General features: G+C 44.2%; 38 protein-coding genes (1 of these 38 cut by a window edge). 7 read left to right on the top strand and 31 right to left on the bottom strand.

The window, feature by feature from the left end; genetic code table 11:
- Positions 1-308 precede the first annotated feature (308 nt).
- Positions 309-1,067, bottom strand: coding sequence for a PEP-CTERM/exosortase system-associated acyltransferase (locus LU351_RS11455; RefSeq protein ID WP_232594207.1), 759 nt, complete (start codon positions 1,065-1,067; stop codon positions 309-311).
- Positions 1,068-1,153: 86 nt separating this feature from the next.
- Here LU351_RS11455 and LU351_RS11450 point away from each other — a divergent pair, with 86 nt between their 5' ends.
- From LU351_RS11450 to LU351_RS11435, 4 genes are all read left to right on the top strand, one after another.
- Positions 1,154-2,152, top strand: a complete 999-nt coding sequence (locus LU351_RS11450; protein WP_232594206.1) for a methyltransferase domain-containing protein — start codon at positions 1,154-1,156, stop codon at positions 2,150-2,152.
- A gap of 208 nt (positions 2,153-2,360) precedes the next feature.
- Positions 2,361-5,273: a bifunctional diguanylate cyclase/phosphodiesterase gene (locus LU351_RS11445; RefSeq protein ID WP_232594205.1), complete on the top strand. Its 2,913-nt coding sequence runs from the start codon at positions 2,361-2,363 to the stop codon at positions 5,271-5,273.
- Between the two features lie 591 nt (positions 5,274-5,864).
- Positions 5,865-6,317, top strand: coding sequence for a substrate-binding domain-containing protein (locus tag LU351_RS11440; RefSeq protein WP_232594204.1), 453 nt, complete (start codon positions 5,865-5,867; stop codon positions 6,315-6,317).
- Positions 6,314-7,501 carry a porin family protein gene (locus tag LU351_RS11435; RefSeq protein WP_232594203.1) on the top strand — a complete coding sequence of 396 codons (1,188 nt, stop codon included), beginning with the start codon at positions 6,314-6,316 and terminating at the stop codon, positions 7,499-7,501. The genes LU351_RS11440 and LU351_RS11435 overlap by 4 nt, the downstream gene beginning before the upstream one ends.
- Positions 7,502-7,652: 151 nt before the next feature.
- Here the strand turns inward: LU351_RS11435 and mutT are convergent, their stop codons facing one another.
- The 20 genes from mutT to mraZ form a co-directional block, all read right to left on the bottom strand.
- The gene (mutT, locus tag LU351_RS11430; RefSeq protein ID WP_232594202.1) at positions 7,653-8,075 is read right to left on the bottom strand and encodes an 8-oxo-dGTP diphosphatase MutT; all 423 of its coding nucleotides are present in this window, start codon (positions 8,073-8,075) and stop codon (positions 7,653-7,655) included.
- 66 nt (positions 8,076-8,141) lie between these two features.
- Complete coding sequence (gene argJ / locus LU351_RS11425) at positions 8,142-9,434, bottom strand: bifunctional glutamate N-acetyltransferase/amino-acid acetyltransferase ArgJ (protein ID WP_232594201.1); 1,293 nt, start codon at positions 9,432-9,434, stop codon at positions 8,142-8,144.
- A 115-nt stretch (positions 9,435-9,549) separates the two neighbouring features.
- The gene (secA, locus tag LU351_RS11420) at positions 9,550-12,252 is read right to left on the bottom strand and encodes a preprotein translocase subunit SecA (RefSeq protein WP_232594200.1); all 2,703 of its coding nucleotides are present in this window, start codon (positions 12,250-12,252) and stop codon (positions 9,550-9,552) included.
- A 102-nt stretch (positions 12,253-12,354) separates the two neighbouring features.
- Positions 12,355-13,290 (bottom strand): M23 family metallopeptidase, encoded by a 936-nt coding sequence (locus LU351_RS11415; RefSeq protein WP_232594199.1) that lies wholly within the window; start codon positions 13,288-13,290, stop codon positions 12,355-12,357.
- Positions 13,291-13,849: 559 nt separating this feature from the next.
- On the bottom strand, positions 13,850-14,764 hold the full coding sequence (lpxC, locus tag LU351_RS11410) for a UDP-3-O-acyl-N-acetylglucosamine deacetylase (protein WP_232594198.1): 915 nt from the start codon (positions 14,762-14,764) through the stop codon (positions 13,850-13,852).
- Positions 14,765-14,992: 228 nt separating this feature from the next.
- Positions 14,993-16,171, bottom strand: a complete 1,179-nt coding sequence (gene ftsZ / locus LU351_RS11405; RefSeq protein ID WP_232594197.1) for a cell division protein FtsZ — start codon at positions 16,169-16,171, stop codon at positions 14,993-14,995.
- 55 nt (positions 16,172-16,226) lie between these two features.
- Complete coding sequence (gene ftsA / locus LU351_RS11400) at positions 16,227-17,462, bottom strand: cell division protein FtsA (protein ID WP_232594196.1); 1,236 nt, start codon at positions 17,460-17,462, stop codon at positions 16,227-16,229.
- Between the two features lie 143 nt (positions 17,463-17,605).
- A complete protein-coding gene (locus LU351_RS11395; RefSeq protein WP_232594195.1) occupies positions 17,606-18,427 on the bottom strand; it encodes a cell division protein FtsQ/DivIB in 822 nt (273 codons plus the stop codon).
- A 98-nt stretch (positions 18,428-18,525) separates the two neighbouring features.
- Positions 18,526-19,455, bottom strand: a complete 930-nt coding sequence (locus LU351_RS11390; protein ID WP_232594210.1) for a D-alanine--D-alanine ligase — start codon at positions 19,453-19,455, stop codon at positions 18,526-18,528.
- An 81-nt stretch (positions 19,456-19,536) separates the two neighbouring features.
- The gene (gene murC, locus LU351_RS11385) at positions 19,537-20,991 is read right to left on the bottom strand and encodes a UDP-N-acetylmuramate--L-alanine ligase (RefSeq protein ID WP_232594209.1); all 1,455 of its coding nucleotides are present in this window, start codon (positions 20,989-20,991) and stop codon (positions 19,537-19,539) included.
- On the bottom strand, positions 20,960-22,126 hold the full coding sequence (gene murG / locus LU351_RS11380) for an undecaprenyldiphospho-muramoylpentapeptide beta-N-acetylglucosaminyltransferase (protein WP_232594194.1): 1,167 nt from the start codon (positions 22,124-22,126) through the stop codon (positions 20,960-20,962). Before murG ends, murC begins: the two co-directional genes overlap by 32 nt.
- Positions 22,123-23,343: a putative lipid II flippase FtsW gene (gene ftsW, locus LU351_RS11375; RefSeq protein ID WP_232594193.1), complete on the bottom strand. Its 1,221-nt coding sequence runs from the start codon at positions 23,341-23,343 to the stop codon at positions 22,123-22,125. Before ftsW ends, murG begins: the two co-directional genes overlap by 4 nt.
- Positions 23,340-24,806 carry a UDP-N-acetylmuramoyl-L-alanine--D-glutamate ligase gene (gene murD / locus LU351_RS11370; RefSeq protein ID WP_232594192.1) on the bottom strand — a complete coding sequence of 489 codons (1,467 nt, stop codon included), beginning with the start codon at positions 24,804-24,806 and terminating at the stop codon, positions 23,340-23,342. The genes ftsW and murD overlap by 4 nt, the downstream gene beginning before the upstream one ends.
- Before the next feature lie 44 nt (positions 24,807-24,850).
- Positions 24,851-25,933, bottom strand: a complete 1,083-nt coding sequence (gene mraY, locus LU351_RS11365; protein WP_232594191.1) for a phospho-N-acetylmuramoyl-pentapeptide-transferase — start codon at positions 25,931-25,933, stop codon at positions 24,851-24,853.
- Between the two features lie 2 nt (positions 25,934-25,935).
- Positions 25,936-27,327 (bottom strand): UDP-N-acetylmuramoyl-tripeptide--D-alanyl-D-alanine ligase, encoded by a 1,392-nt coding sequence (locus LU351_RS11360; RefSeq protein WP_232594190.1) that lies wholly within the window; start codon positions 27,325-27,327, stop codon positions 25,936-25,938.
- Positions 27,320-28,948, bottom strand: coding sequence for a UDP-N-acetylmuramoyl-L-alanyl-D-glutamate--2,6-diaminopimelate ligase (locus tag LU351_RS11355; RefSeq protein ID WP_232594189.1), 1,629 nt, complete (start codon positions 28,946-28,948; stop codon positions 27,320-27,322). The genes LU351_RS11360 and LU351_RS11355 overlap by 8 nt, the downstream gene beginning before the upstream one ends.
- Positions 28,945-30,840, bottom strand: a complete 1,896-nt coding sequence (locus LU351_RS11350; RefSeq protein ID WP_232594188.1) for a peptidoglycan D,D-transpeptidase FtsI family protein — start codon at positions 30,838-30,840, stop codon at positions 28,945-28,947. Before LU351_RS11350 ends, LU351_RS11355 begins: the two co-directional genes overlap by 4 nt.
- A 144-nt stretch (positions 30,841-30,984) precedes the next feature.
- Entirely contained in the window at positions 30,985-31,287 is a 303-nt protein-coding gene (gene ftsL, locus LU351_RS11345) for a cell division protein FtsL (protein WP_232594187.1), read from the bottom strand.
- Positions 31,288-31,342: 55 nt separating this feature from the next.
- On the bottom strand, positions 31,343-32,275 hold the full coding sequence (gene rsmH, locus LU351_RS11340) for a 16S rRNA (cytosine(1402)-N(4))-methyltransferase RsmH (protein WP_232594186.1): 933 nt from the start codon (positions 32,273-32,275) through the stop codon (positions 31,343-31,345).
- A 346-nt stretch (positions 32,276-32,621) separates the two neighbouring features.
- Complete coding sequence (mraZ, locus tag LU351_RS11335; RefSeq protein ID WP_232594185.1) at positions 32,622-33,065, bottom strand: division/cell wall cluster transcriptional repressor MraZ; 444 nt, start codon at positions 33,063-33,065, stop codon at positions 32,622-32,624.
- A gap of 514 nt (positions 33,066-33,579) precedes the next feature.
- Between mraZ and LU351_RS11330 the strand changes: the two genes are divergently transcribed.
- The gene (locus LU351_RS11330; RefSeq protein ID WP_232594184.1) at positions 33,580-34,059 is read left to right on the top strand and encodes an NUDIX domain-containing protein; all 480 of its coding nucleotides are present in this window, start codon (positions 33,580-33,582) and stop codon (positions 34,057-34,059) included.
- Positions 34,060-34,108: 49 nt separating this feature from the next.
- Here the strand turns inward: LU351_RS11330 and LU351_RS11325 are convergent, their stop codons facing one another.
- From LU351_RS11325 to LU351_RS11310, 4 genes are all read right to left on the bottom strand, one after another.
- Positions 34,109-34,960: a substrate-binding periplasmic protein gene (locus tag LU351_RS11325; RefSeq protein ID WP_232594183.1), complete on the bottom strand. Its 852-nt coding sequence runs from the start codon at positions 34,958-34,960 to the stop codon at positions 34,109-34,111.
- A gap of 466 nt (positions 34,961-35,426) precedes the next feature.
- On the bottom strand, positions 35,427-38,054 hold the full coding sequence (clpB, locus tag LU351_RS11320; RefSeq protein ID WP_232594182.1) for an ATP-dependent chaperone ClpB: 2,628 nt from the start codon (positions 38,052-38,054) through the stop codon (positions 35,427-35,429).
- Between the two features lie 339 nt (positions 38,055-38,393).
- The gene (locus LU351_RS11315; RefSeq protein ID WP_232594181.1) at positions 38,394-40,892 is read right to left on the bottom strand and encodes a carbohydrate-binding protein; all 2,499 of its coding nucleotides are present in this window, start codon (positions 40,890-40,892) and stop codon (positions 38,394-38,396) included.
- A gap of 378 nt (positions 40,893-41,270) precedes the next feature.
- Complete coding sequence (locus tag LU351_RS11310; protein WP_232594180.1) at positions 41,271-44,510, bottom strand: immunoglobulin-like domain-containing protein; 3,240 nt, start codon at positions 44,508-44,510, stop codon at positions 41,271-41,273.
- A gap of 617 nt (positions 44,511-45,127) precedes the next feature.
- On the opposite strand from LU351_RS11310, the gene LU351_RS11305 reads away from it, so the two are divergent.
- Positions 45,128-45,805, top strand: coding sequence for an OmpW/AlkL family protein (locus LU351_RS11305; RefSeq protein ID WP_232594179.1), 678 nt, complete (start codon positions 45,128-45,130; stop codon positions 45,803-45,805).
- A gap of 320 nt (positions 45,806-46,125) precedes the next feature.
- On the opposite strand, the gene LU351_RS11300 is transcribed toward LU351_RS11305, so the two are convergent.
- On the bottom strand, positions 46,126-47,475 hold the full coding sequence (locus LU351_RS11300; protein WP_232594178.1) for an MATE family efflux transporter: 1,350 nt from the start codon (positions 47,473-47,475) through the stop codon (positions 46,126-46,128).
- Positions 47,476-48,112: 637 nt separating this feature from the next.
- On the opposite strand from LU351_RS11300, the gene LU351_RS11295 reads away from it, so the two are divergent.
- Complete coding sequence (locus LU351_RS11295) at positions 48,113-49,600, top strand: TonB family protein (protein ID WP_232594177.1); 1,488 nt, start codon at positions 48,113-48,115, stop codon at positions 49,598-49,600.
- A gap of 196 nt (positions 49,601-49,796) precedes the next feature.
- Here the strand turns inward: LU351_RS11295 and LU351_RS11290 are convergent, their stop codons facing one another.
- The 5 genes from LU351_RS11290 to LU351_RS11270 form a co-directional block, all read right to left on the bottom strand.
- Positions 49,797-52,046 (bottom strand): trypsin-like peptidase domain-containing protein, encoded by a 2,250-nt coding sequence (locus LU351_RS11290; RefSeq protein WP_232594176.1) that lies wholly within the window; start codon positions 52,044-52,046, stop codon positions 49,797-49,799.
- Between the two features lie 501 nt (positions 52,047-52,547).
- Positions 52,548-53,606: a TPR end-of-group domain-containing protein gene (locus LU351_RS11285; protein ID WP_232594175.1), complete on the bottom strand. Its 1,059-nt coding sequence runs from the start codon at positions 53,604-53,606 to the stop codon at positions 52,548-52,550.
- 300 nt (positions 53,607-53,906) lie between these two features.
- Positions 53,907-54,341 carry a hypothetical protein gene (locus LU351_RS11280; protein ID WP_232594174.1) on the bottom strand — a complete coding sequence of 145 codons (435 nt, stop codon included), beginning with the start codon at positions 54,339-54,341 and terminating at the stop codon, positions 53,907-53,909.
- 281 nt (positions 54,342-54,622) lie between these two features.
- A complete protein-coding gene (locus tag LU351_RS11275; protein ID WP_232594173.1) occupies positions 54,623-55,315 on the bottom strand; it encodes a sterol desaturase family protein in 693 nt (230 codons plus the stop codon).
- Positions 55,316-55,955: 640 nt separating this feature from the next.
- On the bottom strand, positions 55,956-56,187 hold the 3' portion of the coding sequence (locus LU351_RS11270; RefSeq protein ID WP_232594172.1) for a GGDEF domain-containing protein. It continues 827 nt past the right edge of the window; 232 of the gene's 1,059 nt are visible here — the last part of the coding sequence; its start codon lies off the right edge, out of view; it ends in the stop codon at positions 55,956-55,958.

Below are 56,187 nucleotides of genomic sequence, written 5' to 3'. Positions count from 1 at the left end.
CGATTTGTCACGCTATGCGGCCAACGTGCGTCTGGAATATACAAATAGGGAGAAAAAATCATCAAAAGAACGAATTTTTATCCAATATTTTTGTAAATAAATGCGTAATGATAATTATTTTCGGTAAGTGTTCCGGTAGAAAAAATTAGAAAATTATCGCGCTAAAAAAACGAATTTATAGAGGTTCCCTAAAAGGATAAAAACACCCAACCTATTTATTTTTAAAATTAAACAAAAAGCGTCACCACACCCAAAAGAACGCCTTTTACTTCTTTCTTCCACAATCAATATTATTCAAAAAAGTATTATCAAGAACCGACGAGAGATAAAGCATCTTCCTGTTGACGACTTTCACGCATTCTTTCTTGTATACAATAAAACAGCTCAAGAACTTCTTTTGTCATCCAACAAGTAGCATTTTCTCGGCGAAGAATAAACGGCGCCCTTTTACCGTGGTAATCAACAACAGGGCCAACCTGTTCGAAGCGCAAACCGTATATGTGCAGCATACGAGAAAGCCGTGTTTCCATCATTGCCACACCCACCGCTGCACCACTTTCTAAAAATAAACTAATAGAGGCAAGAAATAGAGAAACCGGTACAATGGGGAATGGATGACGTTTCTTATTTAACGATTGAGACGAAACAGGCTTGGTATAGAACATACCCTGATCACTACAGCGCCGCCGAAATTGACGAGTCACCGACAAACGTGAAAACTCCACTATTTCATTAAAGGCATAATCATCTGGATTGAATAATTGATAATTAATAGATTCTTTGCAATATCTTAAAAAAGGAAGTGATAAACCATTAGCGGGGTCAATATGAATCAGGCGCGAGCAACCCGCCGCTTGATTACTCGGTCTATGAATAAACAAACAATGGTCGGATTGATCATCGTATTCGTCTCGTTCCATTGCATCGGGGAATTGGTTTCGATTTTCAAACCGAAATTCCTCACAATAGACCTGATAGCGAATGCGATAAGCACAATTACGCAGAGTTTCGCTCTCTGCTTGTAAGACGTCAAAATATTCCAAGAATAATTCTACTGCACGTTTCATTTGGCTTTCCCTGAGAAACACCGTCGTCTACCTTAAAAGCAGTACCCAACAACAAAATGGGTATCACAATTAAAGGAGTCCGCATCATGTTAAAAGTCGAACCAGGCTATGTTGATCATCAATATCTGGCCACAGCCAATGATTATTTCAACCAAATCAAAAACCATAGCTATAGATTGATGAACATCACCCCCGATGCCCATGTCCTCGATATTGGATGTGGCAGTGGCATCGATACTCATAAGCTAGCGAATCTCGACACACCGCCACGGTCAATTATCGGTGTTGACCACGACCCAGATATGATTGCAGTGGCTCAGGAAACAGCTCACTCAATGGATTATTATCAAATAGAATACTTCACCGCCAGCGCCTATCAATTGCCTTTCGCTAATAATCGCTTTAATGCTGTCCGATGCGAGCGAGTTTTTATGCATCTCGAAAACCCTGAACTCGCACTGGCAGAAGCCATCCGCATTACTGCGCCTGGCGGCCATATCGTTATTGTGGACACGGATTGGGGCAGTCTCTCTACCCACAATACTTGTCCATCAACGGAATTCCGCCTTAAGCAGTTTTCCGCAGAAAAAATACTAAAGAATGGTTATTCCGGCCGCCAACTAAAAAGCCTCTTCTCTGAGCTAATGGTCATTCCAACTAAGGAGCATGATAATTCAACGAAGGTGGCAGCATCGAGTAATTTTTCGCTATCTTTGAGTACATCAATTACTCAAAACACATTTAATCAACACCCATCCGAGCAAACCACACCGACACAAGACAAAATTGAGAATCAAACATCCTCAGATTTATCAGACCACCACAAGATTTCTTCTTTGGCGTGTACAAAAACACTTTTCAACTTACAGTTGTTCACTCATGCGGTAGTGGTTAACGACTATGATACTTGGAAATACCTCACACAATCAGACATGATCGAAGAGGCGGCCGTCAATAACGGAATACTTTCTAGACAAGAACTTAATCAATGGCGTACAAATCTGCAAGTACTACAAGAAAAAAATCAATTTTTCTCGACAATATCGGTGACTACCGCACATGCTCAAAAAGCCTTTGATACATAAATTCCATGATTGTAAAACCTTCTTTTATTGATTAGTTTTACATCTTCACATTAATTTACATTTCGGCGCAAAAATCATCTAGAAACTTTACACGCCTTTTTGAGCATGAAAATTTTGGTTAACTTAATCAACTAGGCAGAAAATTTATGAATAATCATCAGGCCGATTACTATAATCAGTAATGTCGTTCACATATGGTGCTATATCCTTGACATTGACCGAAGATAAACGCAAAAACTTTTTAAGCCTAAAATGGCAGGCCGTCATCGTTGTCAGTGTTGTTCTGTTCAGCGCAATCAGTCTATTAACGTACTTTGGAAAAAAGAACCTCGATATCACTCATATCAATGAGCGTAATCGCGTGTTTGAAGACCGACAGCAAGCCGTTAACGGTGCCCTTGCAGGTATTCAATTACAGCTTCTTCGCCTTGCCAGCCACATGCAAGATCAGGCACAGCAAGACTCTGACACCACAATGTCCACCCAGGCCCGCCTGATTTCCGTACTGGAAAAAAATTGGGGACAATTAAACTTTGATTGGGGAGTCGACTCACTATTATTGGTCGACGACCACAATGCCAGTTTAGCCTCTTGGGGCAACAAGGTTGATCCGGCTCAAATCCCAGAGCAATGGAAATCTACCGTAAAGTCCTCCGAATCCCCCGTAACACGCGTATGGTGCCCCACTACATGCTTACAAGTAGTCATTGTTCCTGTTTTACTTGATAATTTAGAGCTTGGTCTGCTGATTTTGACGAGTTCATTAGCCGATGCTGTATTGCAGTTCCAAGCCAATACGAATGCCGATATTGGATTATTGGTGCCATCTCAAGCAAGCCAAACACGCAGTGGCCGCCGCAGTTTAGAACGCTGGTCACACGATGTCGTGGCCCTGACAGGCATCCCACTCACTCATAACCTCCTATTGTCAGTTGCCAGCAACTGGAGCCTCGAAGAATTACTAGAGCAGAAAAAAGTTACTCGTGTTTGGGATGGTAATACCTATGAGATCGGTATTATCCCGCTTTCAGACAACAAGGAGTCTTCTTCAGCCAATTTGGTTGTTTTGGACGACATTACCAGCGATATTCAAAACCTCACCAATACATTGCGCACCTTTATTGCTGCTGCAATCGCAACCCTAATTTTAACCGAAGCCGTCGTGCTGGCCTCTCTATGGGTTCCCATGGTTCGTCTTCAAGTGTTATCCAAAGGCCTCCCACAGCTAGCCAGTAGCGGTCGTACCAAAACAGCAGAGAGACTGGACAAGCCCAGCGGACGATTTTTACGCAATGAAATTCATGAGTTGTTTGATGCCGCCACCTTATTGGCTGGCACATTGGATAGACTGGATGAGACCGTCAAATCTCGAACCAAACGATTAAAAACACGAAGTCGTGAATTACTGGAAGAGCGAAATTTTGTCACCAGCCTCCTGAATAATGTACATGTTGTCATCTTTACTCAAAGCCCAGACGGAGATATTCAACTCATCAACTCCGAAGGGAGAGCGTTATTGGGGTTGAAAGAAGATCAAGAACACCACGAAAATTTTTTATCGCGATTAGATGATGTGACCCAGCAATTGATTCGTGATGGTATTCGCCAGCTGATTAATGGTGATTTACATGAATTTCACCATGAGTTGGACTTTAAATCGCCCCACGGACGGCAACTCCATATGGATTGGTACCATAGCTGCCTAAACCCTGCTGACCCTAAGCGATCTGCCATTTTATCAGTGGGGCTTGATCTAACAGAACGAAAACAAGCCGAAAAGAATTTGGCGTGGCTTGCCGAACACGATCCACTAACTGAATTACTCAATCGTCGCCGTTTTCAATTAGAATTCGAACGTGCACTTAAACAGCATCAACGTAACCAAGAGCCTGGCGCATTAATCTTCTTTGATATTGACCAATTCAAGTCCATCAATGATACCAGTGGCCATATGGCAGGCGATTACCTATTGCAAGAAATCTCCCAAAAACTAAGGCACGATATTCAAGAAACGGATGTTATTGCTCGTTTAGGCGGAGATGAATTTGCCATTCTGCTAGAACAATCCGACCGTAGCAGCGCCATTGCCTTTGCCACCAAACTGTCAGAAATTATTCGTCATACCAAAATCAGTGCCAACGGTTCCACTCACAAAATTAGCGTCAGCATTGGTATTTCATTGTACCCAGACCATGGTATTGCCGCCGAAGACCTTATGGCCAATGCTGATTTGGCTATGTTTAAAGCCAAAGCCTCCAGTAATGCTCGTACTAATTGGCAAATTTTTTCACCGGAAGATCGTGAAAGAAATAAACTTCGCAATACCGTTAACTGGAAATCGCGACTACAAGAAGCATTAGATGCTGACCGTTTGATTCTCCACTACCAACCCATCTACGACATAGCACGTGGAAGAATCTCTCACTTTGAAGCCTTAGTGCGGATGATAGATGAAAAAGATGAAATCATTTCTCCCGGCGTGTTTATTCCAATTGCTGAAAAAACCGGACTAATTTGTGAGATAGACAGTCGAGTCGTTACGCTAGCCTGCAAAGCCCTCCATAAATTCAAAAAACAAGGCTTTCAAGAGGTAACATTAGCTGTGAACCTCTCTGCAAGGGCTATTGCAGACCGTAACTTCATTGATCACATTGAATATGAAGTGGGGAAATACAACATTGACCGATCTAATCTAATATTCGAACTAACCGAAACCTCTGCCGTAGAAGATATTAATACCGCCGCTCATGTCATAGGAGACTTCCGAGCACTCGGTTATCGCTTTGCACTGGATGACTTCGGCGTCGGCTTTGCGTCTTGGTACTATTTGCGCCAATTACCGGTTGATTTTGTCAAAATTGACGGATCATTTGTAAGAAATCTCGCCTCTGATAGAGAAGACAAACTTTTTGTAAAAGCCCTCACGGATGTAGTCCATGGGTTAGGAAAGCAATCTATCGCAGAATTTGTAGAAACGCCATTCCAACTCTCTCTGCTCAAAGAGCTTGGCGTTGGTTATGCACAGGGATATTACATTGGTAAACCAAAGCCACACTTGGTTACTGTTATTGAAAATCAAACGCCATATTTGGAACCCGTGAGTGGGATAGCCAAACGATAATCCTTTCCACAATCAGATAGTACTTTCCAAAATCAGATAGTACTTTCCACAAAAAGTGCAGAATGAATCAGGGATAATACTTTGACGAGAGGTCTTTATTGAGAATAAAATCAGATAAACCTCTGCCAAAAAATGGGGATATCGAAATCAAATAAAAATACGATTAATAAAATTAAAAGAAAGGCTAGAAATGTATAAAAAGTACGGAAGGACCCAATACGAATACTCGCATTAACTAGCCCAGCATAATCACACCACCTGTTACCACACTTGATTTATTTATAAGGCGTTCATACGCATGTTTTACTTTCCCACTCTCGAAATACACGCTATCTTTTTTATTCGAGAGGGCTTTATTTCCACTCTGATAGAGCACTCATCAAAACAAGCGAAAAAAGATCCTGCTCGAACAATGAGAATGTGTAAAGTCAACCTTGACCGCATTACTATCGGATTAAAGAAATTGCACAAAAAAATGGTCGAGGCTACAGACCTTTGCTTTCATATTTTTAAGGGCACTAATTACCTAGAGCAAAATATGAAAAACACTCTCAACCACAACATCTGCTTTGTAACCGGGATACATTACTCATGCTTGAACGGTTAACCTATACAATCGTTACTCTGCTCATACTGCTTTTCTGTGCCAGTACTCTTGCATCAACTGATACCAACAAAGGTGGTGTTATTGTTATTGTGAACAAGAGCGTTGAACCAAGTCATTTAAAATCCCATGAATTACGTTCCATTTTTGCCATGCGAAAACGTTCATGGCCTAATGGTGAGGCCATACAAGTTTTTGTGCTGACAGATAACGACCCCACACATGAACTGTTTGCCAAGAAAGTACTGCAAACCTTCCCTTATAATTTAAGGCGAATATGGGATCGCCGTGTCTACTCTGGTGTCGGACAATCTCCCTCTGTTGTTCAATCTGAAAAGGAGATGATAGAGCATATATCTAAAACGCAAGATGCCATTGGCTATATCCTCTCTGACAATGCCAACGATCAAGTGAAAATAATTACGCTGGAATCACTATGAAGCTCAACATAAGATCAATCATCACCTCAAGCATAGCGAGCATCATAAGCATGCCGGCGATGGTATTGGCTGCCAGCCCCCAAGAGTTTCAGTTACACGGTTTTGCAGCAATCAGTTATTTACACAGTGACGATAATAACTTCTTTGGCGATAGTGAAAACGGCAGTTTTGAGTTTTACGAACTCGGCTTAAATGGCCTATGGGAACCACATAAGCGCTTTCACTTCGCCACCCAAGCTGTTGCCCGTGATGCTGGAGAAACAGACGACGGCAACATACGCATCGATTTTGCATTTGCCAACATCAAACTTCTGATTGATGAGCATTATGAAACCAGTGTTCGCTTAGGGCGCGTCGTCAATCCTTATGGTTTTTATAATGATACACGCGACGTAGCCGCCACTCGCCCCAGCATTCTTTTACCTCAATCGGTTTACTTTGATGTGAATCGAAATTTGGCACTATCATCCGATGGCGCCCACCTCATTCATCAACATCGATTAGAAAAATCCGATATTACGTTCCAAATCGGTGTTTTTGAACCTCGGACGGAAGACCCAGATTTAGAGCCTGCCACATTTTTTCAATCTGTTCCTGGTGAATTTGAAGGGGCAAGAAGTTGGATGGCTCGACTAAATTACGATTATGATTTTGGACGTTTTCGAGCAGCATTGACTGCCGCTGATATTGAGCTTGATTACAAACCAAGTAGAGATGACTTATTGAGCCCTGGCTTTCTTGACCTACGCCCATTAATTTTTTCAGTTCAGTACCAACAAGAGCAATGGACATTAACCGCCGAATACGTCATCCGAAAAACGGCGTTAAAAGACTTTGGCCCACCACTAGAAGGTGATATTGAAGGTCATAACTTCTTTATCCAAGGCGAATATCGCCTGAGCAACAAGTGGCGTTGGTTTCTACGATACGACGAGTTAGTGTGGAATAATGATGATCCGAAAGGCGAAGACTTTGAAGCAGCGACAGGCATTCAGGGTCACATTCGCTATGCCAAAGATTGGACTCTAGGTACTCGTTGGGATTTTAATCAACATTACATGGTCAGCGCCGAAATTCACTCTATTGAAGGAACTGGATGGCTATCAATTCTAGAAAACCCCCTAACCGAACCTACCGATAAAGACTGGTCTTTATTTGCTGTCACTTTTTCTGCGCGTTTTTGATGCACAGAAATTAAAAAAATCTTAGGAGTTTATCAATTCTTCCAAATTCAACTCCTAAGAAAATCATACAGTGAGCAAGCTACGATCTAGGTATTACAGTGCTACCAAATTGGAGCAGCCTTACCAAGCAAATCGTAGTGCCTCTCAACAATTAAGAAAGTGATGAGTTTTTAATAGCCATTAAAATGGACTGGTTGGCAGCAGGAAACTCATAATGATCAAGCTCTTCGATCGGCACCCAACGAACTAATTGACCTTCCTCTCCTAATGTATCCGCCTCTGTCGGCCCCCCAATAAAGTGACGAACCATGTGCACCTGTAATAACACAGACTTATCAATGTAATCGTGTTTGACATCCATTAGCGATTCACTTCGAATGACTTGAACCCCTAGCTCTTCCGCCAGCTCTCTCCCTAAAGCATCTTCTACTGTTTCATTATTTTCTATTTTACCGCCAGGAAACTCCCATAAACCACCTTGATGAAGATGGTCAGGACGCTTAGATAATAGAATTTTTTGATCACGGATAATCACACCCACCGCCACTTTTACCATTTTTTTCTCATTCAACATGATTACTCAAATCTGCTTCATTCATAAACATTCAATACGTTTATACTAACCATACAGAGTTTGGCATTACGTCCGGTATTCTGCATTGATCTTGACATACTCATGTGAAAGATCCGTTGTCCAAACGGTTTCTGACTTCTGACCTCTCCCTAATGCAATTCGCAAAGTAATAAATTCGTGGTCAAAAATACGCTGTCCTACCTCTTCCCGGTAACCCTTTGCACAGCCGCCCTGCTCTACAATAAGAACCTCATTCGCAATATTCACTGCGGACGCGCTAGCACCTTTAACAACATCGGAGACAATACCCATTCCTAGGTATACCCGAACGGCATTGGCATCCAACCCTTTTACTCCGGCATAACCAATTGCAGCAACAATCCTCCCCCAATTCGGGTCACTGGCAAACAAAGCTGTTTTAATCAAAGGAGATTGCGCTACTGCATAAGCGACTCGTAAACACTCCTGAGTACTTTCCCCCTCCTGCACCAGCACCGAGAGAAACTTCGTAGCGCCTTCTCCATCTGCGACAATACTTTGTGCAGAGTGTAATAACACTTCGAACACAGCTGTTTTTAGTTTCTCATAAAGGTCACCGGAAGCCTCTTGGATTTCTGGCAAAGATGTTTTTCCCGTTGCGACCAACATGCAGGAGTCATTGGTGGACGTATCGCCATCCACAGTGATTCGGTTAAAACTCTTCTCGGTACATTCAACAAGGAGTGCCTGCAATATTGGTGTCGCGACCTTGGCATTGGTCCCGACATAGGCAAGCATGGTTGCCATATTCGGTTTAATCATCCCTGAGCCTTTGGCGATACCCGTAACAATAACGGCCTCTCCCTCATGCACAAACTGAACAGAGTGACCTTTTGGACGGGTATCTGTGGTCATAATGGCGTGCGCAGCCTGCTCCCAATGTTGCTCATCCAGATTGTCTACGCATCCTTGAATCCCGTCTAAAAGACGGGGCATGGGCAACGGCACCCCAATAACCCCCGTCGAAAACGGCATGACAGACTGCGCTGAAATACCCAATGACGTCGCTAGGTATTCACAGGACTGCTCAGCATCTGACAATCCTGCTTCACCAGTACAAGCGTTAGCATTACCAGCATTAATAACGAATGCTCGTATATTTTCACCAAGGTGACGTCGACAGATTTCAACAGGAGCGGCACAAAATGCATTTTGAGTGAAAACCCCCGCAACACTCGCGCCTTCATCAAAAGCCATTACAGCCATATCGTCCCTGGATTTTTTATCAGGATTTTTACCTTTTATATCGGCAAATGCCGTACCAAGACGGATGCCAGGGACAGGGCTTAAGGGCGAAAAATCGAAACCAGAGACAGACATAAATAAACTCTCTACAGTGTATTTTCATCAGGCTGCACCATAACAAAAATAAAAAAGGCCGCAAACGCGGCCCTTAATTTTTAGTGTATACCTTTACTACAGAATTGAAACAATATTAGGTAAGCTTGCCACAGCATTGCTTATATTTTTTACCAGACCCACACGGACAAGGGTCATTTCGTCCAACTTTGGGCTCCATACGTCGAACAGATTCCGGGACATCCCTAGTCGCTTCTGTATTTTCTGGCTGCAACGCATTAGCTTCTGCATGCTCCATTTTCATGCGCATGTTTTCTTGAGCTTCCCGTTGACGGCGCTCCATTTCTTCAATTTGTTCTTGAGAAATCGGTTCTACACGCGCTAAAACTTTGGTCACTTCATGCTTGATGTTATTCAACATCGACTGAAACAACTCAAATGATTCACGCTTATATTCCTGTTTGGGATTTCGCTGAGCGTATGCACGTAAGCCGATACCTTGACGCAAGTGATCCATATTGGATAAATGCTCTTTCCAAAGCATATCCAATACCTGCAAGAAAATTTGTTTTTCAACATCTTTAATTACGTCACCAAAACGCTCACATTTCGCTACCCAGAAGGCATTCACTTCGGCAGTGACCTTCTCCAGCAAGGTTTCTTCGTGTAACGACTTATCTTCTTTCAGCCATTGCTGGATCGGTAGACGCAATCCAAATTCCGCCTCTAAATATTGCTCCAACCCCGGAACATCCCACTGCTCTTCCACACTTTGTGGTGGAACATAATTACCGAAAACATCTGCTACAGCATCTGCACGAATAGCATCAACCGTATCAGAAATGGTTTCTGCCTCTAAAATTTCACGGCGCTGCTGATAAATAACTTGGCGCTGGTCATTAGCCACATCATCGTATTCCAACAGCTGCTTACGCATGTCAAAGTTTCTGCCTTCAACTTTACGCTGTGCTTTTTCAATGGCATTACTGACCATTCGATGCTCAATAGCTTCACCTTTTTCCATACCCAGCGCTTTCATAAAGTTACGCACTCGGTCTGAGGCAAAGATTCTCATCAAGTTATCTTCAAGTGATAAATAAAAGCGCGTAATCCCGGGATCACCTTGACGACCAGAACGGCCACGCAGCTGATTATCAATCCGACGAGATTCATGACGCTCCGTACCGATAATGTGTAATCCACCTGCGGCAAGTACCACTTCGTTACGCTTCTTCCATTCCGCTTTAATCTCATCCACTTGTGCCGTGCTAGGGTTGTCCACTGCCGCAACTTCTGCTTCCCAGTTACCTCCAAGCACAATATCCGTACCACGACCCGCCATATTGGTTGCAATTGTCACGGTACCTGGGCGACCCGCTTGGGCAATAATATCCGCTTCTTTTTCATGATACTTAGCATTTAACACTTGGTGCTTAATGCCCGCTTTGTGAAGGCGATTGGACATAATCTCAGACGTCTCAATAGACGCCGTACCCACCAACACCGGTGCTTTCTTTTCTTGGCAGTCTTTAATGTCCGCCACGATAGCGTCGTATTTTTCTTCTAGCGACAAATAAACCAAATCATTCAAATCGTCACGCTGAATAGGCTTATTCGTTGGGATAACGACTACATCCAACCCGTATATTTGATGGAATTCTACCGCTTCAGTATCTGCCGTACCCGTCATACCACTAAGCTTAGAGTACAAACGGAAATAGTTTTGAAAGGTTGTGGATGCCAATGTTTGGCTTTCATTTTGAATGTGGAGGCCTTCTTTGGCTTCTAAGGCCTGATGCAATCCTTCAGACAAACGGCGACCAGGCATGGTACGCCCTGTATGTTCATCAATCAGGAGTACTTGATTATTCTGAACAATATAATCCACGTCTTTATGGAAGAGGGTATGCGCTCTTAATGCAGCGTGGACATGATGCAATAAACCCAAATTGGCCGCCGCATATAAGCTATCGCCTTCTGACAACAATCCGTTACCGCTTAAAATTTCTTCAACATATTGGTGGCCAGATTCGGTCAGCTCAACTTGGCGCGCTTTTTCATCGACAACATAGTGCCCATCTTCTTCTTCGAGCTGCGCTTTCAGCAAGGAAATTAAGCTATTGATTTTCTTATACAACGCTGATGAGTCTTGCGCTGCGCCAGAAATGATTAATGGTGTCCGTGCCTCGTCAATTAAGATGGAGTCCACCTCATCCACAATCGCAAAATTTAATGGACGTTGATTTCGATCATCCAAGCGCAAGGCCATATTGTCACGAAGGTAGTCAAAACCAAATTCGTTATTCGTGCCATAGGTAATATCGGCTTGATAGGCAGCACGCTTATCACCTGGGTCCTGCATCGAATGAATCACTCCAACAGTCAAACCTAAGGCTTCAAACAGCGGGCGGTTCCAATTGGCATCTCGACGAGCCAGATAGTCATTCACGGTAACAATATGAACACCCTTACCAGACAGGGCATTTAAGTACGAGGGCAACGTCGCCATCAAGGTTTTACCCTCACCAGTACGCATCTCAGCAATACGCCCTTCATGCAAGGTGATGCCCCCAATAACTTGCACATCAAAGTGGCGCATATTCAGCACACGTTTACTGGCTTCACGCGCCAGCGCAAAGGCTTCTGGTAATAATGCATCAAGAGTTTCCCCCTCTTGATAGCGCTTTTTAAACTCCGCTGTTTTTTCTTTTATCTGTTCATCTGAGAGCGCTTGATAGGTTTCTTCGAGTGCGTTGACCTTCCCAACCAACTTGCGCATTCGCTTCAACTCTCGATCATTTTTTGTCCCAAAAACCGCTCTAAAAATTTTGCCTATCATTTTGTTATCCGTGAAAAAATGTCGTATTGCACTGTGCCCTACCAATGTGGGGGCACAGTAAACAGGAAGGCGCTCAATCGCGCAAGTTCGAAAGGGGGAGTATTATCGGTGAGTGCGATGAATATAGGAAGACGGATCGACAGCACGACCGTTTTTATAAACTTCAAAGTGAACGTGTGGGCCTGTGGAACGTCCACTACTTCCCATTAAAGCGATAACTTGTCCTTTTTTAACTACATCACCCACCTTAACAAGGTTTTCGCTATTGTGAGCATAACGGGTTGAAAAGCCACCACCATGGCTCACCTCAACCATTTGGCCATAACCGCTACGCTTGTCTGACCAAGTCACAACACCTGATGCAACAGAAATGATGTCTGAACCAAATTTTCCAGCGAAATCAACACCACCATGCCATGCAATCTTGCCGTTAAATGGGTCTGTTCGACGACCAAAACGGGATGACATCCACCCTTTCTTGATAGGGCGGCCTGCGATAAAAAGGTCGCTTTGAATTTTTCGATTCGCCATTAAAATTTCGAGCGTTTCTAACTGCTGCTCGCGATCTGCTATTTGATCTGCTAACTGATCAATGACTTCGATAAAAGTAGGAGGAATGTATGTACTTTGAGCTTCTAACGACTCAGGACCACCAAGGGCGGGAGTTTGACTAAAATCGAACTCACCAGAATCCAGTTTTGCTATCGTGGTAAGACGCTCGCCCAATGCATCCAGTCTGACCAATCGAGCTTGCAACTCAGCCATACGCAAAGTAAGAGCTGCTAAATGCTCTTCTGTTTCACGGCGGGTTTGTTCGACGGTCCGTTTCTGTGTGTCGATTGCTTGCTTCAGGGCTTGGGCCGAATCATCCGCCAAAACATCTGTTTGTTCATCACGGCCAGCACCAAGCTGATAGCCAATGAGTGTCGCACCAAGAGGAATGCCCAGCAAACAAATAGACAACAAAGCACGCGCCCAACTCGATATGTTGAAGCTTCGCGTGCGAGAATGATTTTTTCCGACAACAATGACTTTCATAACAACACTTGAATCAAGAACGTTTCAGCGGCTCTGCTGCTGGTCATAAACGACCAAATCAAAAAACAATACAGTCGCGCTTTTGAACCCGAAGCCCACCATTACGATGTGTTCAAAGTAAAGTGTCTACCTATATGCCTATGTGTGATACGTGCGTACTGCATGCATATCAACCAATGTTTACACCTTCAATGGCGTAACATCCATCCCTGCATACACTATGAATCATTGGAGTGGCTGTAAAAAGTACCAACTTAGCTCGATATTTAATTTGACTCCACATCCATGACCATCTTTCTTGCACAAAGATGGTCATTATGTAAGCCAAATCGGCACCCAAATTTTTTACAGAATAGACGCTAATTAAAAGACTAGGTCTTTATCAGCCGCTGATAATGCCAAATGACGGTAGGATATACAACACTGGCGCACACCCATTTAGTTAAATGGGTCACACCATTCGAGAGAAATGAACAAAATCAGATCAAAACGAGGAGAGTAACACAAAAAAAATTGTGAGTGCTTACATACTCCTTATAACCTATATTAAGGAGCTATCTTAAGAAACTGCCATAACCGGTTTAACATAGGAAATCGGTGCTTCCTGTTCATCTTCAAAAGTAACCACTTCCCACGCATCTTCACGCTGAATTAAAGATCTCAACAATTTGTTATTCAATGCATGGCCAGATTTATGGGCTTTGAACTCACCGATCAGGCTATTTCCCAGCAGGTACAAATCACCAATGGCATCTAAGATTTTGTGCTTCACGAACTCATCTTCGTAGCGAAGACCATCTTCATTCAAAATGCGATAGTCATCGACCACAATGGCGTTATCAACACTTCCACCTTTAACCAAGCCTTTGGAGCGCAAGTACTCAATATCTTGCATAAAACCAAATGTTCTCGCACGACTCACTTCTTTGACAAAGGAGGTACTGGAAAAATCAACTTCAGACTCCAGTTTTCTATCTCGAAATACAGGGTGATCAAAGTCGATACTGAAACAGACTTTAAAACCGTTAAAGGGTAAAAAGTCGGCCTTTTTGTCTCCTTCTTGAACACTGATCGGTTTTTTAATTCTGATGAATTTCTTTGGTGCTGTTTGTTCTTCGATACCCGCTGACTGAATTAAAAAAACGAAAGGTCCCGCAGAACCATCCATAATCGGCACTTCAGCCGCGCTAACCTCAACAATCGCATTGTCAATTCCAAGACCCGCCATGGCAGACAGTAAATGCTCAACGGTGGATACACGCACATCACCTTTCATCAGGGTAGTGGAGAGTGTCGTATCACCAACGTTTTCCGCTTTTGCTTCTATCTCAACAACCGGGTTCAAATCTGTTCGTCTGAACAAAATACCCGTATCCACCGGGGCGGGCTTTAAGGTGAGATAGACTTTGTCACCAGTGTGTAAACCAACACCAGTTGCCCGGATTGCATTTTTTAGTGTCCGCTGCCTAATCATTAACTGAACGAGTCTCCGAAAATATTCGCCTGATCAAATTTTAACCAAGCACAAAAATGTGCAAAGTGTAACAGGAAGCACACAGCAAACCAACGAGATTCGCATTTAGTCACTTCGCTCATTACGTCACAGACATTACGCTCAACAAACAATCAAAAAACACACCATTAAAATTGCCGTTTAGCCATTACTAACATCCAGATTAGCGCTTGGATACTGAATACAAACTTAATCTGCCTGACGACGTAAGAACGCAGGAATATCTAAATATTCCATATCCTTATCATCGAGTGCAGCTTGAGCAGTCTGTGTACCACCACGGCTTGCTTGTTTACGCATGACAGTTGGCTTATCCAAGCTGCTGTAGTCAGGCTGCCCATTTGCACGCAATGCTGAATTATCAATCACTTTACTGACTGGAGCATTAGGCTTTTTCTCTTCGCGGTTAATGGCAGAGCCCAATCCGGTTGCAACGACTGTTACACGTAATTCTCCGCTCATATCTGGGTCAATCACGGTACCAACTACCACCGTCGCATCACCTGAAGCAAATTCTTCAACGGTATCACCCACCTCGGAGAACTCACCCAAAGATAAGTCCATACCTGCGGTGATATTCACTAGAATACCGCGAGCACCTTGAAGATTAATGTCATCCAGCAAAGGACTACGAATTGCCGCTTCAGCCGCTTCACGGGCACGATTCTCACCACTAGCAAAACCAGTACCCATCATCGCCATACCCATCTCAGACATGACTGTACGTACATCAGCGAAATCGACATTGATCATTCCAGGACGGATGATCAAATCAGCAATACCTTGCACCGCTCCCAATAACACATCGTTTGCTGCTTTAAAGGCATCGAGCAATGACGTTGCACTGCCCAATACGGAGAGCAATTTTTCATTGGGAATAGTGATGAGTGAATCGACCGATTCTTCTAATTCAGTAATACCACGATCCGCAATAGCCATGCGCTTTTTCCCTTCAAATGGGAATGGCTTGGTAACGACTGCAACGGTAAGAATACCCATTTCACGAGCGACTTCTGCCACAACCGGTGCCCCACCGGTGCCAGTACCGCCGCCCATACCAGCCGTAATAAAGACCATATCTGCACCGCTGAGCACTTCTGCGATACGATCCCGATCTTCCATGGCCGCTTGGCGACCAATTTCTGGATTCGCCCCAGCACCCAAGCCTTTGGTCATACCTTGACCTAACTGTAATACGGTACGTGCATCAATATCTTTCAGCGCCTGCGCATCGGTGTTTGCGCAAATAAACTCAACGCCGTCTACCTGATTGGCAATCATGTGTTTGACGGCATTGCCTCCTCCGCCACCCACACCAATTACTTTAATGACCGCATTTTGCGGTACGCTATCTACAAGCTCAAACATTATGGTTACCCTCTTTTTCCCTGATGAAATACGATAAATTTTTTATTGATTCGTTTTACATGTTGGACTCAAACCACGACTTAACTCGGCTCCACCAACCTTCCCCTGTTTCAGGTATTATTCCCCGACGCAACCCCTCCATTTGCTGTTGAGCACCATATTGCAGAAGACCGACACCCGTTGAATAAATCGGGTTGTTGACGATATCCGATAACCCTCTCACGTTTTGCGGCGCACCTAAGCGCACTGGCATGTGAAATATTTCCTCGGCCAAATCCACAACACCTTCCATTTTTGACGTACCGCCTGTTAAAACAATGCCAGCGGCAATTAAGTCTTCGTAGCCACTGCGGCGCAGTTCGGCTTGTACCAATGTAAATAATTCGTCATAACGTGGTTCCACTACTTCCGCTAATGCTTGACGAGATAAGTCTCTTGCCTCGCGATCACCCACACTGGGAACCTTAATACTTTCATCTGCGCCCGTGAGTTTTGCTAATGCGCAGGCGTATTTAATTTTAATTTCTTCGGCATGAGGCGTTGGTGTACGTAATGCCATGGCAATGTCGTTGGTCACCTGATCACCCGCGATGGGAATAACACCGGTATGACGAATTGCCCCTTCAGTGAAAATAGCAATATCCGTTGTACCCCCACCAATATCGACCATGCACACACCCAATTCTTTTTCGTCATCGGTGAGTACGGAGTAGCTGGAAGCCAACTGCTCCAAAATAATATCTTCAACCTCCAACCCACAACGTCGAATACACTTCTCAATATTTTGTGCGGCATTCACTGCGCAAGTCACTAAGTGCACTTTCGCTTCCAAGCGAACTCCCGACATACCAAGCGGTTCTTTCACGCCTTCCTGGTCATCAATCAAATACTCCTGCGGTAAAATATGGAGTATTTTTTGGTCAGCAGGAATGGCCACCGCTTGCGCTGCATCAATGACTCGCTCAAGGTCTTGTTCAAGCACCTCGCGGTCTTTTATGGCAACAATGCCATGCGAGTTCAAACTGCTGATGTGGCTGCCCGCAATGCCGGCATACACCGAATGAATTTGGCAACCTGCCATTAATTCTGCTTCTTCAACTGCACGCTGAATGGTTTGCACTGTGGATTCAATATTGACAACAACTCCTTTTTTCAAACCCGAAGATCGATGAGAACCGATACCAATAATTTCCAATTCATCACTGGAAGACAGCTCTGCAACAATTGCCACTACTTTGGATGTTCCAATATCCAAGCCAACAATCATTCTATTGTCGTTTGTATTTGCCATTATCCACCTGCCTCTACGAGGCGTTTACTTAAAAACGCAAAACTGAAAACGCCATAGTTATTATGCGTTTTTCTATACTTCCTTTCCCGCGAATCATTGCGAGTGTTTTTATCATTAAGCTGCTCTAGCATCATGCCGGATCATCACTCTGGGTTAACGTTGCTCTGAGTTAACAGAGTATTAACGGTTTGTTCTCGCCATTGTACAGCGACACCGTTGTCGTAGCGGACATCAATGACCGCGATATTTTCTTTTTTCTCATCCAATACTTGTTGATAAATCAGTAAAAAGCGTTCCATTTTTTCAATGGGTCTCTCTCTACCAATCTTAATGACGAGATCATTATGAGTTCGTAAACGCCATGCTCTATCGTCACTTAACACTAACTCTGCCACCAATAAATTAATTGGCCGCAAGATAGCCACCATTTGTTGATACAAATAAGCCACTTCCAATGCAGAGCCTTCTGGCCCATGCAGTAAGGGTAAATGCGCTAACGACCGATTTGTATCGACTTCTTTCCTCTCTCCACGAGAGTTCAAATAACCGGTTTTTCCCCATCGAGCAATGGGCGTCTCTTCAACTACTTGTACCGCAAGCTGATCTGGCCAGCGCCGGTAAAGAGAAACTTCACTAACCCACGGGTTGGACTCTAGTGCCTCTTTAATACTCATCAAATCCAAGCTAAAAAAACTGCGATCTACCAAAGGCTCAAGCAACTGCTGTATTTCTACTTGTGATGCGTAATCAAACGAACCTTCAATAGCAATACTGGAAACAGGACGCTCAAAAAAGTAACGTGCTTTTTCAAGAATAATCCAACCACTGACTGAGAAAACCGCCGCAACGGTAAGCACAATACTGACTACACCCATCTTTCGTAACCATCGGTGAGTGGGGTGGCCTTGTCGACGCATCGTCGATGCTTTACGCAAGGCTGGTTGTTTTGAAACCGCTATTCCCATATCGCTATTGAGTAAAACCTATTTACTTTTTTACTGTAATTTTCACACACACTTTCAATAAAGAATTTTCTCTTTCTAAAATAGACCATTTTCAGTTGCTATAAGGTTTCTGTAAGAATTTTCAAACACAATGTTTGAAAATTAACCCCATTTTCTTTAGCGGCCATAGGCACCAAACTATGACTGGTCATTCCAGGGACAGAATTCACCTCTAATAAATAAAAGTTTCCTTCTTCGTCTGCCATAAAATCCACTCGCCCCCAACCACTGCAACCTACTGAGGTAAACGCTTTTTTCGCTAACAACGATAATCGATCCACATCCTCGGTCGCTAAGCCACAAGGGCATAAATATCGAGTGTCTTCCGATACATACTTTGCATCGTAATCATAAAAAATATTATCGGTCTCTAATTTTATTGGGGGCAATACCTCTTCGCCCACAATCGCTACTGTATATTCCGCGCCTGTGACTAAAGCTTCAGCAAAAACCGTCTCATCATATTGTGTTGCATGATGAAATGCCGCTGCAAAATCCTTAGCATTACGCACCATTGCCATACCAATACTGGAACCTTCATGAGCCGGTTTCACCATCACCGCCCCCCCTAATTCGAGCAGCGTTCGCTCCCAATCGGTTTTCTCCGATAACACTCGAAAATCCGGTGTTGGCAAACCAATCCCTTGCCATAGCCATTTAGTACGTAATTTATCCATCGCCAAGCTACACGCTTGTACACGACTACCGGTATAGGGTATGCCCATAAATTCCAACAGCGCCTGAATTCGACCGTCTTCCCCATGGGCACCATGCAAAATAATAAAGGCACGATCAATATTGGCCTCTTTTATTTGCTCGATTGCCTTTTCATTAATATCAATATCGACAACATCCACACCGGACTGTTTCAATGCCAATGAAACAGCCTTACCGCTGTTCATCGACACTTCACGCTCTGCAGAAATTCCGCCGTACAACACCCCTACGCGTCCAAATTGTTTACTCTCTGTAGAGGTTAATTCAGTCAACACCCTTCAACTCCAACCTATTTCATTTCACGTCACTTCATTGGCGTGATTTATTGATCATTGTTATTTTTTCAAGAGATATTATTTCAATTGACGCCGAGCTAATTCGGCAGCCAATTTACCTACATTACCCGCGCCTTGGGTGATTAAAATATCACCGGGTTTCACAACATCGCGCACGACTTCAGGTACGCTATCAATGCCTTCCACAAAAATAGGATCTACTTGGCCTCGGTTACGAATACTGCGACTTAAATGGCGACCATCAGCTCCGTTAATTGGGTCTTCGCCCGCGCTGTAAACTTCCAGTAAAACCAATTGATCCACACTGGATAACACTTCCACAAAGTCTTCAAATAAATCTCGTGTTCGAGTGTAACGATGAGGTTGATACACCATGACCAAACGGCGTTCTGGCCAACCTTTTCGCACGGCATTAATTGTTGCCGATACTTCTCTCGGATGGTGACCATAGTCATCTACCAACATGACTGCTCCACCATCTACTGGAAAATCACCGTACACTTGGAAGCGTCGACCAACGCCTAAAAATCCAGCCAAACCCGATTGAATCGCATCGTCGTCCACGCCTTCATCGGTGGCCACAGCAATTGCCGCCAGTGCATTTAACACATTATGAGTACCGGGCATATTTAAAAAGATATCCAATAACTCATCGTGATCAGGCCGCTTCACTTTAAAACGACTGTGCATGCCCTCTTGTCGAATCTCTACCGCTTGATAATCACATTCATCACCCAAGCCATACGTTAATGTTGGGCGTGCAATATCGGGGATCATTTGCGTAATAATAGGGTCATCACCACAGACCACCGCTAAACCATAAAACGGTAAATTGTGTAAAAACTCCAAAAAGGTTTTTTGCAGTCGAGCAAAATCGCCTTCATACGTATCCATATGATCAGCGTCCACATTCGTCACCACCGCACTCATTGGCTGTAAGTGTAAAAATGACGCATCACTTTCATCGGCTTCTGCAATTAAATACCGACTTTTCCCTAATTGCGCGTTCGACCCTGCACTGTTTAATAAGCCACCAATAACAAAAGTTGGATCGCGCTCTGCGGCTGCGAATATAGAGGCCAAGAAGCTGGTGGTGGTGGTTTTACCGTGCGTTCCCGCCACGGCAATGCCATGGCGATAGCGCATTAACTCACCCAACATTTCCGCACGACGCACGATAGGAATACGTAAATCCCGTGCTGAAATCATTTCTGGGTTATATTCGTTCACCGCACTGGAATTCACGACAACATCTGCACCAACGACATTAGAGCCGTGATGTCCGATAAATATTTTTGAACCTAAATCCGTTAAACGGCGGGTAGTGGCCGACTCTTTTAAATCCGAGCCGGTAATTTGATACCCCTGATTCAACAAGACTTCTGCAATTCCACTCATGCCAGCACCACCAATACCGATAAAGTGGATGCGACGAATTCGACGCATCTCCGGTATTTGAATCGCTCCTCTGGCGTACGCATTATCCACGACGACAAACCTCTCTACAGACATTGACCACTTCGGTGGCAGCACCGGGCATAGCCAACGCTTTTGCATTCACTGCCATCGCCAATAACTCACTGCGATGACACCATTTATGTTCTATTTCTTCGCACAAGCGCTCAGCATTTAATTGCGACTGAGGAATTAACATCCCCGCTTTATTGTCCACTAGCCACTGTGCATTTTTGGTTTGGTGATCATCAATCGCATGCGGAAACGGCACCATTAATGCCGCACACCCGGCTGCGGTGATTTCTGCCACCGTTAAAGCTCCAGCGCGACAAATAATAAAATCCGCCCAACCGTATGCTTCTGCCATATCGGCAATAAAAGGCATGACATCAATCGTTTTGCCATCAACGTCTATGTCCTGCTGCTGATAATACTCACACGTGGCCGACACATGTTTTTCACCCACTTGGTGACGAACAAGCACGGGCATCGACGCTTGTACTCGTGTTTTTAATAATGCCAACGCCTCTGGCAGTAATTGATTTATCGCTGTGGCACCCAAGCTGCCACCTAGAACCAAAATTTTTAAAGGAGCATTTTCCTCTGTCGTTAACTGTGCCAGTCTTACCTTAGGCGATGGCAGTGCAGAAATTTCTGGCCGAACCGGATTACCCACCCATTTCCCTTGAGAAAACGCCTTAGGAAACGCCACCAAAACACGCTGGGCAATACGTGCTAATAATTTATTGGTGGTACCCGCTGCCGCATTTTGCTCGTGTATTACCACGGGAATATTCATTAGGCGTGCGGCAACACCACCCGGCCCAGAAGCAAACCCTCCTAAGCCCAATACAACTTGCGCACGACGCTGACGCAAAACGGACATCGACTGCCTCACTGCTTTAGCAATGAGAAATGGCGCTTTTAATAATGACGACATGCCCTTTCCACGTACGCCTTCAATGGTGATGTAATCAATATCGATTCCTGCCTCGGGCACCAACCGAGACTCAATACCACGACGTGTCCCCAACCAAGACACAAAAGCACCTTGGGCAATCAATTCTTTCGCTACCGCCAGCGCGGGAAAGACATGCCCACCCGTACCCCCTGCCATAATCAACACACGTAAAGGCTCAGAACCGGTATTCACCTTTGGATTTTTTATGGTGTGCTCAACAACCGCATTCATGTTTTTGCCCCCAATACAGGGGTTAACGTAGGCTGTAATTCTTTTTGAATACGCAATAGCAGCCCCACAAACAAACAACACACCACCAAGCTACTGCCACCGTAACTGATAAAAGGCAGAGTTAACCCTTTTGTGGGTAGAAACCCAGAGGCCACGCCAACATTAATAATGACTTGCGCGGCGAACATGACACCAATACCAAATGCCGCATAGCTAGCAAAACTATTGTCTCGATTAATCGCCTGTCGCGATAACACAAAGGCTTTCACGATGAAGACAACAAATAATCCCATTACCAAAAGAGAACCAATCAAACCAAATTCTTCAGCGATAATAGAGAAAATAAAATCAGTATGCGCTTCCGGCAAAAAGAACAATTTTTGAATACTGTTACCCAGCCCCATTCCGAACCACTCACCACGACCAAATCCAATGAGCGATTGGGTTAACTGATAACCGCTATCAAACTGATCTGCCCACGGATTTAAAAACGTTTGCAATCGCTTTAATCGCCAAGGGGTTAAGACGGCCAATGCCGCAAAACCACCGCCGGCCATTAACCCCAATAGCAAGCATTGCCACAATTTAATGCCCGCAATAAACATCATCGCCAATACGGTAGTGACTAAAACAAATGTCGAACCAAAATCCGGCTCCAATAAAATTAAAAATGCCACTACCATTAATACGCCAAGGGGTTTGACGACACCACGCCAGTTTTGACTGACCTTAAATTGCCATTTCGAGAAGTAGCTGGCAAAAAAGATCACACAACAAAATTTCGCCACTTCTGAAGCTTGAATATTAATCGGGCCTAACCTTAACCACCGCTGACTTCCATTGACACTTTTTCCAAGCCCCGGCACTAATACCAATGCCAGTAATATCACGGCACCCACGAGCATAACCCAGCCATACTGACGCCATAGTGACAATGGAATTGCGCCAATCACAACGGCACCGGTAAGCCCAATCAGTAAATACACCAAATGTTTTCGCAAAAAAAACCATGGGTCTCCGTACGCATGATCCGCAAAACTGATGGATGAAGATGCCACCATCACAATACCGAATGACACCAATGCACTAATGACAATCACCAACATTGGATCAACACTTAATGCATCGTAAACATCACCGATACGACGCAAAAAATATCCCTGTTCCACTGCCGGTGCCGTTCGATCTATTTTCATCGGTGCAGAAGGAAAATTCATATTTCCTCTCCTGGTGATGAAAACGAATCGTTATTTTTTACAAGGGCATTCACCGCATCAACAAAAGCATCTCCACGGATCATAAAATTTTCAAACCATCCAAAACTTGCCGCCGCAGGAGACAGCAAAACAATATCGCCATCCTGCGCCTGCTCACTTCCAATGCATACGGCTTGCTCAAGAGAGTGTGCGATGGCTATTTGGGATTCGGGATAGGCGACTTTCTGTAACGTTTGTAATAACACACCATTGCTTTTTTCCGCCGGTGTTAACGCTGCCTGAGAAGGTTGGGCAACCCCACCAATCACAACAATAAATTTGGCGAAACACTGTAATGCTTTTACTAAAGGAAGAAAGTCAGCACCCTTACCCTCTCCACCTACTAACACCACCAAATTGGGCTGTTGAAGATTGCCTAAACCATTCACCGCAGCCAGTGCCGCACCGACATTGGTGGCTTTGGAATCATTAATAAAAGTTGTGTTATTCACACGAGCAACGGTCTCACAACGATGACGTAAGCCTGTGAAGGTTTTTAATGTCTCCAACATGGGAGGCCAATCAAGTCCCGCCGCATGCCCCAGTGCTAGCGCGGCTAACGCATTAGCAACGTTGTGCTGTCCAACCATTGCCATTTCACTGACAGGCATCAGAGGCGTAAACTCAAACGCCAAATACGGCTCACCATTCTGCTCTATCAGCCCCACACCGTGACGATCGGGTATACCCAGCCCAAACGAATAACGTGCAACACCTTCTGCTAACGGCGGATTCGTCAGGGGGTCATCACGATTGGCGATGACCCTCTCCGCACCAAAACAAATACGCATTTTTGCCGCATGGTAAGCGGGCAACCCGCTGTAACGATCCATATGGTCAGCACTGATGTTCAATACCGTAACCACTTTTGCACCGAGTTTTTCCGTGGTTTCTAACTGAAAACTGGATAGCTCCAGTACATAAAAATCCGGAGACTCGGTATTCGCGTCGGCCAATAAATTCAACGCAGGTACACCAATATTGCCACCAACAGCAACGTGTAAACCGGCGTTTTTGGCCATCTCACCCACTAGAGTTGTGACCGTACTTTTTCCATTTGATCCAGTGATCGCAATAATGGGAGCATCGGCATAACGGGCAAATAATTCGATGTCGCCAATCGCCTGAGCTCCTTGATTCAGTGCTTGCTGAATTTCCGGTGTTGCCAATGCAATACCAGGGCTAACAATCAATTCGTCCGCACTCAATAAAGCCGCCATAGATGACGTCTGTGAAAGTGGCCCGGTTAATACCTCTACCGTTGGAAACTCATTTTGAAACGCAGCCAACTCCGGTGGTTCAGTGCGGGTATCCAAAACACTAAACGGTTTGCCCTCACGCTTTAAAAAACGCGCAACAGAGAGCCCGGTTACACCGAGCCCAACAATGACGCGCTTTGTCGTGGAAGCAATCACAACCGACATGGAAATACCCTAAACCTCAAAACCTTTCATTATTGATTTCACGCCTATCTCAACTTCAACGTAGCCAACCCAAACAACACCAGCATGACAGTGATAATCCAAAAACGAACAATCACCCGAGGCTCTGGCCAACCCTTTAATTCAAAATGGTGATGCAGTGGTGCCATACGAAAAATACGTCGCTTGGTTAATTTGTAAGATCCCACCTGCAAAATCACCGACACGGTTTCCATCACGAATACGCCGCCCATAATGAAAAAGACAATTTCGTGTCGCACAATAACCGCCATAATGCCCAGTGCAGCCCCCAGCGCGAGCGCCCCCACATCACCCATAAATACTTGTGCGGGGTAGGTGTTAAACCACAAAAACCCAAGCCCTGCTCCAGCAAGCCCCGCACAAAACACCACCAATTCACCGGCACCGGGGATATTGGCGATGTGCAAATAGTTAGCAAATTCCGCATGACCCACGGCGTAAGCCAAAATACCCAACGCTGAGCCCACCATGACCGATGGCATAATGGCCAAGCCATCCAACCCATCGGTTAAATTCACCGCATTACTGGAGCCAACCACCACGAAATAGGTGAGCACGATGTAAAACGGCCCCAAATCCCATGCGACATTTTTGAAAAACGGAACAAACAATTGTGTTTCAGCGGGAACCTCAGCGGTGTAATACAAAAAAAACGCCGCACCAATACCACCGATGGATTGCCAAAAGTATTTCCATTTTGCTGGTAAACCTCTGGAGTTTCGTTCAACCACCTTACGGTAATCATCCACCCAACCAACGGCCCCAAAAATGGCCGTCACGATTAAAACCACCCACACATAACGGTTGGATAAGTCTGACCACAGCAGCGCACTGATAAAAATGGCCGCCAAAATTAAAGTGCCACCCATGGTGGGAGTACCGGACTTACTCAGATGACTTTGTGGGCCGTCATCTCTTACCGCCTGCCCAATTTGTAATTGGTTTAATCGACGAATCATCCACGGGCCCAGCATTAATGAAATACTCAGTGCCGTTAATACGCCCAAAATGGCCCTCAGCGTTAAGTACTGAAAGACCGAAAAACCATTAATGTATTGTTCTAAAAACTCAGCCAGCCAAAGCAGCATGCTCAGTTACCCTCACTCGATGTGATCGCCTGCACAACTGCGTCCATCTGTGCACTTCGAGACCCCTTTACTAACACAACAACGTCTTCACTGAGTTGCTCTTTTAACGCTGTAATTAACGTTGTTTGATCGTCAAAATGCGTACTCTCAGAGCCAAACTCTTGAGCAGTGAAGGCAGTGAGTTCACCCACCGTAAACAACTGACTGATTCCGACTTCTAACGCATGACGACCGACCTCGCGGTGCATCTCTTCAGCCTGGTCGCCCAACTCACCCATATCTCCGAGCACGAAAATGCGTCTCTTTTTAAATTCTGACAACACATCCACGGCGGCCTTCACACTACCGGGGTTGGCGTTGTAAGCATCATCAATAACCTCTGCCCCAGACAAACCTGGTAAAACCGATAATCGGCCTTTTACTTCTGAAACGGTTTCAAGCCCTTTCACGATGGCCTCAAGCGATGCACCAATAGCATGGGCGCACGCCGCTGCCGCCAGTGCATTAGCGACATTCTGACTACCTAATAACGGAAGCTTTACTCGAGCACGCCCCGCCACTCCCATTAATTGAAAGGTGGGCCTACCCATCTCATCTAGTTCGATATCATTGGCATAAAAGTGAGCCTTTGAATCCTCTAGGCTGAAGCCCAGCCAACTCTTTTCACCCAATTTTTCCAGCCACTGCCCGGCGTAATGGTCATCCAAGTTCACTACGGCAATACCATCATCACTTAGGCCGTCATAAATCTGCCCTTTCGCAACCGCAATGGCATCAACCGAACCAAAACCTTCCATATGGGCGGGTACTACATTGTTCACCATGGCCACCTGTGGCTCGGCTAAATTCACGAGATAACCGATTTCCCCCCCGGCGCTGGCGCCCATTTCTACTACGGCAAATTCGTGATGCTCGCAGAGATTGAGGAGGGTTTTAGGCACACCGATGTGGTTATTAAAATTCCCCTCTGTCGCCAATGTCTCTCCACACTGGCGAAAGATACTGGCCAATAACGTTTTCACTGTGGTTTTCCCACAGCTACCGGTAATTGCGACAAGAGCGTGAGGCCATTGACGCCGATGCCACTGAGCAATCTTTCCATAGGCCTCAACGGTGTTATCCACCAAAATTTGTGGGAGCGAGCAAGTGGATTGATGCTCACTGACAATCGCTACAACCGCGCCTTTTTCTGCCGCCACATTCACATATTGATGACCATCAAAGTGCTCACCAGTTATGGCAACAAAAGCATTGCCTGATTCAATAGCACGAGTATCGGTACTCACACCGGTAACCGTTTTGGAAGCCACTTCTGTACTGTCTACGACTTCCGGTGCCAATAAACGGCCCTGCAATACGGTAGATAACTCCAATAAAGTGATAGGCCTAATCATGACTCTGGCTTCCATTGGCAAACCTTGAAGATAAGGCGTTCATCACTTGGGTTGCGACTTCGACATCATTAAAATGAGTGCGCACACCAGCAACCTCCTGATAGGTTTCATGTCCTTTGCCCGCAATTAAAACAATGTCTTTTTCATTCGCCTGACGAATTGCTTCCTCAATTGCTTTGGCACGATTTAACTCTATTTTTAATTGAACAGATGAATTAATGACGCCCGACTCAATATCCTGAGCAATGACCTCGGGTGATTCAGACCGAGGGTTGTCATTGGTAATCACCACATGATCGGCCAACTCAGAAGCAATCTTCCCCATTTGCGGACGCTTGCCGGTATCTCTGTCTCCGCCACAACCAAAGACACACCAAAGTTTGCCCTCGGTATGGACGCGTATGGCTTTTAGCGCTTGCGCTAAAGCATCAGGGGTATGGGCATAATCCACCACCACTCCAGGTAGCCTCTTTTCAGACAGCCCTTTCGAAGCCGAACTCAATTCATGATTCAGCACTTGCATTCGACCAGATACAGGTTTGAGCGACGGTATCAACGACATAACATGATGAAAATCAGCGCCATCACAGACAAGGCTTGCGATAACACCCACCAAATTGCTCAAGTTGAATGGGCCAATCAATTTTGTGACTAACTGGCCATTACCCCAAGGGGTCATCAATTCTGCCGTAATACCCTGGTCGGTGAACCGTGCTGCCTTCACACGTACATCCGTTTTTTCTGTTGATGCAGAAACAGCCGCATCATCGACAATGCTAAAGCGCACCACCTTATCGAGCTGCCCGACAGCAGACAGCATATTGGCTAAACTCGCTCCGAATCGGTCATCCACATTGATGACGGCATGACGCACCGACGGCAACATAAATAACCGGGCTTTGGCATCACCGTAGGTATTCATATCACCGTGATAATCCAAGTGATCGCGGGTAAGATTGGTGAATAACGCTGTGGAAATCGGCATCCCATCCAACCGATGCTGAGCCAAACTATGGGAAGACGCCTCCACGCTCACCACATTCGCACCTTGGTCGATCAACTCACGTACCAGCGCTTGGCTAGTGATGGCATCCGGGGTGGTAAAGCCCGTCTCCACAGCTGGTTGACCTGCCATGCCATAGCCAATCGTGCCTATAACACCACAAGGCATACCCAATGCTTGTTGTAACGTCGAGTACAACTGACTGCAGGTGGTTTTACCGTTGGTGCCGGTAACCGCAAACATTCGAAACCCATTTTGTTGTCCCGATCCCGACAAATCAGCCACGGGATTACCGTAAAATCGGGCAGCAATGGCGGATAAACGCTGACTCAACGCTGGGTATTGAATTTCCACATAGTCAGAATGCTGAACTACAGCCAAAGACTCACCTTTGGGCACCTCTGACAATACCGCCACCGCTCCGGCAGACACGGCTTGACTAATGAAGTCACGGCCATCCACTTTCAGCCCTGGTAATGCCACAAATACGGCGCCGGGTTGAACACAGCGACTGTCGCTCACCAACTGATTCACTTGCAAAACACCCGCAAGCTCCGGCAGCGATTCAGTAAACAACGCTTGCAATGGCCGATAACTCAGGCTTAATGCGGCATTCATAGCACTACCTCCGGCTGCAAGCGATCAATGTCTACTTTCGTATCTTGAATGAAAGGGGGCTGTTGAAAGAAAGAGGGCTGGCCAGAAGGTTGTGAGCGCTTTGCGGTTCGATGTTCTTCTACCACCTGGGCATCTGGCGCGACATTCAATACTCGCAATGCACCCTCGGCAATTTTTCCGAAGACCGGCGCAGCCACTTCACCCCCGAAATATTTACCCGAACGGGGTTCTTGAATCGTCACAACCACCACAATTCTTGGATCATCCAGCGGGGCAAAACCCGCAAAAAAGGAACGATATCGATCATCAGCGTAACCGCCCTTCCCGACCATGTGGGCCGTGCCCGATTTACCTGCCGTTTTATAGTGCTCCAACGCAGCACGAGTGCCGGTGCCACCTTTTTCCGTGACGGTAGCCAGCATAGATTTCATATCTTGTGTCACAGGGCGAGGAATAACTTGGTCACCGCTGGGTTCGCTCTCCACCTGCAACAAAGACACAGGCTTTTTCACTCCATCATTGGCAATTACGCTGTAGGCTTGCGCCAGCTGCAATGCCGACGCCGTAAAGCCATAGCCAAAGGAATAATTAGCGTGGACGACTTTCGCCCAACGGTTGTAAGAAGGCAGCTGACCCACGGCTTCACCCGGAAACCCAGTTCCTGGTGATTGACCCAACCCCACTCTGAAATACATATCCCGAATATCATTGGGATCCATCTTCATCGCCACTTTGGTGGTACCCACCTGACTGGATTTAGTAATGATTTTGGTCAAGTCCATCACGCCATAATTCACTGGGTCTAAGAAGGTTTTACCGCCAATATGCACATACCCTGGTGTGGTATCGATCGTCGTCGATCTCGTCACCACACCGGCCTCCATTGCCGCCATCACACTAAATGGCTTCATGGTCGAACCAGGCTCAAACTGGTCGGTAATGGCCCGGTTACGAGTGGCGGAAACCTCAATATTGCGGCGATTATTCGGGTTATAAGAGGGTTGATTGACCATCGCCAACACCTCACCGGTGCGGGTATCCAACACCACAGCAGATGCCGACTTCGCGTTCTCATCAGCCACCGCCTGCTTTAGGGCACGATAGGCTAGATACTGCAGGCGCATATCCACACTCAAACGCAGACTCTTGCCTGGCTCTGCCGATTTCACTAACCCCACCTCTTTGATGGTGTGGCCCTTCTGATCTTTCACTACATGCTTGGCACCGCTTTCACCCGATAACCAGTCATCAAAGGCCAACTCCACCCCTTCCTGACCCTGATCATCCACATCGGTAAAACCAACCAAATGCGCACTCACCTCGGCAGAGGGGTAAAAGCGGCGATACTCCTCTTGGGCATAAACACCAGGGATTCTGAGATCCAATACCTGTGCAGCCTCTGCAGGCGGAAGATGACGAGACAGGTACATGAAGCTTTTGCTTTGGTAACGACGCAGCTTATCGGCTAGGGCTGCGGGCTTCATTCTCACATTCTTGGCAAGCTCACCCCAGCGATCCTGGTAGTTATTCAAAATCTGAGGATTGACCCAAAGTGATGACAATGGCGTACTCACAGCCATTGGAACACCATTGCGGTCGGTAATAAGTCCTCGATAAGCATTGATTTTTTCTGAGCGCAATGTACGCGCCTGACCTTGATGCTGAAGAAACTCATAGCCCCGCTCAGTACCGGGCAATACCTGTATGCTGGCCAAATGCCAACCGATTACGCACCCTAATGCCGCCAACACCACAGCCACACTGTAAAAACGCCAACGAGGTACACGCACCGGATCAGGCAAACGCGAGCGAGCAGAACCCCCAAGGGCTCCGCTCGCGTTTTCAACTTTCGATTTGCGTTCGCGCTTAGCGCTCGTCGCTTGTTTTGTCACTGGGTGCTCTCTGTCACTAAATACTCTCTATCGTTGTATTTCCTATCGTTGTATTTCCTATCGCCGTACTTTCCACAACTGGATGCCATAACCACTGGATGCCACAACCAGATGCGCTCTTTCACTGGTGCTATCTGGCTCTCCCTAGAAACCGTTTTTCGAAACAATAACAATGCTGTCGTTAGATGGCAGTGCCATATCCAGCTCTTCCGTTGCCAACTTCTCCACTCGGCTGTAGGCCGCCCAGGTACTGCGCTCCAGTAGATATTGCCCCCACATCACTTGCAGCTCTGCATTGTGACGTCTTGAGGTTTCCAGCTCATTCAATAACAAACGACTACGGTGGGTAGTGCTGACAACCGTTAAGGCCGACACCAACATACCCACCCACACAAGAGAGGCCAGCGCGAGTAAGCCATAGCGTCTTTTTTCCGGCTCTGTCGTCATATGTTTTTTACCGTCCACTACGTCAAAATGCCCTCTCAAACAACGATAAATTGGTTCAAGCCAATTTCTCGGCAACCCGCATTACCGCACTGCGTGACCGGACGTTTTCCGCCAGCTCTTCATCGCTAGCCTTAACTGCTCGCGTCAATGTTTTCAAACGTTTGTTCAATTGCGAATCCATAACCGGCAAGCCTTTTGGCAATGGGTCACCTTTCTCCTGTCGCCGCATAAAGCGCTTCACCATGCGGTCTTCCAACGAGTGGAAACTAATCACCACTAAGCGCCCCCCCACCTTCAGTGATTCGATGGACTGGCTCAGAACACTTTCTAAATCCGTCAACTCGCCATTCACCTGAATCCGAATGGCCTGAAAGGCACGAGTCGCCGGATGCTTGCCCTTTTCCCATGCCGGATTAGCTTTAGCGATGACCTCTGCCAGCGCTTTCGTGTGAGTGAAAGGTCGCTTCGCCCGTGTTTCAACAATGGCTCTCGCCATTCGCTTGGCAAAGCGTTCTTCCCCATATTGCTTAAGTACCCAGCTAATGTCTGACTCTTCGGCGCTATTTACCCACTCTGCTGCACTCATGCCACGAGTGGTGTCCATGCGCATATCCAAAGGGCCATCATTTAAAAAACTGAACCCACGCTCTGCCTGATCCAACTGAGGGGAAGACACCCCTAAGTCCAACAACACACCAGAAACCTTCCCGCTCCACTCTCTTTTGGAAAGAAAGGTGTCCAATTGCGCAAAAGATCCATGCTCGATCTCAAAACGCTCATCACCGGAAAACCGAGCCTTAGCGACTGCAATCGCTTCTGGGTCTTTATCGATGGCCAACAGCCGCCCTTTTTCAGACAACTGCTCTAAAATAAGGCCACTATGACCACCACGACCAAATGTGCCATCCACATAAAAACCATCTGGGTCTTGCACCAAGGCCTGAACGGACTCTGTCAGCAATACTGAGTAGTGCTGCTCTTGAGACATGTTTTCTCCTACTGCCATCGCTGTTACTCAGCGTTCACGTACCAGCGGCAGCATTCAAATCAAACGCATACAGCCTGTTTCACTCCCCCCACATTACGCATCAAGGAAAGGAGCATTTATCAAAAATTAACAAAGATGTGATTGCTCATTACGCAAAGTTCCCTAAACTTCGCCGAACAAACGATTCGTTAACAAACAAAAGTTACCCCACACACGTCCCACCTCCCCAAAAGGTGGAACAGATATCCCTTTCAGCTCAGCAATGAAACACCAAGCTAACCCATCGGTATGGGGCACCTCACAAAAACAACGACTCACAAAAACAACGACTCACAAAAATAACGACTCACAAAGATAACGACTGCATTTCTTCTGGAATGACATCGTCATCATCTGACTCATCGAGCCAGTTCACCCAACGGTCTTCGCTCCATAATTCGAGCTTTTTACCTTGTCCGACTAACATCAATTTTTTCTCTAGGCCGGCATACTCACGCAATGTCGGCGGCAGCAATACTCTGCCATTGCCATCCATTTGCAGTGGGCAGGCATAACCGATCAATAAGCGTTGCGTTCTTCTGGCCACTTTATTGAAACTGGGTAATGCCTCGATTTTGGGAAGAATTTCTAACCACTGAGGTTCGGGATACACCAACAAACAGCGCTCTTCGGTATGGGCGGTAATCACTAAATTACCTTCGCAACAATCCACCAACGATTCGCGGATGCGCGTCGGTATCGCCAGACGCCCTTTGGCATCCATGTTGATGGCGTGACTTCCGAGAAACATTCGTTTAAACCAAGCCCCCTGCGGAATTTAGCCACTGCGAACCATACGCATTGAGTCAAATACCGAGAGATTTCGAAGTTAAATTACCCCTAGGCAGGTCTGTTTGTTAAAACACTTGCCCCACCCCAAAAACCACAAACTTCCACATTCACCCACTTTTTACCACTATTGCACACTATATGTGGCATTGGAGAGAAGTCAAGTTGGCCCAATCCTTTTGTCTCAGTGACTTCGGGAGCTGGTCGTAAAAAAACCTTAAAATTATTGAATCAAGATATGTTTTGGTTGTTAACTAACACACAAAAACAAGGTAATAGGGACTGGACTTAATTAATCACATTAAGTTAAAGACAGATTTAATCTAAGAATTCTTATGATTAATGACTATTCAGTTATATAAGATGACAGAAAGAATATTCTGACGAAAGCTCGTACCCTTAAGTTTACTCACGTCTACTATGATCTTCTTCGCCCTTTTATGATCTTCTTCGCCCTTTGAAAAGGAGAGCCACCTTTGCCCAGAGTCGCCGTTCGAGCCATTGTTATAGAAAATAACCACTTACTTCTGTGCCGCTACGAAGACTCTTACGGCGTATGGCACACCACGCCAGGAGGTGGGGTGGAAGAAAATGAAACAATAGAAGAAGCCTTTAGGCGTGAAATGCAAGAAGAGCTTGGCTACCAACTTCCCTTTGGGGACATTATTTTGGTGCGTGAGATTTTGTCTGACCGATACGAATCTCAACGGCTTCCCTCGGGATTTCATCAAATTGAAATCTACGTACAATCCTATTGGCCGAAAACCCACCCCCCAAAAACAGACTGGGCAAAAGCGCTCACCACCAGTACACCACTCTGTCCAGATAAACACCAAATTGGCTTAACTTGGCACCCCCTAAACGAACTCCACAACATCGAGTTTTACCCCAAAACGCTGAAAGCGCACTTTCAACAACAACAGTGGGAGAAAATTTACCAAGGAAGCGCTCAATAGAAAGGGAGACAAGAGAGGAAACTCAAAAAGATAGGGTAGACCGTGTGCGCTAAGGTAATACAGAGTGAAAATTACTCAAGGTTTCCACTGGTCGAGTGTAATAGCTCAAATCATACCCATATTTGTCTAAAAGTTCGGCGTACAATCCACTTTGCTGAATAAGAGACAATCCCTCATTAAATTTCATTAGATAATGCAAAGACAGGTCGTCTTCCTTGCGAAACATCAAACTCAATGGGTTAACACTGTACGGTGCTTCTAGTGCAACAAAATCATCAGTAGATTCTGGATACACTTTGTGAATCATCGACCACGTAATTAAATCATTCGCTAAAAACAAATCGATACGACGGGTTTTTAGCTTATGCAAATTATAAATATCTTTCGTTGCGTAAAAAGCATTTATACCAAATATATCTAACTCTTCTTGGTAAAAATAACCTAACACCCCCCCCAAGCGGTAAGCGGAAAGATCTTTTAATGTCTTTATTTGAACATCATGGCGTGATCTAAGTTTAAAAAATTGTGTTTTCGAAAAAATGATCGGATCACCAAAGAGAAACTTTTCCTTACGCCCCACCGTTGGTGCATAAGGAAAAACAGCCTCCACCTTTTGATTTTGCAATTCAATTTCTGCACGGCGCCAAGGCATAAACTTAATGTCTACCGCAATACCCACCGCCGCAAAAGCGGCTATCATAACATCAGACGCCAATCCTTTATCTGAACCAGATTTAGCAGTTATCGGTGGCCAATCCCCTGTGGCGACGATAATTTTATCCTGGACTAAATATCGATTTGATCCAGAAGCCACATCTTGCCCCTTAGTAAACAAAGTAATGATACTCAGCACTAAGACCACAACAACTTTCAACATCATTGATTTACCGATAAATAACAAACCCTACAACCTATTTCACCCTGTTTACAATTGACACCATGCGATCATTCAGCACTCAAGCCGCCGGCACTAAATCCATCTCAGCATTATTGAAGGATGAAATCGTTAAAAAGTAACACCTCAATAATAAAAATGAACAATGCTCTAAACTGAAAACACTAACCACTTAGCAACATAATAAAAAGTCGGAATACTTTCTTACAAAAAATGAATGTATTCTAATTATAGCATCACACTAATCACACGCTGACGTTATTTAAACGCACCCCTCCCAAAACCCAGAAAAGAAAATACGCGCCAAATTTTACTAAAAATGAGAAGCAAGAAAACCCAAAATTCAAAGTAACACATCACAAAAAAAAGCCAGCATTTTCTGGCTTTTTTATTTTTACATTAAAATTTGAACTGTAAAATATTTTCCGATTTAAGAAACGTAAATCGGAAACATTATGGCATTTAAAACCGCTTAATGAGTGCGACGCTTTTCAAATTGAAGATTCTCTCTTTCATCCAATGTGAGTACAATGCAATCACCAGAAACATATTCTCCAGCGAGCACCTTTTCCGCCAAGGGATTTTCAAGTAACTGCTGCATCGCACGTTTTAGCGGACGAGCACCAAATACTGGATCAAAACCAGCTGCGCCAATTTTATCCATCACTGCCTCACTCACCTCCAGCGTCAATTCTCTATCTGCCAAACGTTGATGCAAACGCTTAAGCTGAATCTCAGCAATACCTCGAATTTGCGACTGTGCTAACGGATCAAAAACAACTACTTCATCAATACGATTAATAAACTCTGGACGAAAATGACGCCCAACCACTTCCATTACAGCCGCTTTAATAGCCTCATTTACCGGTGCCTGCCCCTCTTCCTGGAAGGACTCGTCATTCGCCGACGCCTTAGACAACTCTTGAATAGCTTCCGACCCTAAATTGGACGTCATAATAACCACTGTATTACGAAAATCCACTGTACGGCCCTGACCATCTGTTAAGCGGCCATCTTCTAACACTTGCAGTAAAATATTAAATACATCCGGGTGGGCCTTTTCCACCTCGTCCAACAATAAGACCGAATAGGGCTTACGCCGAACCGCTTCCGTTAAATACCCCCCCTCTTCATAACCCACATACCCTGGAGGTGCACCAATGAGACGTGCAACAGAATGCTTTTCCATAAACTCAGACATATCAATGCGCACCATCGCCTCTTCGGTGTCAAACAAAAACTCCGCGAGCGCTTTACACAATTCGGTTTTCCCTACACCGGTTGGCCCTAAAAACAAAAACGAGCCATTAGGGCGGTTGGGGTCTGCCAAACCGGCTCGTGAACGCCGTACGGCATTAGCCACCGCAACCACTGCCTGACGCTGACCAATCACGCGTTTATGTAATCCCTCTTCCATACGCAATAGCTTTTCCCTTTCACCTTCAAGCATTTTAGCCACCGGAATGCCCGTCCATTTTGAAACCACTTCTGCAATTTCTTCATCCGTCACTTTATTGCGCAACAACGTCATTTCCTGCATTTCCACTTGGGCGGCCATATCCAATTGCTTTTCCAAATCTGGAATGATGCCATATTGCAACTCTGACATTCTGCCCAAATCGCCCGCCCGACGTGCTGCCTCCAAATCAAATCGCGCTTGCTCTAATGTACTTTTAATTTCATGAGAGCCATGCAATGCAGCTTTTTCTGCACGCCAAATTTCATCTAAGTCGGCGTATTCACGCTCGACGGTATTAATGTCTTCATCGATTTTAATCAGGTGCTTTCTTGATGCCTCGTCATCGTCTTTTTTTACCGCCTCTCTTTCAATTTTTAACTGAATTAAACGGCGCTCCAGACGATCCATGGTTTCGGGCTTAGAATCGATTTCCATTCGAATACGACTAGCCGCTTCATCAATTAAATCGATGGCTTTATCCGGCAATTGGCGATCAGTAATATAGCGCTGTGACAACTTCGCAGCAGCAATAATGGCGCTATCGGTAATATCCACACCGTGGTGCACTTCGTATTTTTCTTTTAACCCGCGTAAAATGGCAATGGTATCTTCTTCACTCGGCTCATCCACCACCACTTTTTGGAAACGACGTTCAAGAGCAGCATCTTTTTCAATATATTGCCGATATTCATCTAAAGTGGTTGCACCCACACAATGCAACTCACCACGAGCCAAGGCAGGCTTTAACATATTCCCTGCATCCATTGCACCTTCGGCTTTACCGGCGCCCACCATGGTATGCAATTCATCAATAAATAAAATGATGCGCCCTTCCTGTTTGGACAATTCCTTTAGCACCGATTTTAATCGCTCTTCAAATTCTCCGCGAAATTTAGCGCCCGCCAATAGTGAGCCCAAATCCAACGACAACAATCGTTTGTTCTTAAGCCCCTCAGGAACTTCACCATTCACAATACGCTGTGCCAAACCTTCCACTATGGCGGTTTTACCTACGCCAGGCTCACCAATTAAAACGGGATTATTTTTTGTTCGGCGTTGCAGTACTTGTACTGTTCGACGAATTTCATCATCCCGACCAATCACCGGGTCTAATTTCCCCGCCTCAGCGCGCGCCGTTAAATCAATCGTAAATTTCTCCAAAGCCTGCCGGCTGCCTTCGGCATCGGCATTATCAACAGTCTCGCCCCCTCGCACTTTTTCAATGGCTTCTTTTAAACGATTTTCGTCTCCAAATTTTTTCAGTAACGCTCCCAATACATTATTCGAATCGTTAAAGCTGGCCATTAAGACCGACTCACTGGAAATAAATTTATCCCCACTGGCTTGAGCTTGCTTATCGGCTAAATTTAATAACCGACCAAGTTCAGGCGACATATGTACCTCACCTGTCGGGCTTTGCACGCGGGCAAATGACTCTAACTTTTTATTTAATTCATTGCGCAGTCCTGTGACATCAAAGCCCGCCTGAGCCAGCAACGGTCTTACCGACCCACCTTGCTGATCAAGCATGGCCAATAATAAATGGGCCGGTTCAATTTGATTGTGATCACGACCTACAGCAGTAGATTGTGCATCGGCTAATGCCACTTGCAGTTGATTCGTTAAACGATCGATTCTCATTGGCCACTCCAATAGAGACGCTGTGTGTGCCGCACAAAGACACACCAGCCGGTGTTATTGAAACGTGTTTCACTGTCTATTGAAAATGAAATGGGGATGGACGGTTCAAAATACAAGCGACTAATTTGAACTGATATCAATGCGAGTGAGAGGAAAAACCTGGCATAAAAGTCGGCCACAAAACGCTTTTTATGACCGACCAACAACTATAACCGATTAACAACTATAGCCGACTAACAACTATAACGAACTAAATATGACCAGCTGACGACATGTGTTTTATTGATATCGTAAATAAACACCAGCCGTTATGCACACCGTATTTTTAATGCACCTTCTCTATAAACAATTGGCACTGGCCGCCTGATGCTCATCCGTAAAACAACGATTACAGGTGTTTGAATATAAAGGGTGACTTGCCGGACAAAAGTTATCGGGCACCTCAAACGGCTCCTCCATTGGCATAGAATGAAAAATTAATTGATCAACATTCATGGCCACATCACCATTTTCATAGACCATCTCTACTGTAGCACCTGCAGGCACCTCGACGTCAATAATGGCAGTGGTGTAGTTATTCACCCAAGAGCCTGTGCTAAAAAACCGTACATTGTGGTCTTCACCATTGACCTTTAAGGACAATGCTCCAGTCATGATAGACGCAAACACCACCGAAATACTTCTTGCTTGAGGCGCATTGGCTATTCGAAACCCAGATCCAATGGCACTGATGTAAGCCACCCCTGCTCCCTCTGATGCACTTTCATCCGAATACACCATAGCATGACCTAACAATTCCTGATCTTCAGCCTCAAAAATGACATCTGCCGGTGGTGGTGGTGGCATTATGCCCACAATCGGACGTTGCACTCGGCCATTAATGATAAGCCCTGGCAATTGCGTGCTATTACCAAAATCCCAAATGGACTCATCCCAACCTACGTACAGGTCTGTCGACGCACAATCGGTATTATCTGGTGCCTCTGGGCAAGAAAGCTGCGATACCAAATGCCCAGACAGTTCATCAGGCGTCGGGTCAGAAGAGGGAAAATCCTCGTCTGAGAATTGCGCACCAATACCCGGGAGAGTCGCCGTATTAGTCTGGTAATAATTGAACCTTTTACGTAAAGGAAAATCCGCCGCGCCAATAAACTGCCCAATGCGATCAATCTCATTGGTGTTTGCTTGCACAAAACTCACAGAATAACTGTTGGAAATAGAGCCACCGGTAAAATAGCCATAAGATAAAGGATCAACCGTGTATAAACCAACTAACCCACCCACATTATCATCACCCCGCACCACGCCTGCGGCATACGCATTGTTAATTCTCGGAATAAAACCACCCCCCTCCACTTCCGGGCTGGTACTCACCGTTCCAATTAATCCCCCCACTTGAGATTGACCAATCACTCGTGCCGTTGAAAAAACCTTTGTTAATTCAAGTTTACTTTGGTCAAGATTATTGGTGATGGTTTCTGCAATACCCACTAAACCACCAACGGAGTTGACTCCCGAGACAAAACCCACTGATGAACTATTACTGACTATGCTCTCACTATTCCCACCTCGAGGTGGAACGATTGCGACCAATTCCCCAACTAACCCTCCAACAGAATTCTCTCCACGAATATTAACGATGGCACGGCTATTCGACAATTTACTGTCAGTGTTAGTATACAAACCGCCGATAATACCTCCCGCTCGCGATGCGTTCCTTAATGAAGCGTTGGTGGTCAATTCCGTTAGCTGGCAATCCGTTCCTCCGCCACAATTAAATTGCCCCACAATACCGGCAATATTCGTGTTTCCTGTGACCATTGCTTTCGAATGATTTCTTTCTAACAGTATTTCATTGGCCTCAACTAATACATACCCCACTATTCCCCCAAGATAACTGTATCCACTTAATACCACATCGGTTTCATTGTCGATTAAATGGTAGCGATGATAATTCCCCCCCAAAAACCACGAATCGTAAATAGACCCCACAATACCGCCGATATCATTTTGCCCTTGCGCCGTTAAATTTACGTTATTTTGGCGAAACGTTACCAGACCACTGGCCGATCCTTCATCCGTGGTTGACGTAACACTGCCAGCCAAACCACCCAGCTTTCTCACTCCTTCCAAGCGACCCTTTACATCCATTTGTTTCAGAGTAATAACACCACCCTGAAGGATATGTATATTCCCTGTGAGAATACCCACATTATCTTTTCCTATAACACCTTGCTCGGCCGTTTCAATAAATAAGTCTGAAATGACCGTAATATTCGACTCTGCAACCCCTTCACTTTCCAAACGTGCAAATAGACCAACAAACGATTGCTCTGGCCGATTAATATAAAGCCCTTCGATAGTATGATTATTACCATGAAAAACCGTCGAAAACCCACGAGCTTCAGAACCAATGGGAAGCCACCCTCGCATTGAGTTATCGCCTTCATAGTCAAAATAATCGTCATTTTCATCAACCACACCATCTTGATTGGTATCAAACGACAAATCATTTACCAACTCATAGCCTGTACAGACAAATTGACAATGATACTCAACCCCGGAGTGTGAAATTAAACTTGTGCCCGCCAGGTTATTTCTCACCCAGTCCAATTGTTCAAGAGTAGAGATATCAATCAGCCCATCAGAATCCTGATCGATATTCATATCTAAAGGGGTAGAAGTCAGTGAATTTTCAAGTTGAAAGGTGTCCGATAGAGGAATATTTCCTAGAAGATTTTCACCTAATTCGGAATCGGCCGCTTGCAAATAGGAGGAAAGACTCAATAAGGCAATGGATACTATTTGCCGTGGGGAAAAACCAAAATTTCTATTCATTACAACGCTCCTTGCTTTTTAATTCTTGTTGCTTTTACAAAAAACACCCAAACACTCAGCAATAAAAAGCTGAAGGAGCACCATATCACAATAACAGCAATTCTATTTTACAATTTAATGATTAACCCACCCAAACTTATATCTTCAAAAGCAAACAACTGTATTAATCATACCATCAAATAAAATTGAACTTTTTAAATCTATTTACAACCAGTCTCACTCACCAACCAAATTTACGTCATTAATACGCATTTATGTAATATTAAAAACGGCACATTAAGCACAAAAAAACCCGCCTTAAGGCGGGTTACTCAAAAAACGCGCTATTATACCAATCTATCCCACCAACCACTTCTGGCAATATTGCATACTACTCCCTTAAAAAGTGCCGTTATTAAGTACATTAATGGGAGCCGCTTCGATGTAATCTACTGCCGCCTCAGTTGCACCGGCTGTGGTATTTTCGCTGCGTTTGTAACCCCACAAAGTGTCAAACAATCCTGGCATATCCATCATCGCGGGTTGAGATAACTCATCAATCATGTGGAAAGTTTCGTTAAAACTTGGGTCATTGTGGTACTCCGCAAGGTTCGCTTGTGGTGCATAAGCCACGCCATTTACTGAGATAAAATCTTTGTAAGTTTCAGTCGATTTAGTGTGATCTTTTGCATTGGAAACATCTTTAAAATCAACCCAGTTAATTCTTCCATTCGCTCCACGCGTATCGTTAGATAAATTGATGATCGTATTGTTGTAAACCTCTACTGGTAATTGGAAATTAACAGGGTCTGCACCATTACCTGCGTTGTATGCTTCCCAGAAGAGAATGCCCACATCGTATCCGTTAGTAATGGTTTCTACATTGGGCTGCTGAACAACGTTATTACGCATGGTCATGTTACCGTAAGCCGAGCGCACACCGTAATAAGTTGCATGCGTACCGGTGAAAATATTACGCTCCACCATGGCTTTACCTGTTTGTGGCCCAATGCGGGTGTTGGCAGGCTCGAAGACCGCCGCCATAGTGCCACCTTGAATTAAGTTCTCAACAATGACGCCACTGTGGTTTGCTTCGCCGTCAGTGTTGTAGCGTAGCGCAGGATTATGATGCTCACCTTGTACACCAAACCACCCTACGTTGTTAAACAAATCGTTCTTTGCAACAACCAAGTTACGAGCATCCGCAATTCGTAATGAACCGTGATCTGCCCAAAGACGGTGATACACTCGCACCAAATCACCAGACTTTGGCACCGATGCCAAAGCAACCGTTTTATTACTCATATTCAAGGTATAACCACTGCCTAATGTCAATTCAGTAATGCTGCCATTGGCATCTTCAATTTGAACTGCCATGTCATTTTCGGCCAATACATTAAATGTGTAGGAAAACGTACGTTGGGTTCCGTTCGCTGTGTGCTCTGTTTTAGAATCATTTTTCTGATCACCACCACTGAATGCTTCTGGGTTTTGACGAATACTGTTACCAACAAACGCTAAGCGATAAGTGTAATCAGATAATGAGCCATAATCTTGCCAATCGGTACAGACGTTATCAGCAAATACTTGGCCTTCTCCGCCACGAGGTGAGAAGCACATTCCCAACCCTTTAATGCTGGTACGATGAACCGTAACGTTATTAGTTTGGAAGCTATCGCCTTGTCCGAAATACAAACCTTTTGAGCCATAGGAATTACCAATACCAATTTTTGGATCATAATCTCCAACAAGCTGCCAATTCGCCACTGAAATGGCTTTTACATCTTGCGCGATAACTGGGGTTTTTGAATTCAAAATATGAATGACAGGATCTTCACCTTCACCAAAGCGATCAAACACATAATCCCCTGTACGCAGAATCATGTTGTTGTTCATATCGAATTCGTCACCTGCACGCAAGACAACGTAAGCTCGACTCATGCGTTTTACGGCATCGGTCATCGCATCCCAATTTCTATAATGCGCTGCGCCTGTCGGGCAACCTTCAAAGTCACTGGAAGAAGAAACACAAATGGTTTCTGATGCTGAATATTTTTCTTCCGGCGCTTGTACCGTAATTGTAATGGTAGAATTACTGTAACGACCATTTTTCGCCGCTGTATATAATGTCACTTCGTATTCGCCTGGCTCTGCAAACACATGGGCAGCGTACATGCCTTGGGCACGATTTGCTTCACCGCCAAAGGCAAAGTCTGCATCCAATGAACGGAAAAACGATTTCGCATCACCAAAATCCCAGTGATAAGACAAGTGATGGAAATTAGATTCAACACCGTAATCGCCGTTTGCTTCTGCAATAAAGTGAACACCACAAGGAGCCGTGCAAGTTGTTTGAGAAGCATCAATACTCACAGGATTTGAAACCACTTGTTGCGCCCCTGGGAAATCCGTAGCACATTGCATATGGTGCGCAGCCAATTTAATACAACCCGTCGTACAAGTATCCGGGCAACTTTGCGTATTCACTACTACTTTACGTTCAGCAGTGACGAGATTATTGCCATTTTCAAATTCGTAATTAACAGTATAAACACCGGCTTGATTGGTATTTACATTATCCGACACACGAACACGATTAGTGACATCTTCGCCTGTGGAATTCATAGCAACATAACCGGGGTCATAAAAAACATCACCGATTTCCATATCAATAATTTCAGAACCGAGTAAAGCCAATGTTGCAGGCTGAGGGTCCACTAATACGATAGTACGACTAATAGAGGCCGATGCACCATCCAAATCATTCGCCGTATATACCACCGTATATTCACCTGCTTGAGTGGTATCGACCGCACTGTAATCTGCAAAAACTTGCAATTCACCATCTTCAACATCATTGGCAATTGCACCAAAATCAAGCTCCTCAATATTGGAATGAGTAACAAAATTCAAAATCTCATCACCTTGTAAAGCAATAGTTGGTGTCGTATTTTCTCCAACAATCACTTGGCGAGTGGCTTGTGTTTGATTGCCAGCAGAATCTTGTGCTGTATAAGTAATGGTAAAATGACCGGAAGCAACCTGAGTATTAACCGCACCTTGTGCTGAAACGGCCACAGTGCCATCTTCTTTATCCGTTGCCGTTGCACCAGGGTCAGCAAATTCTCCTTTATAGGAAACATACAGTGGGTTTGCACCAGAAATTGCAATTTGAGGAGCATCGTTGCTCGGAATGGTGGTTTCTGAATCAGTACCATTGTTATCGATGTAATCTTGCACTTCGGCAATAGCCACTTCACAAGAGTCGTATTGTGCACTTAACACGTTGTAGTGTTCATACAATTCACGGCGAGCAGGGTCTGTTTTAGGCGTATTAATCATTGCCTCCATCGTATCGCTCATTTCTGTGCGTAACGCAGGTAAATCACAATTCTCTTCCACCCACTGAGCTTGTTGAATGATCGCTCTACAAGATTGATATTCCGCTTTTGTTTCGAAATACAAATCCAGTAACTCTGCACGTCTTGGATCTGTTTTAGGTGTCGCCTTAACTTCAGCTATTAAACTGCCCATTTGATTGCGCAACGCATCTATGTCGCAAATCTCACTTGCAAAAACTTGAGAAGTGGCGCTTAAGGATAGCGCGGCCATCGCCGTATAAAGTGGAAGCTTTTTCATAGTGATCAACCTGTCAGTGAGTTAAAAGAGGCTTACTTGAAAATCGGTATGGCTGAATATTCTAGAGATGATCGAATTTTGAACTGTGAGGATGATCACGCTAAATAGAGGGATAAAGACGGATTTGTTGTATACTTAAACGATAAGTGCGAAATTAGTTTTGCGCTATTACGAAATATAGAGGATATATGTGCCAACTCTAATTTTGACACATATTACATTAATGACAGCTATGACAGGTTTAAGATTGGGGAAATGTAGAACTGTCACGAAGAAGATTTATTTGGCACACAATACATTCAAATAAAATAAACTTGGCGCCAATTAAATAGTGATTTAATGCCATTTAACATGATCTTCAAATAAATTGAACTACCCATAAAATAACAATCACTTGAACGGGTTTTCACCAATACTAAGCACGCTTATTTAGAATAAAATCAAGTGTCTTAAAAGCACATGTGCTTCACTTTTAACACTGTCGATACATTATTTGATTCTACTCAAAAAACATTTAGTGATATTCCAACCAACAATCACAGTTGACCTTCATCAAGTTTTGAATTTTTCATATTGGCACAATCACTTCATCAAACACCGATGATGTAGAGGAAATTATGCCCAGTTACACAAACAGACACATCACTTCTTACATTTTAAACCTCCTTAGAAAAGTGAGCCCCGCCATTGGACTTGCCGCTATTCTTTACCCATCTATAGCATGGTCAGATTCAGATCAGTGGCAATTGCGTTTTGGGGCCGCGACCGTTGCGCCTTCGTCTGATAGTGATATTTTAAGCTTAGACGTAGAAGATGACACTCAACTGGGGTTATCCGTTGTTTATAAATTCTCACAACATTTCGGCGTAGAATTACTGCTTGCCACACCATTCAAGCATCAAATAGATTCAGAGGATTTGGGCATCACTATCGGAGAAACTCAACATTTACCTCCAACCCTCTCTGCACAGTATTATTTCGATCTCAAAAATGACGCCATTCAGCCTTATATCGGACTGGGACTAAATTACACAACCTTTTTTGAAGAAGATACCACTTCAGAGTTTGAAGCCATTGCGGGCGATAGTGATTTATCACTTGATGACTCTTTTGGTTTAACGGCCCAACTTGGTGTTGATATTCGATTAAACCATCACTGGAAACTCAATGCGGCCGTATGGCAAATGGATATTGATAGCTCCGCTACTGCAGAAACGGCCAATTTAGGAAATGTAAATATTGATGTTGAAATTGACCCTATCGTATATATGATTGGTGCTAGCTATACTTTTTAAAACGATAAAAATCGGGGTAGAAATGAGGTCTCACGGCCTCTTTCCTCGTAAACTATCAGGCATAAAATACGCAAATCAAACTGTCCCATTAATACTTTCTACACAATCCAAGCTCATCAATTTACTTAAAAGATTGCATTCTTATTTTTAGATTTTTCTGGAACAGGCTGTCCTACTCCCCAATGCTCCACAAAATTTTCGGCGTAACACTCACTCCGTAAAATATCAATCCTTTGTAAAGGCTTAAGATCGTTTCTGCTTTCTAATATCTCCATACAATATATCGCTTTTTTAGGTTTGAACGCTCTATTCCTATATCCCTACTGCACAGACGGCAAATTCAGGGTTCGACGCATCCATAAAAAAGCGATGCCTCCCACAAGCAAATTACACGCAGCCGTGGCAATAAAAACACCATTAACGCCCCACAACTGTAGCCCCAACCAAGCCAACGGCATGTAAAGAATGAGTACTCGACAGGCAGAAATAACCACGCCAGGCATTGGTTTTGCCAACCCATTAAACGCAGCGTTTACGGACATCACAATCCCGTAAGCCCCATAACTGATGGGAACGAGCATGAGATAAGACAACGCCACCGACCTTACCTCTGGAATATCGGAGAAAAATCCAACCAACCACCCTCCCAACACCCAAAATAATACCGCTAACCCAACCCCCCAGCCGAGACAAAACCACGAAAGCTGACGCAGGGCTTCTTGCAATCGATCGTAACGACCCGCGCCTTGGTTTTGACCAAAAAATGGCCCCACCACACTGGATAAAGCGTAAAACACCACCAATGCAATAGGCTCTAAGCGTGTTGCCACACCCAAGCCCGCTACCGCCGATTCCCCTTCACGGGCAACCAGCGCGACCACAAAACCACTAGAGAGGGGAATGATGACATTGGTGGCCATGGCTGGAACACCTACATGCAATATTGAACGCCATGACTGCCATAGCACCCGAAATGAGCAGAACGGACTGGTGAGCAGGTGCAAGCGATACCCCACTAACCATAACGCCACGAACAAAGTGATCCACCGGGTAATAAAAGAAGCCCAAGCCGCACCGGCAAGCTCCATGCGAGGTATCGGGCCCAACCCAAAAATCAATAACGGGTCCAAGACAACATTCACAAGCCCCGAAATAATCATGATTTTACTTTGGGTACTGGTCATCCCCATGGCTCTCAATGCCGACATACTCACCATGACCAAGACAAGCGCAGGGGCGCCTAATAACCAAGGCCCCATATAGGCACGAATGTCTGTCAACAGTGATTTTGGCGCACCGAGCTGGAGAAAAATCCAATCGTTAAAACCGTACAACAGTACTGCAAATGCAACCGAGATGAGGCAACTCAGGCTAATGGCATCCGTTGCAAGACGGCGGGCAGTAGCCTCATCCCCAGAGCCAATAGAACGAGCCAATACTGATGATGCACCGGCACCTAAACCAATGGCCACACTGGTTAACACCATGACAACAGGGAAGGTAAAACTCATTGCCGCCAAGGGGGTTTCCCCCAATTGCGCCACAAAATATGTATCTACGGCACTGAATGACATCATTGCCAATATGGCCCATGTCATTGGGATCGCCATACGACGTAGTTGCTCGGATACCGATCCTTCCACTAATTTCGCGGAAATTGTTGTAGTCATGAAAAAGCCTTAATGTTTGAATGGCATGCTATATCGACTCAAGTTCTTACTTGCTCACGCCTTCGATGTATCGACATCTTGATCTGTTGGGTTGTGTTTTACTCATGTTTCCCTGCAAAACGACCGAAATAAGCCCCTTACGGTGACATCCAGGCAAGCAATGAAACGGACAACGAAATAAAAAAGAGGTTCTTTAGAAAGGTTAGCATTTAGTTAAATTGCAGATAATGTCGCCAAAATCAACTCAAATAAAACATAAATATTAAGCGACATGAAATGATGTTGATGGTCATTGCAAATCTTTACGTATCCTTTGGCCCTATATCCTTTGGCCCTATTTACATAGGTAGACTAAGCTGATCATGACTAGACTGGGTATAGACTAAAAAGTGTTTTCTCGATTTATTCAAGGCAAACCCGATGCACAAAAAAATTATTCAAATCTCATCTCACTTTAACCCTCGATCAGATATCCATGCCCAAACAACACACAAAGATAATATGACTAATTGGGACGTTAAAAAAATACCCCTAACGCTCAGCCTCTTCTACCTTCCGCCTTCAGTGCAATAAACACAACGCCATCACCTATACTTGTTCAGACGCGTTTATTGCAGACCAAAATTATGAGTTCATCATGAGTATACGTTATCTTGCTTCGCTATTTTTTATCATTACTGTTTTCACCATCTCCCACAGTGCCGCCAATAACCTTGTACTCAACGGAGGCTATACCTTACAACAACTTAACGAACCCCTATATACCGCCGCTTTATACGTGGATAAAAAATCCGACGATGTAAATTACATTCTGGAAAGCTCCACACACAAAAAAATAGTACTGGTGGTGGCAAAAAAAAATTGGAAGCGAAGAGCATGGACACGCTATTGGAAAGAACTTCTCACCATCAACAATACTAGAGAAATCGACCAGCAGTCTGCAAGCGCACTTAGCCAGTTTTTCAATCTCGCCAAAGAGTCATTACATGAAGGGGATGTTGTTAGTTTAACCTACACACCACAACTTACCACGTTACAACTCAATGAAGATACCGTTTACACAGGCACGAAAAGCAACTTTTTTTATTATGTGGTAAAAGGCTGGCTAGGCGATGTACCACCGTCCAAGGCATTCAAAAATAGTTTATTAAATGGCGAGCAGGATTCTGACTGGCTTACAACAAAAAATATTTTATCTTCAAACCGCATTGCTCAAGGCAGAGAGAATATTTATTCAGTTTGGCAAAAAGCAGAACAACAATCAAAACGAGAATCAGAGAGAAAGTTAAAAGAAGTTAAACGTCGCCAACAAGAAAGGTTGGCTCAAGAAAAGGCTCTGAAAGAAGAAAGACAACAGCAATTGGCAATTCAAAAGAAAAGACAAGCTGAACAAAAACGATTGGCTGAAACGGAAAAAACTCAACAAAAAGCCATCAGACAAGACAACGAAGAACACAAAGCCGCCACTCTGATTTACATGAGAAAATTAGTCCAATGGCAAGTACAACGCTATGTTAATCATCACACTGAATTTCCTTTCTGGGCAAAAAACCTTCCTGAGAAAGGCCAAGTAGATGCCCAAGTTATTTTAGAAAAAAGCGAAGGGTTTACTGCAATCCCCCAAACAGGAAAAGAAGATATTTTCTTTCAGGAGCTGAAAAAAACCATTCATGAATCCATTGATCATATTTGGATTCCAAAAGATATCGATATCAATGACCTGTTTTTTGACATCCAATTTTTATTTTCAAAAAACAACAAACCTCAACCGACACTCATTCGCCCCAGTGCGCCTGAGAAAATCATCATAGACCCAGCAGGAGAGACAGAACAAGCAAGATTACTTGGAATTTATCAAGAAGACCTGAAATCACTGGTGATAGAACAGATAAAATATCCGCCTCAAGCGGCGATGATGAGAGAAAGAGGAAAGGTGTCAGTTGAATTTACCGTTAACAAATGGGGAGAAGTGATCAAAGTCGACTTTGTTAAGTCTGCTAGAAAACCTTATTTCAACTCCGCTATAGAGAAAGCCATTGAGAATGCCGCCCCTTTTAAAATGCTTCCACTACAAGTCAACACAGATAACATAAGTATTCAACTTCAATACCAGTTTAAATCTTGATAGGGCATTACTTTATTAATTCGGCGAAAACTACGAAGCAATGTAATAAACCCCTCTATGACAACAAATACAAGCTGTACTAAGAGGGGCTTACACTCCTACACATTCATTCAACAATGAGTCAATTTGGTGAACGAATAATTAATGCACTAAACGAATGCACTAAACGAATGTACTAAACGAATGCACTAAACGATTAGTTGCTACAACCAGAGCGTGCCACACCACTTCCTACGGCAACACCGGTTTCAGTCGTAATACACTGCCCTGGTGCTTGGGCATCTTGTATTTTTACGGTGATATTGTAGGTTTGGCTTGGGTCAACGGAGAAATTATGAGACCAACGTCCGTTGCTGGTATCGCTCGGCGCACGGCAATCATCATTCAGACATAAATAAACCCAGTCTGCCGTATGATTTGTTTGTAGATGATATACCGTACCATCTTGCTCAATACCAAAAGCATAAGGTGTATTACCTGCTCCAGAGCCACCGTTACCGCCAGAACCATTTCCTGAACCTGAGTTGCCATCACCTGGATCTGTATTCCCAGGGTCATCATTAGCCCCACCCGGATCACCATCACCAACTGACGGATCGCTATCGGTTGTTGATAACACAACTTCATCCAGTGCGATATCGCCTCTCCAGCCGCCATCAGCCGTTGCTAAGAATCGAACCTGAACCTCATCCCTATAAGCACTTAAGTCAACACTTTCAGAAAACCAACGGTCACCTTGCCCGCCAGACTCACTCCACACGGTTTGCCAAGCGCCATAGGATTCTCTTACTTGCACCTCCAAGGTTCCAATATTTCTGCCTCTCATGTGGTAAGAAAAGCTCAGGTTCAAGTTGTCGGCGGTAAAGAGGTTAGTCGTCTCTAATGTAGCGGTTTCACCTGCATAGAAAGCGCCACGGCCATCAGAGGTTTCCAGGTAAGCGTAGTAATTGCCATCTACCGCACCGCTTGGACCAGTACTACTGGAAGGCGTCGTACCAGAAGTAAGAGTAAAGTCGAAATCATCGTCCGCACCTTGGGACCAGTCGCCAGTCGATGCCCCTTCAAAGCTGGTCGCGGCTAATATATTAGTGGAGCCATTACCACCACCGTTGCTCCCGCCACCATCATTACCACCGCCATTATTACCGCCACCATCACTAGGCTGGTCATCCAGATATGGGGCCACTAGGCTATAAAACTGATCAACACGAACACCGTTATTGGTACAGCCGCCATAATGGTGAAGACCAATGACTTTATTGGTAGAAGAAGCGATAACAGGCGAACCAGATGACCCTCCTTCGGTATCACAGTAATACCCGATATCACGGCCACCAAAATCGTTGGTGCTATCAATTTCGCACAATCCATTATTCTGATCACTGAAAATAGATAAGCGCTTAGGAATACCACCCGGATGTTGTGGAATGTAGATGTTCTCACCCAAAACTGGGGCACGATTGTCTAATTCATACGCACCAAACTGCGCAATGGTATCGGCATTATTTAACGTCACTAAAGCCATATCATGGTATTCGCTGACCGCCAAAAGACGATCTGCTGTCACCACAACGCGACCGCTGTATGGGCTCCCTGAACCTTCACAGTTGTTGTATTGATAATTAAACCAAATTTCTGCTGTATCTGTGATAGCTTGATTACTGAGGCAGTGCTCATTGGTAATTAAGGTATCGGGATTCGGCCCCACGCGCCAACCAGTACAGGTATAGGTTGAACCACCTTCTTGATAAATCACTCTGGCGGTTGCTGTCGAATTCGCATATTCGGTTGGATTCGAGTTGGAATAGCAGGCAACATTCACATGATCTTCTGCGCCACAAATGGATTTTGTGACAAACTGATTCTCTTGCAACGCTTTCTGGCTTAAACCATAGCTGTATTGATCTATCACAACCAAATCAGAATGGTCTGCGTCTTTCGTTTTTCCAGAAGGGCCACGCAAACGAACCACAGCGGTATCCCCTAAAACGGAAATGGCCCAAAAACCATCCACTGGAGCTGAAGTGTTTGTTCCACTCGGGTACCGAAATGTTTCATTGCCTTGCGAATCCGAAATAGTGATAAAATCACCATTGGCTAAATTAATTTCTGATATATGCAATTTTATGAAGGTGGCGCCCGGGTGCTTAATAGTTTTGTCCCGGCGAGGTGAGGAAGGGTCAATGACACGAGTGATCTCTTCCGTCTTGCCAATAAGCTGCGCTTGTTTTTTTACAGAAACATCCACTTTTTCAACAGCTGCATTTTTTTTAATCGCAGAATGTTTTGGAGTCACCGCAGTGATCTCTGCAATCGCTTTTTCGTCAGCAGCAGTGCTTTTATTGACAACAGGTGAATCCGCAAAACTACTCACACTGGCGATACTCGCAATGATACCCATCAAAATAGGTTTTCGTGGCATTTTTACGGTCTTAGTGAAAGACATAACCCCTCCGACAATGAAAAGCCTTTTTAAACTGGCTTTAGTTGAGTTTAATAAGTGTTTCTCATTGCAGAAGGTGTATCACTTAAATCAACAATTAACATTTCTTTAAAGCGGCTTCAAAAGTAACACACACTACAAGTAAGAAGACAGCTTACCTATATCGGAGTAAATATCTCGCCAGACATTGTCTTTCGCAACCGAAAAAAGCACGAAATAGGCAACCCAAGGCCCTCTTCATCAAATGGTGAGATCCGGCTCTCAAATTAATAAAGACCTACTACTCATACTGCTCTATCAATGGTGATTAAATAGTCAAATCAATCCCCATCTCAAAGGTTGAAATCTGTATTAAAAATAATCGCACCTTCATTATTTTTATTCTTTTCACGACAACACGCTTGTCATAAATTAGTTTATGTAAGGATACGTGCTCATTTTTAAGATGTGCAGTTGATTGAAAATATGCAAATAAAGAGAGAACACCAGAGGAATAAAAGTTACTTAAGAAGCATGTTCAGAATTCTCTTCCAAATTCATCAGCTCTTTAAAAGGTGCGAAATCCATCAATGGCTTCAATGCAAGATCGGAAAGAATATCGTCTCGATAAGATTCTGATTGTGCTAATGCGTCCTTTAAACAACGCACAGCATCATCAAAAAAGCCCAATGTCGTATACGCACAAGCTAACTGATAAAACGCATGGCTGTTATTGGGATCAATCGAGAGGGCTTGACGACATAAGTTCGCTGCCCATTGTGGCTCATTTAATTCCAGTACCGCATCAGCTTTATAAGTTAACGCCTCACAATCATCGCTGCGAATGTTCAAAATTTCATCATAAATACCAATTCTTGAAACAATGTTATTGTCTTGAGCGGCTCGTAGCCAAAGGGATTGCACCTCTCTAGCTTTCTCAATTTCTTCACGGTTTTCTTCAATTTGGACTGTTTCTCGATGCAATTGCGCTTCAATATTGGCAAGACGAGTTTCATACTCGCTGATAATGCGATTAATTTCGTTATCCGCATAGGTATGTAAACGCTCTTTTACATCTCGAATGGATGTCCATCCAACAATCACCAAAACGGAACTGGCAGCGGCAATCACATAGAAAAAATAAGTGACCGTATCCGTAGCATAAGTAATCGCCCTATCCACCGCATGCATTTCACGATCAACCACTTCCCGAACCAACTCATTTTTTTGAGCCGCCATATCAATACGAACCTGTCGCAGTTCATCCAATAGGTAACGCTCAATAAAAGGAGAATAAAGGGGTTCTTTCAGCTGCCCTACAACGTGTTCCAGCTTAGCCTCTGTTGTATTCGGCTCTGTAGACAATGCCATGGCACTCGATGACTCACCTCGTGCAACAACCACAGATGAATCAATCAGGGTAGTGGTTGATGGGGTAGTGGTTGATGGGGTAGTGGTTGATGGGGTAGTACTTGATGGAATAGTGCTTGATTGACTAGCGCTCACCTGCCCCAATACTGGCGAGAATACAGCCATGCCTAAAAAAAGCCCAACAACCCACCGAGACAAAGAAGATAGAAACATCACTGCACCTTTGATAACCAAACACAATTATTAACTAACATGTTGTTTTTCTAACATATTACCCGCTAAACATTAGCACAGAATGTTATTATTATTGGCGCTAAATGCACTTATGGCTGGATATTTGCGGCTGTCAAAGTGCATAAAATAAAAGCAAAAAAGAGGCAGACAGTGCAGTAGCAGGGTAACAGAAGAGTAAGAGTAAGAAAGAGGCTAACCCACCCAGCAAAGTCATAAGAAGACGAACTGGACAATGAAAGGCGGGCAAACTTGTCGAGTCGTACCGACGAAGGTACTCTCTCAGTTCAAGCTAGGTGGGAACTGATGGGGTTGATGCATATGATATTTCTCAGCAGGCTGAGTCAACGTTAAACGTAAACGCTCATACAAATCATTTTGTGGATTATAATTTCGAGCCACATATTGATGACCAAAAAAATTGGCAATAGTATTAGTATAACGCCAACAAATTGGACGCCCCTTAGCAAAGTCTTGTAGGTACTTTCGGCTTGGTATTTGGCTTTTCATATGAGCCTCCAGTTCGCAGCTGGAAATCAACCCCTCTTCCACCAAATATTCACCTTGAGCATATTGGCGACGAACTGAGGCGGCAACATGCTCTGCCAAATCACGCCAACTATAGACTTTCACATAATCTGCAATGAGTTTTTGTAGTGTATGATCCAATTGAGCAGGAGAACTCGAAATTGGAAAGTCATGAGGTGATGCTTGCATACCAAAATCCTTTTACTCTCGATTGAAACAACTATCAGCGTTGTTAATGAACAATCTTAGTTAATAAATAATTTTAGTTAATAAACCATTTTAGTTAATAAACAACCTCAGCAACAAACGGTATCAATAAGTGAACGGCCTTTGTGTGCGAGCCAGTTACGTTTACCATCCTAAATTAATCAGTAGGCGCTTGCTTACTTAGTTTATTGTAGCTGTTTTTCACGCTTGTGTGGCTACTTTTGTAGCCACACACTAACTATGGCAATGGCAAGACACTAAGGTCAATTCTTTTTTAAGAAAAAATAAGCTTTGGCATCATTACCCTTAAAGCCGACACCTATTTCATCATTATCTGGAATTTTTGCTGTTCCAAAAATCGAATCCCAAAAGATCGTGGAATAGTTGTGCCTATGAACGTCTACTTCATGGTGAACTAAATGCATAGACGGTGTTTGAATAAAGTACCCTAACCATTTAAATCGCTTGTTTAAACGAATATTGCTGTGATGAAAGGCCTCCAAACAGCCTTCAATCGTTAACGCCACACAGATTACTTCAAAAGAGGCTCCAAATAGATAGCCTAATGGTAAGATATAGGCAGAATTCACAAACATTTCCAAGGGATGTCGGTACATTGACACCCGAGACTCCATGTGTTTCGGGCTGTGATGGAAACGGTGAATATACTTCCAAAGGAATCGATTAGAATGCTTAAACCGATGCAACCAATAACCTCCAAATGAATACAAAAAGAAAAAAATCACTCCCGCCGCAACAGGGTTATCAATTTCATTTTGAGGTGACGGATAATAAAGCATTACACAGCGTAACCACACTGCACCAAATAAACAAACCAACACCCATAAATGATCGTAGTGTTTTTGACGATCAAATATTTGGTTAGGAAAAAACTTTTCCAGGATTGTAAAAATCAGCAATACAAAAAACTGAACAATTGCTAAATCCATCAACATAAATCAAACCTCTTATTTATCGAGTGAAAAGGAGCACACATTGTGCGCTAATTTACTCAATTAAGGCTTGCTTAATAGATGATTTAGGCGCCATTAAAATTATTTAATCTCAAAAACACTTCAAATAAATTTACGAATTAACACCTCATAAAAAAAACAACATCCATACCTCAAACAATTAAAAATAAAAACAATGGCGACAATTGTAGCCAATAATTTTCAAAACAATCAAAAGCCTTTGTTTCTTAAAAAATCCAAAAGCCAAATCAAGGAAGATCAAAAAACAACCAAACAGTATTCAGACTTTTAATAAAAGCAACAACTATACTTAAATCAGAATAATGATAATGAACACCCTTTTCTTATCACGCCTTCACAACATCCTAAGAGTTAATTAATAAAATAATGCCTTTGCCTTTATTAATAAATCAAGGCAACAATAAAAATATTTAAAAATAAAAATCTTGAAAAGGCTTAATATCTGAAAAACAAAAAATCAATTTTTATCAAGTTCAAAAAAAATTAAATGTAAAAAGCATACTATTTTGGACAAATCCAATAACAGGGAGGCATTTGCACACACTCAATGTGATTTCAACCCTAATTCACATTGAGTACACGCAAAGCAGAAAGAAGAGTTCTAAAATAGGGGGCGATAGTAAGAGGCCATGGCATCATGATAACCAATCTCACGACCGTGGGAGGCTTGAGCTTTTTTAATATCATTCAAGGCATTGCCAAATAATGATTCAAATGTTGAATTCACACCGCCATCAGCAATACCGGAAGAAACACCGAACTGAACACGATCCGTATGAGACACCAATGTTTCCTGATCAAGAGCATGTTGCAAACGTGCAACAATAACACGG

The sequence above is a fragment of the Marinibactrum halimedae genome (assembly GCF_021234875.1).
Taxonomy (GTDB): Bacteria; Pseudomonadota; Gammaproteobacteria; order Pseudomonadales; family Cellvibrionaceae; genus Marinibactrum; species Marinibactrum halimedae.
Note: the sequence above shows the minus strand (reverse complement) of the source record. Positions and strands in the feature narration are given on the sequence as shown.

Bases quoted from the DNA above. Each gene is read 5' to 3' on its own strand.
- LU351_RS11435 (WP_232594203.1), top strand. From the start codon at position 6,314: ATGAAGCTCAACATAAGATCAATCATCACCTCAAGCATAGCGAGCATC.
- LU351_RS11315 (WP_232594181.1), bottom strand. From the start codon at position 40,892: ATGAATAGAAATTTTGGTTTTTCCCCACGGCAAATAGTATCCATTGCC.
- rsmH (WP_232594186.1), bottom strand. From the start codon at position 32,275: ATGTCTCAAGAGCAGCACTACTCAGTATTGCTGACAGAGTCCGTTCAG.
- secA (WP_232594200.1), bottom strand. From the start codon at position 12,252: ATGATAGGCAAAATTTTTAGAGCGGTTTTTGGGACAAAAAATGATCGA.
- clpB (WP_232594182.1), bottom strand. From the start codon at position 38,054: ATGAGAATCGATCGTTTAACGAATCAACTGCAAGTGGCATTAGCCGAT.
- LU351_RS11450 (WP_232594206.1), top strand. From the start codon at position 1,154: ATGTTAAAAGTCGAACCAGGCTATGTTGATCATCAATATCTGGCCACA.
- LU351_RS11305 (WP_232594179.1), top strand. From the start codon at position 45,128: ATGCCCAGTTACACAAACAGACACATCACTTCTTACATTTTAAACCTC.
- murG (WP_232594194.1), bottom strand. From the start codon at position 22,126: ATGAATGCGGTTGTTGAGCACACCATAAAAAATCCAAAGGTGAATACC.
- murC (WP_232594209.1), bottom strand. From the start codon at position 20,991: ATGTCTGTAGAGAGGTTTGTCGTCGTGGATAATGCGTACGCCAGAGGA.
- LU351_RS11310 (WP_232594180.1), bottom strand. From the start codon at position 44,510: ATGAAAAAGCTTCCACTTTATACGGCGATGGCCGCGCTATCCTTAAGC.
- LU351_RS11280 (WP_232594174.1), bottom strand. From the start codon at position 54,341: ATGCAAGCATCACCTCATGACTTTCCAATTTCGAGTTCTCCTGCTCAA.
- mraZ (WP_232594185.1), bottom strand. From the start codon at position 33,065: ATGTTTCTCGGAAGTCACGCCATCAACATGGATGCCAAAGGGCGTCTG.
- lpxC (WP_232594198.1), bottom strand. From the start codon at position 14,764: ATGATTAGGCAGCGGACACTAAAAAATGCAATCCGGGCAACTGGTGTT.
- LU351_RS11360 (WP_232594190.1), bottom strand. From the start codon at position 27,327: ATGATTAGGCCTATCACTTTATTGGAGTTATCTACCGTATTGCAGGGC.
- LU351_RS11415 (WP_232594199.1), bottom strand. From the start codon at position 13,290: ATGAAAGTCATTGTTGTCGGAAAAAATCATTCTCGCACGCGAAGCTTC.
- mraY (WP_232594191.1), bottom strand. From the start codon at position 25,933: ATGCTGCTTTGGCTGGCTGAGTTTTTAGAACAATACATTAATGGTTTT.
- ftsL (WP_232594187.1), bottom strand. From the start codon at position 31,287: ATGACGACAGAGCCGGAAAAAAGACGCTATGGCTTACTCGCGCTGGCC.
- mutT (WP_232594202.1), bottom strand. From the start codon at position 8,075: ATGTTGAATGAGAAAAAAATGGTAAAAGTGGCGGTGGGTGTGATTATC.
- LU351_RS11285 (WP_232594175.1), bottom strand. From the start codon at position 53,606: ATGTTTCTATCTTCTTTGTCTCGGTGGGTTGTTGGGCTTTTTTTAGGC.
- LU351_RS11440 (WP_232594204.1), top strand. From the start codon at position 5,865: ATGCTTGAACGGTTAACCTATACAATCGTTACTCTGCTCATACTGCTT.
- murD (WP_232594192.1), bottom strand. From the start codon at position 24,806: ATGTCGGTTGTGATTGCTTCCACGACAAAGCGCGTCATTGTTGGGCTC.
- ftsW (WP_232594193.1), bottom strand. From the start codon at position 23,343: ATGAATTTTCCTTCTGCACCGATGAAAATAGATCGAACGGCACCGGCA.
- LU351_RS11295 (WP_232594177.1), top strand. From the start codon at position 48,113: ATGAGTATACGTTATCTTGCTTCGCTATTTTTTATCATTACTGTTTTC.
- ftsZ (WP_232594197.1), bottom strand. From the start codon at position 16,171: ATGTTTGAGCTTGTAGATAGCGTACCGCAAAATGCGGTCATTAAAGTA.
- LU351_RS11300 (WP_232594178.1), bottom strand. From the start codon at position 47,475: ATGACTACAACAATTTCCGCGAAATTAGTGGAAGGATCGGTATCCGAG.
- LU351_RS11290 (WP_232594176.1), bottom strand. From the start codon at position 52,046: ATGTCTTTCACTAAGACCGTAAAAATGCCACGAAAACCTATTTTGATG.
- LU351_RS11395 (WP_232594195.1), bottom strand. From the start codon at position 18,427: ATGGGAATAGCGGTTTCAAAACAACCAGCCTTGCGTAAAGCATCGACG.
- LU351_RS11355 (WP_232594189.1), bottom strand. From the start codon at position 28,948: ATGAATGCCGCATTAAGCCTGAGTTATCGGCCATTGCAAGCGTTGTTT.
- ftsA (WP_232594196.1), bottom strand. From the start codon at position 17,462: ATGGCAAATACAAACGACAATAGAATGATTGTTGGCTTGGATATTGGA.
- argJ (WP_232594201.1), bottom strand. From the start codon at position 9,434: ATGTCTGTCTCTGGTTTCGATTTTTCGCCCTTAAGCCCTGTCCCTGGC.
- LU351_RS11275 (WP_232594173.1), bottom strand. From the start codon at position 55,315: ATGTTGATGGATTTAGCAATTGTTCAGTTTTTTGTATTGCTGATTTTT.
- LU351_RS11455 (WP_232594207.1), bottom strand. From the start codon at position 1,067: ATGAAACGTGCAGTAGAATTATTCTTGGAATATTTTGACGTCTTACAA.